Source organism: Citrobacter sp. Cpo148, assembly GCF_030332375.1.
GTDB classification, from domain to species: Bacteria; Pseudomonadota; Gammaproteobacteria; order Enterobacterales; family Enterobacteriaceae; genus Citrobacter; species Citrobacter portucalensis.
Genome location: NZ_JAOWHY010000048.1, coordinates 261,433 through 319,103 on the forward strand (window position 1 = coordinate 261,433; position 57,671 = coordinate 319,103).

A 57,671-nucleotide genomic window follows, 5' to 3' on the forward strand; every position below is an offset into this window, starting at 1 on the left:
AAGTGCAACGCCATCCGGCATATTATTAACCGATATCCACCTGCGGTTTGCTGTTGCGTTTACGGATCATGCGCAGCACCGGCGGGACCACGATAACCAGTACCGCCATCACCAGCAGCACTTTCGCCACGCCGCTGGCCCACAGAATATCCATACTGCCGTTACTGATAGACAACGCCCGGCGCAGGTTCTGCTCCAGCATTTCCCCGAGAACGAAGCCCAGAATCAATGGCGACATTGGGAAGTGCATTTTACGCAGGATGTAGCCCAGCACGCCGAGGGCGACCATCAATACCAAATCGAAGGTGGTGCTGTGAACGGCGTACACGCCAACCGCGGAAACTGCCGCGATAGCCGGTACTAAAAACCACAGCGGGATGGTCAGCATGCGGGTAAACAGACCGATCAGCGGAATGTTCATCACCAGCAGCATTACGTTAGCAATTAGCAGCGCCGCAATCAGCCCCCAAACGATATCCGGCTGCTCGGTAAACATGGCTGGCCCCGGGGTGATGTTGTACAGCGTCAGCGCGCCCATCATCACCGCCGTGGTACCGGATCCCGGCACGCCGAGCGTCAGCATCGGAATAAAAGAGCCACAAGCCGAGGCGTTATTGGCGGCTTCTGGCGCCGCTACGCCACGAATATCCCCCTTGCCAAAGCTGTCGCTGTTGCCGCTGAGCTTTTTCTCGGTCATGTAGGTGATGGCACTGGCAATGGTGGCGCCAGCGCCAGGCAGAACGCCGACGAAAAAGCCAATCACTGATGAACGCAGGGTGGCCCCTACGCACTGTGCACCTTCTTTGGCGTTGAACAACATGCGGCCCGTTTTACGCACCAGCGTCTGGCCACTGCTGGTATGTTCCAGCATTAACAGTATTTCAGAGACAGAGAACAGCCCAATCACCACCACGATAAACTGCACACCGTCGGAGAGATGGACACTGTCAAAAGTAAAGCGATAAACCCCGGTGTTGGCGTCTACGCCGACGGTCGCAAGTCCGAGACCGATAAGCGCTGCCAGAAATGATTTCAGCGGATTTTGCGCCATCATGCTGCCGAGACAGGCAATGGCGAAAACCATTAAGGCAAAGTATTCCGCCGGACCGAAGGCCAGCGACCATTGGGCTAACGCCGGGGCAAACAGAATGATGCCCCCGATGGCGATAAGCGAACCAAAGAAAGAGCTGACCGCCGAGATAGAGAGCGCCACGCCGCCGCGTCCTTGCTGCGCCATCGGGTAGCCATCCAGAGCGGTCATAATCGCCGCCGCATCGCCAGGAACATTCAGCAGAATGGAGGAGATGCGCCCGCCATATTCACAGCCTATGTAGACTGTAGCCAGCAGGATCAGCGCGGATTCTGCGGGCAGATGCAGCGCAAAGGCCAACGGCAGCAGAATCGCCACGCCGTTGATCGGCCCAAGGCCAGGCAACAAACCCACAATGGTGCCGACAAAACAGCCTATCAAGGCGATGACCAGGTTTTCCGGCGTCATTGCCACCGCGAAACCCTGAGAAAGATAAATCCAGGTATCCATCGTTTCTCCGTTAACCCAGCCAGGCGCCGAGTGGTAAGGTGACGTCAAGCAGTCGGTCAAAGGCATACCACAGCAGAATGCCGAGCACCGCGCCGGAAATACCCGCAGCCGGGATGGTTGCGCCGAACAGCATGCCAATCACCACGGTGAGAATGGCGGTGGCGATGGGAAAACCGAGCCACTCAAAACCCCAGGCGTACATCAACAGAACAATGACCATCGTCAGCAGCTTTTGCAGCACGTGGCGACGGGGCCAACTGATGGTGTCCGGATGGCGCAACAGCAGCGCCACGGCGCAGACCAGCATCAGACTGATAATGCCAAGCGGGAAGGGACGCGGCCCTACGGGTTCATAGCTGTATTCGCTGCTGATTTGCCAGGCCACGAACAGCCCGGCTATGCAGAGCAACAGCCAGATACCTGCGAAAATACGATCGCTCATCATCTTTGCCTCTGCGTTTACTTCGCCAGACCGAAGGCTTTCGCCTGCTCACGATAATCCGTGACCTGCTTTTTCACGTAGTCGTCGAGCTGTTTACCGCTCATGTTGAACTCAAACAGACCGCGCAGATCGCGCTGCTTTTTAAACTCATCGGTCTGCTGGAGTTTGTTAAAGGCATCAACCCACCACTGATACTCGGCGTCGCTGACTTTTGGTCCAACGTAGAAGCCACGAATGATCGGCCACACCAGGTCGTAACCCTGCTCTTTGGCGGTTGGCACATTGGCTAACTGACCCGGCAGGCGTTCTTCAGAGAACACCGCGAGCACGCGTATTTTGTCGCCGCTGAGGTAAGGCACCATCTCACTGAGATCGCCGGAAACCACCTGTACGTGATTTCCCATCAATGCGGTAACCGGTTCGCCACCGCCTTCAAAGGCCACGTAGCGCATCTTGTGCGGATCGACATTGGCTTTTTGCGCCAGCAGCGCCGACTTCATCCAGTCCTGGCTACCGATAGAGGCGCCAGCACCAATGACCACGCTGTTGGGATCTTTTTCCATGGCTGTCAGCAGATCTTTCAGCGTCTTCCATGGCGCGTCCTGACGTACGGCAATCATGCCGTAGTCGGTACCCACACTGGCCAGCCAGCGGACATCATCCACGCCGTAGCGGCCAAATTTACCTTGTGACAGATTCAGCAAGGAGCCGCCGGAGAAGGCCACCACGGTGCCCGCTTCTGTCGGGCGTTGGGCAACAATCGCGTTATAGGCCACAGCGCCAACGCCGCCGGGCATGTAGGTCACGCGCATCGGTTTTTCGATAGCGCCGGTTTCCATCAAACTCACCTGAATCAGCTTACAGGTGAGATCGAAACCACCGCCGGGTTTAGCAGGGGCGATACATTCAGTGCGCGACGGCGCTTGTTCCGCCAGTACAGAGGTACTCATCAGTAAAATGCTTGCAGTAAGGGTACGAAATAACTGTTTTTTCATTGTTTATCCTCACACCGGAAAACCGGATTTTCAGGTACGGAAGAAGATTTTTGTGATTATGTGAGCCGATGTGTAGCAGTTCGGTTGCGTGATTGTTAAAACATTAACCTTTCAATTCCCTTTCAATGCGGCAGAAACTTTACAGGATGTGATATGCGTCTCTTATTAGCGGAAGATAACCGTGAGTTAGCTCACTGGCTGGAGAAAGCGCTGGTGCAAAACGGTTTTGCCGTTGACTGTGTGTTTGATGGCCTGGCAGCCGACCATCTTTTACATAGCGAAACGTATGCGCTGGCGGTGCTGGACATCAATATGCCCGGTCTGGATGGCCTGGAAGTCGTTCAGCGGCTGCGCAAACGCGGGCAGACGCTTCCTGTCCTGCTGCTGACGGCGCGTAGCGCGGTGGCCGATAGGGTGAAAGGGTTGAACGTCGGAGCCGATGATTATCTGGCAAAGCCGTTTGAAATCGAAGAACTGGATGCCCGGCTGCGGGCCTTGCTGCGTCGCAGTGCGGGACAGGTGCAAGGCATACAGCAACTGGGGGAGCTGGCGTTTCACGATGAAGGCTATTTTCTGTTGCAGGGGCAGCCGTTGGCGCTCACGCCACGTGAACAGGCGCTGTTGACGGTGCTGATGTACCGTCGGTTGCGGCCGGTTTCACGTCAGCAGTTGTTTGAGCAGGTCTTCAGCCTGAGTGATGAGGTTAGTCCCGAAAGCATTGAGCTGTATATCCATCGCTTACGTAAAAAGCTACAGGGAAGCGATGTGCGTATTGCTACGCTGCGTGGTCTGGGCTATGTGCTGGAGCGTAGCGATGAAGTGGGTTAAACCCCAATCGTTGTACCTGCAACTGCTGATGTTTCTGGGCCTGCCGCTAATGTTGCTGTGGGGCCTGTCGGCATTCAACAGCTATGTCAGTGCGCTACAGGCGGCGACCCAGGCGTATGACCGGACACTACTCTCATCCGCCAGGACCGTCTCCGAGCGGCTGGTGGTGCGCAATAAACAGCTGGAAGTGAACGTGCCATGGGTGGTGCTGGACAGCTTTGAACTGAATATGAACGACCGACTGTATTACAAAGTGGTTGATCCGGCGGGGAAGGTTATCTCGGGTTATGACGATTTACCGGCGATGCCGCCTGCCACCTCGCGCACGCGTCTTTACCCGGCGCTGGCATGGTTTTATCACACCGAATATCGCGGTGAGGCAATCCGCGTGGCACGTCTGCTGCAGCCCGTCAACGAAGGCGGCATTGTCGGCATGGCGGAGATTTATGTTGCCGAAACGCTGCAATCGCGGCGTTATCTGGCGCGACAGCTGCTGTTTTCCTCGTGGGTTTCGCAAGGGCTGCTGGTGCTACTGACTCTGGTGCTGGTTGGCTGGCTGCTGCGCCGGGTGCTACGCCCGATGCGCCAGCTGTCATCGCTGATGGTGCGTCGTGAGCCAGGCCTGCTGACGCCGCTGCCGGAGCTGCTGCCATGGTCGGAAACCCGTCTGCTGATTGTGGCATTCAACCGTTATCTGGACCGACTTCGCGGTCTGATCTCTCGCCAGGAGCGCTTCAGCGCGGATGCTTCCCATCAGCTCAAAACGCCGTTGGCGGTACTGAAAACTCAGGCATCGGTGGCTCTCGCCAGCGCCGAACCGCGGCAATGGTATGAGAGTTTACAAGCCATGAGTAGCACGCTCGATAATACCATTCAACTGACGGAGAGACTGTTGCAGCTGTCTGCGGTGAAGCGCAAGGAGCAGGGGGAAAGGCATTTCTCGCCGGTTAATCTGTATGAGGTGGTGCAAACCAGCTGTTTTACCCGACTGGCGCAGTCGCGTAGTAAAGGGATCGATCTGGGCTATGAAGGGGAACAGGACGCGGTGTGGGTCGAGGGAGATGAAGTGCTGCTCGGCGAGCTGTGTGGGAATCTGCTGGATAACGCACTGAAATACACGCCGTCGCAGGGGATGGTGACCGCCCGACTGCAACGAGAAGGAGAGGCCGTGGTGCTGGTGGTCGAAGATAGCGGGCCGGGCATAGATGAGCAGATGGTTCATCAGGCTCTGCTACCGTTTCATCGTCTTGATAACGTAGGCAATGTCCCAGGCGCCGGGATCGGCCTGGCGCTGGTCAATGATATTGCTCGTCTGCATCGCACGCATCCTCAGCTAACGCGTAGTGAGACATTAGGTGGGCTGAGGGTTCGGGTACGCTTTTTAAGCGTTACCGTATGAGGTATTCATGGCGATGATATTTGTTGTTTAATTATAATAAAAAGTAATTAATTGTATTATTAATATCATTTGAAATGTTGTCGTAAGGCAGCTGTTTTTTATTTTAATTACGGTATTAAACAGCAACTCTAAGGTGATTCAACGTCACTGAAACAATACTTTTGTGCAATTTATCATACATAAAACACTTTTTCATAGACCATGAGATGTTATCTGTCAATAGCAAAAATGTTGTTAAAGGTTATCTTTTTGCTGAGGTAGATAAAACTTCTATTGATGTCATCTGCACTAAAATCATATAGATACGATTTCACTGGGGAGTGTTGTCACAGTAATGAGTATTATTTTTTACATTTACTGACAATGTACCATTGCGTTTTTTAGACTTGTGATATAATTAGCAACATGAAATGAGAAAAAAACAATTAAAGATCAATAAATAATGGGCTGAGATATGCTTAAAAAATCGCTAAAGATTAGCAGCCAAGGATATCCAGTCTTTTTAAAACTGGTCGATTTCATTGTTATCAATGTGACGTTAATTTTTAGCGCCCATCTGCTGGGTTTGGTGCCCTTTAACACCATTGCCATTTTGAGTCTTCTCTTCTCAATCTTTTTCTTGCTGTTTGCTGAATACATTAAAATGTACCAGCAAAAGATTAAGACGATCGGTTTACGTAATCAAAAGCGCTTGGTTTTTTGTACGCTGCTGGCGATTTTTTTTAACGAACTGGTCAGTATGACGGTGGCTGAACCTGAGTCACTGGGCTACTTAGACAGACTGCCTTCCCCTTTTTATTCAGCTATTATTTACTGGTACTTCATTCCATTACCTTTTCTTTACTACATTCGTTTTTTTATTTTTAAGTATTCAACGAAAAAGAGTATACGCGTGGCGATTATTGGTCTGACCGACAATGGTCTGGCCGCAGAAACCGCGCTAATGAATGAATACGCCAATATCACATTAGATCTGGCCTTTTATGATGAGCGCGCCTTATCTCGCTGTGGCGATGTCGTTGATAAGGTTAAAAGCCCCTTTCGTGGTCCGGTGATCAATCTGGTCGAGGAAGCCAAGAAGGGAAACATAGACGAAATCTATATTGCTTTACCGATGGTTGCTTTACATCGCATTCGTCACTTTTTGGCCATGATGTCAGACACCACCGTAGATACCTATATTGTCCCTGACTTTTATACCTACAGTAACAACATGTCCAAGTTACGCTCCATCCACAATCTGCAAACTATCGGTATCTTTAGTTCACCGTTCGAAGGGGCGGGCTCGTTTATTAAGCGGGCGGAAGATTTGGTTCTTGGCAGCATCATTATGGTGATGATTTCCTCCCTGATGCTGGCGATTGCCATTGGTATCAAACTCACGTCCCGTGGGCCGGTTTTTTTCAAACAGGACCGCTATGGCTTGAGTGGGCAAAAAATTAAGGTCTGGAAGTTTCGTTCTATGCGCGTCATGGAGAATTCCGATACGGTTATTCAGGCCACTAAAAACGATCCGCGGGTAACCAAATTCGGGAGCTTTTTGCGCCGCACTTCGCTGGATGAACTTCCGCAATTTATTAATGTTTTGCAGGGAAGTATGTCGATTGTCGGTCCCAGACCTCATGCGGTTACGCATAATGAGCAGTACCGCAAACAGGTCGAAAATTACATGATTCGCCATAAAGTTAAGCCAGGGATCACTGGGCTTGCGCAGATCAACGGATTCCGCGGGGAGATCGATGCGCTTTATAAGATGGAAAAAAGGGTTCAGTACGATATTGAGTACATTCAAAATTGGTCGTTATGGCTGGATATAAAAATTATTATTAAAACTATTTTCAAAGGATTTGTCGGTAAGAATGCATACTAAATTACTCGTTATTACCGGAATCGTGATATCGCAGTCCGCATGGGCTGATTTAACACCGAAATCACACATTGGCTTTGCGGGGATAGACTTCCAGGGCAAGGTCGCTGTGGACTATGGTTATAATGATAACGTGTCTTATCAGCCACATAGCAGCGATGCTATCGGTTCCTCGTTTCAGAGTGCGGCGCCCGTTCTGAGTATGATTGGAGAGCGTGGTCAGGATAAGTATTTGCTGATGTACTCTGGGGATTATCGTAACTACTCAAGCGATTCTGCTGATAACTACAACGATCATTTTTTCCGTTTTAACGGTGCCTGGCGGTATGGGCTCAAGCATGGCTTAACCCTCAATCTGGAGGATTCTCTTGGGCATGAATCCCGCGGTCGTGACATCACCGAGGGTTTTTTACCTAGTCAGTTCGAGCAGTATGGGATTAAATCTCCGCTGACGACGAATTTTATCAATAGTGAATTACGCTACAGCTACGGTGCGCCTGATGGTCGCGGCAAAGCGGAACTGGCGTTGTTATACAAAAAACTGACTTTCGGTAACACCTCTGATGTTCGGGACAGCAGTGAGGACTTCTACAATTATATTCAGGAACAGGAATGGCATGAAAATAGCCTGATAGCGGAAGTTTTTGACCAATACTCATCCAGAACGCGCTTTCGCTATAGCTTTATTACTAACCAGCGTCGTTATGATAACAACTCAGAAAAAGACACTAATGAGTATTATTTGCTGTATGGCCTGAAGTCGCAGTTGACGGGGAAAACCAATGTCGACATGAATATTTCATGGCTTTATAAAACATTTGAAAACAACGCAAACTCGCATGATTTTAATGGTCTAAACTGGGACATAAAAGCGGAGTGGAAGCCGTTACAGCAGTCTGTTTTCACGGCCCACTCTGCGCAAAGCATTAAAGACCCATCGGAAGTTGGGGGATATATTTTAGTGACCCAGTATGGCCTTTCTTACCAGCATTTCTGGTTAGGTACTCGTTTTTCTACTTTATTGGACTACTCATTCACTTCGGAAGACTATAAAAAACAGAACAAGGATCGGCATGATAAAGATGGCGTGTTTAGCGTCACCATGAGCTATGACTACACACCGTCGGTTAATTTTGAGATTAAATATCAGATAGATACATTAAATTCGAATAAGGATACTGACTCGTTTTATATCGGTCCCAACGACAATCAGGAAGTCATTAGAACGTTGGGTTATGATAATTCTATGATTATGCTTAAAGCTAAGGTTCAGATCTAAAATGAAAATAATAGAACTGTGCGCGGTTTTGCTATTCAGTATCCTGTTGGTCGGATGCACAGCGTCCAGCCCGCGATTAATGGACGATCCTGCTACTGTTCAGCAGGATTACCGACTTGGGGCGGGGGATACGGTCAATATCGCTGTTCATGGTCAACCCGATATGACGATGCGGTTTATTTTGGATAAGAGCGGGGAAATTAATTTCCCGTTTGTTGGTGCTCTTAAATTACAAGATAAAACCGTTGATCAAGTGACTAAAGAATTAACTCAACGCCTGACCGGAGATTATTTTACATCTCCAATGGTGACGGTGAGTATTGCCGAGTTCCGCAAATACTATGTTTCAGGTGAGGTAAAAAGTCCAAATGGCTTCGCTTATGAGCCAGGGCTTACCGTCGAGAAATCTATTGCGCAGGCGGGTGGATTTACAGATCGTGCTGACCGAAAAGATATCAACATTCGCCTGTCAGGGAGCAATCAGCTGCTTGAGAATGTCGATTTAACGCACTCTGTTCATCCTGGGGATGTCGTGATTATTGGCATGGGGTTCTTCTGACGATGAAACTATCAATAGTGGAAAACGGCAAAAAACGAGAAAGCAGTGTCGAATTCTCCCGCTTTGCCAAAGAGCTGAAAAAGAACGCCTGGAAAATCGCGCTGGCCGGTATCGTTGCCGGGGTCGTCGCGTATCCGTTAATCAGCATGATGTCCTCAAAGTATGTTTCAACGGCGACGGTGCTGATTAAGGCGCAGGCTGATAACGTTTCTCCGTTTCCACAGGTTGATGGTTTCGATTCAACACGCAGTGGTTACTACGAAACACAATATGCGTTGATGCATTCACGTATTGTGCTGGAGCAAGCCGTACGTGATATGAAGCTGGATGAAAACCCGGAGTTTACCGGGGAAAAAGCCGGTGCTCAGGGGGCTGATAGCAATGAAAGTCGGCAACTGAGAATGGAGCAAGCGCTGAAAACGCTGGCGAAAAATCTGAATGTCATTGGTATTCGTACGACGAACCTGGCGTCTATTACCTATGAATCAACGTCCCCACAGGTAGCGGCTGACATTGCGAATGGCGTCGCGCAGGCTTTCATCAACTACACGGTGGAGCAGAAACGTCTGAAGGTGGAGAAAGCTCGCGAACTGAATTTTGAAAAAATGGAAGAGATTCAGAAGTCGATAGCTAAGCAAAAAGACGAGATGGACAGCTATCTGAAAAATGCCGGGCTGCTGACCTTCCGCGGTATCGATGGTTTTGAAACCGAGCAGTTAAGTATCGTAACTAATCGCCTGGCCGATGCGACCCAGCGTCGGGTTGCCGCTGAATCCGTCTATAACGAGGTGAACGGGGGAGGTAAGTCCATTGAGAGCGTTATCTCGCTGCCTTCGGTCTCTAACCACGCTCAGATCCAGGATTTGCGCATTGCGTTGATTCAGGCGCAACGAACGTTGTCCGAACAGCGTAAAGTCTATGGGCCAAAAAATCCCGCTATTTTAAAAGCCGAGGCCGATGTTCAGTCGATCCAAAGCCAGACCGGACGAGTGTTGGGCGAGCTGAAAGTCGGTTTACGTCAGCAATATCTGGCGGCGCTGGCGGACGAAAAAAACTATCAACAGCAAGTGATTGAGCAGAAAGAGATCTTCCAGAAAATGGCGTCAAAACGGGATGCCTGGAACAGTCAAAAGCTGTCGTTAGATAAAATGGAAGACCTGTATAAATCGCTTTATCAACGTACTCAGGAGCTGTCGCTGTCCGGCGTGAATGCCGATGCGGTGTTATACGACCCTGCGGTACCCGCGTTAAAACCGGCGAAACCGAATAAATCTTTATTGTTGCTGATGGTGGTCATGCTGGTGGTGGTGTTCAGCATCATGTATTTCATTGTCAAAGCGGCAATGGATAACTCAATCGGTACCCTTAGTCGCATGAAAAAACGGCTCAATGTTGTTCCGTTGGGTGAAATTCGTCGTTTTAGCGGAACCTCAGGGCGCGCACAGGTGCGGGACATGATCATGAAGAACCCGCTTAATGCCGATATTGTGCACGGTATCCGTACCCGGATTATGCTGGATAATCGACCTTTACAGACGCTCGCCGTGGCGTCGACGGAGCACGGCGATGGGCGTTCTTTGTTGGCGAATCTGTTAGCGAACTCTTTTAGTTTCGACCAGAAAACACTGCTTATTGATGCAGATTTCTTTAACACTGGTGGGCTCACATCCGAGCTGGCGTCAGCTACATCCGCAGGCTTAGCGGAACTGCTGCGCGGGGAGACAGAGCTTGAACAGGCGAGGATCAAACTCAGTGATAACCTCGACTTTATTCCACACGGCAAGAACACCATCTCATCTTTACTGATGCTGTCGTCGGAGCATGTTGAACTCTTAATGCGCGAGTTGAAATCGCATTATCAGCGCATCATTATTGATGTTGCTGCCGTGAATCAGAGCCAGGATGTTCAACTGATCAAACGTGCCGTCGATGGCGTTGTTTTCATTGTGAAAGCCGGGGCGGGGTCCGCGGGACTAATCGCCAACGCGCTGGATAAGATCGAGGAAAATAACGGCGTGGTGATTGGTGCGGTGCTCAATGCTGTTGAAGAAAAGGATCTTGAGACGCAAGAGGGTCTGCGTTCACTGAACTTCAGTACCGATCAACTGATGGCAACGCCAGGCCGCGTATGAGTCTACTGAAGAGCGCTTCCACAATAGCCGGTTCATCAGTCATCTCGCAGTTGATTGGTGCACTGTCTATTTGGTTGATTTCACACAAGTACGATATGGCTGAAGTGGGGCTTTATGCGCTCAACTACAGCATCGCCGTGGTGGGCGCTCAGGTGTGTACCTTTGCATCACAGCTGTTAATTCCTAAACAGCAGGATGACGAACTGGTGCAGAATGTTGTGTTTTGCCTGATCCAAAGCACGATCATTGCCTTACCGTACGCTGTGCTGACCGCGTGGCTGTTTCACCAAAACATTCTGTTCCTCTATTTACTGACGCTGGCAACGGCGTGGGTTTTAATCTCGGAAAACCTGTCGCTACGCACGGCTAACTTTCGTTTTCTGATCTTCCAGCGCATTTCTGTTTCTGTGGTCGTTGTACTTTCCGTCCTTCTTACGCACCATGTACAGCTGTTTTATTGGTCGTGGGCCTGCGCGACGATGGTGCTGACTATAAGCTGTATTTTGCATTCGTTTGATATTCGTTCGGTGGCGGCCAGACATCTGCGACCCGCCAGTAATTGGCATTTTTTCAAACAGAATATTCATCACATTACCAAAGTGGGCAGCGCGGAAGTGCTGGCGATGGCCAGCAGCAATTTGCCTATTATGCTGATTAATTTTTGGTTCTCGGCGCTGACGGCGGGTTATTTTTCCGTGGTTAGCCGCTTTTGCCTGGCGCCGGTGGTGATCATCGGGAATGCGGTGCGCAATACTATTTTTTCCAAATGGTCTATCGACTTCAGAAATAATACCTTCAACTATCAGGAGTATACCAGGGTACGTATGCTATTGCTGGTACTAGGGGTTATCTGTACCCTTGGGGTTTTTATTTTCTATCCGATTGTGATGCGCCTCGGCTTTAGCGAAGACTGGATAAACTCCATTGAGACGTCACGCTACATGTTGCCCTATTTATTCCCGGCGCTGGCGATAAGCCCTCTGACGGTGATAGAGCTTATTTTTGGTTCCCATCGCTATTTTCTGCGTATCCAACTGGAACAGCTGGCGATTGTACTCTTCGCTTTTGTTGTGACGCCCTATTTTTATAAAGATTATGCAACGTCGGTCATCTTGTTTTCTTCACTGACATTTATTCGCTACGCCTTCATTTATCTGAAAATGAATAAGCGAGCCAATCTCCTGAAAGACAAGCCGGTGATACTATGACGCTGAATACCGGATACTATTTACAGGTTTATACCTTTGTCACGCTGATCCTGTGTGGCCTGGTGCAATACTTTACCGGCATGCAGTCAGTGCTGTGGATACCTTTTTTCCTCACCTTATTGATGGTGGGATTATTGGTGATGCAGACGCGTGATGGCTCCTTACATTTGGATGCCCAGGAGACGATTGTCCTGGCGTTGTACTTTTCGTTTCTGGTGCTGGCTGGAGCATCGACGCTGATTCAGGGCGGGATCACAGTCGCGATTGTGGCATTTAAAAACGAAATTGCGCTGTCGCTGGTGATGATCTGTTTGTTGCTGGGCTTTTGCAGGGAATCACAGATTTACCGCGCAACGCGCTATCTGTATTGGGTGTTTTACGCGCAGATTCCGGTAATGATTTATCAGGTTTTACTGGTCGTTCCCCAGCGCGTTGCGGTGCGCGGCGAAGATGAGAAATGGGACTCCGTGGTTGGCACGTTTGGCGGTGACCCAATGGGGGGCGGGAATACTGCCGCAATGGGCTTGTTTTGCCTGTTAATTATGTTGTTAAAAGTCTCCGAATATAAGCATGGGCTCACCACGTTCAAGTCCATGGCGCTGCATATTGTTCTCGGTATCGGGTTATGCATCATTGGTGAAGTGAAGTTTGTCATCCTGTTATCGCCTATATTCCTGGCGTGGGTGTGGCTTTCACCGAGCTACGTCAAAGACGTTAGTAAGGTCAATCTGAAGACGTTGTTGGTTATTGTGGCGGGAATGCTGTTGCTTATTAGCCTGTCGATTGTGATCCTCGCGTACTATTATTCTACAGCGTTCGGTGGCGATCCATCGAAAAGCTCGTTAAGTATTTTTATCGACTCCTTAAGCTATATCTTTGATCCGAACTACATTATGTCTACCGGTGAGTTAGGGCGCTTTACGACGTTCCTGTTCTGGTTGAAAAATAACGATCTGTGGGGGCTTTCAGGAACGTTATTTGGCTACGGACTCAATGCCACTAACAGTGGTAGTACGGTGTCGCCGGGCTTTTTGAATATTATCTACAACTTAATTCTCGACTCGACTTCCCTAAGTATGCTGCTGTGGGAAGTTGGGGTGATCGGCACGTTGCTCTTTATTAGCTTATTCATTTATATCCTGAAAGTTTGTCAGCCAAAGCCATTACTGACGCTTGAACAACTGGACCAGCAGGATCTCCAGTTATTGAGCTTTGCACCGGCGTTTAACGCTTTTGCTATCAGTTGCTTAATTAGCTTACCTTACAGCCAGATACTGATGATTACACCGATGTTACAATTCCTGTTCTATTTATCACTAGGATCAAGTTTAGTGATTCGTCGAACCGTCCTTCGCTGCGTAGGGTAATTGTATGGACCAAAAACCGTTTATTTCAGTGAGTATTAAAACACTCAATGAATCTAAATGTATTGAGAAGACGATTGACAGTATCCGTAAGCAGCTTATTGATTATCCACACAAAATTATTGTGGCAGATAGTCTGTCAACGGATAACACCCAACAGCTTGCGATCGATAAAGGGGTGACCGTAGTGTCCTTAACTGACCCTGGCGATCGCTGCTGTGGCGTCGGGCACCAGTTAGGTTATCTGTATAGTGAAGGGGAATATCTGTTGTTGATGGACGGCGATATGGAGCTGGAGGAGGGCTTTGTGGATCAGGCCGTCGCGTTTTTGCAGGCCGAACCAGAATATGCAGGCGTTGCGGGAACCGTTGAAATGGATGATGCCGTAAACTATGAATTTAAATCGCGTAAGCAACGCATTAATAAAATCTATCCACTCGGGGATAGCGATCATCTGGGTGGCGGTGGGCTGTATCGTCGGTCGGCAATTGAAAAAATTGGTTATCTGACTAACCGTAATTTGCACGCGTATGAAGAGGCTGAACTGGGCCTGCGTTTAATCGAAGCAGGCTATAAACTGCGGCGTCTGGATATTCCTTACTTCAGCCATACGTCACATACGCTGCCGACGTTTAAGATGCTGGCGCGGCGCTGGACCAGTGGTTATTACCAGGCGCCAGGTGAGCTTTTGCGTTGTAGTTGGGGGAAACCCTGGTTTTCCCAGTCATTCAACATCGTGAAGAATGAGGCGGTATTTGCGCTCTACCTTATTCTCTTATTTGTGGCGATGCTCAGTTTAAATATCAATGTGTTTGCCGTTGCGCTTCTACCATTACTGGCGTTTGCTTTGTTGAAGATTGTGCAAAACCGCTCGTTAACAGATGGGCTGCAAAGCGTTATTAATTTAATCGTACGCTCAGCGGGGCTGATCAAAGGTATTTTTTATCCGGTACGCGATCCGCTGACTCCGCCTAACAGTAAAATCATTCATGAATAACCGGGGCAGGCGCCATGAAAGTATTATTGGTTAACAAGTTTTTTTTCATCAAAGGCGGCGCGGAAACGGTTTATTTTCAAGAGCGCGATATGCTGAAACAGGCCGGAGTGCAGGTTATTGATTTCTCTATGCGGCATGAGAATAATTTCCCCTCGGACTATACGGATTATTTCGTCAGTAATGTGGACTACCACAAAGCGAGCAATCTGCTGGGTGGTATCAAAACGGCGGTTAACTTTATTCATAATTCGCAGGCCTGCAAAAAAATGCTGGCGCTATTAGAAATAGAGCGCCCGGATATCGTCCATTTTCACAACATCTACCATCAGTTAACACCAGCGTTGATTAAAGTTGCGCGCAATTTTGGCTGCAAAACGGTGCTGACTGCGCATGACTATAAGATAGTCTGTCCCGCCTATTCCATGCTGCGCGACGGCAAGGTGTGTGATTCCTGTATCACCGGAACGGTTTTTAATGCCTTCAGGTATCGTTGTCAGGAAGGTTCAGCCTCAAAAAGTTTACTGCTCTCCCTGGAGGCAACCTGGCAGTACATTGCACAAAACTATCAGGCACTGGATGTGATTGTTTCACCAAGCGTTTTTTTACGCGGTGTCTTGCTGCGCACGCTGCCAAATTCGCGCATTGATGTCATCGTCAATGGCGTTGATGACAGCCGTCCCCTGGCTGAAGTGAGCGATGAGGGCTATATGCTGTACTTTGGCCGTCTGAGCCGTGAAAAGGGCGTGGCAACGTTGTTGGCAGCGCATAAAAAAATGCAGAACAAAGCGCCGCTGAAAGTTGTAGGGCACGGTCCGTTGCATGATGAATTAGCCGCCAAATACACTGATGTTGAGTTTTTAGGTTATGTGCAACAAGGGGAGGCGCTCGATAAGCTTATTAAGCATGCGCGAGCGGTGATCCTGCCTTCAGAATGCTATGAAAACTGTTCAATGGCGATATTAGAGGCGATGTCCTTAGGCAAGCCAGTTATCGGGTCGCGCATTGGCGGTATACCGGAACAAATTCGTGACGGTATCGAAGGGATTTTATTCGAACCGGGCAATGCGCAGGAGTTAGCCAATGCGATGGATGCCCTGGCCGACTCCCCAGAGAAAGCGCGGGTCATGGGCTTACTTGGTCGTGCGCGGTTGAGTGAAAAATATGCGCTGAGTAAACATATAGATACCCTCCAGGCGCTGTATAAAGAACTGCTGAGCAGGCCATAGTATGAGTAAAAAAATAACGGTTTTTGGAACGCGTGGTATTCCCGATGTATTGGGCGGTGTGGAGACACACTGTCAGAATCTTTATCCTGCCATTAAACAGCAGTTCGACGTGGATATTTGCGTGATCGCTCGCTCGCCATATGTAAATTACAAACGATCGGTATATAAAAAAGTCGAAACCTACGCGCTGTGGGCACCCAAAAAGCGCTCGCTGGAAGCTATTGTCCATTCCGTTATAGCGGCGTTTAGGACACGTATCGACCATTCAGATATTGTGCATGTCCATGCTATCGGCCCTGGCCTTGTGATCCCACTCTTACGCGTGATGGGTAAGAAGGTGGTTTTTACCCACCACGGGCCCGATTACGATCGCCAGAAATGGGGATTTGTAGCCAAAAAAATATTGTTGCTGGGTGAGCGTTGGGCGGTGAGATATGCCAACGAGGTGATTGTGATTTCTGACGTTATTAATCAACTGATCCAGAAAAAATACGGTCGCTATGATGCGCATTTAATTCACAATGGCGTGAACGAGCCGAGGTTATTATCACAGCTCACCATCGACAGTACGCTCTCCCGCTTTGGGCTGCAGCCGAAAAACTACCTCGTGGTGGTTGGGCGGTTTGTGGAAGAAAAAGGGATGCATGATGCCATCGCCGCTTATCAACACAGTGGTTTGACCATGCCGTTAGTGTTAATTGGCGATGCGGATCATCCGACCGAATACAGCGTGCGCCTCAAAAAGCTTGCCGCCGACACGCCAGGCGTTGTGATGACTGGTTTTTTACGTGGTGACGAACTTCAGGCGGTGTTTTCGCAGGCTAAATTGTTTGTGATGCCCTCATACCATGAAGGATTGCCTATTGCGCTGCTGGAGGCAATGTCATTTTCTCTTCCGGCCGTCGTCAGTGATATTCCGGCTAACCTTGAAGTTCAACTGCCCGCCGAGGACTATTTTAAGGTGGGAGATGTAACCGGTCTGGCTGAAAAATTAGGCCAAGGGGCAACAGCAAATAGCGTGGACTATGGTGTATATTTGCAAAACTACAATTGGCATGAAATCGCCAAAAAGACGGTTAACGTCTACCACTCCATTGATAAAGATATAGGTTAATTTTGACCAGTCCTCAAAATCGTCCTCCTGCCATCGAACGGTTTTACGCTCACCTTGATGAGCGGATAGCGGAGGAATTGACCCCTGAACAAAAAGAAGGGGTGGAAAAAGCGCTCCTTGCTACAACCCTGACTTCGCGGCATCAGATCGATATTCGCAGAAGCTTTCCTTTTTTCAGTAAGCGTTATTATCTGGTTTTTTTGTTTGGCAGAGATTTACGCCGCCAGCATCGCCAGGAATCAACCCTGTCGAGAATGTTACTCACTTTTTTGCTGCTGATTGCCGTGCTATTCGTCACCTGCTGCATATTGCTGACGCTGTATATGATCAAATCCGCGTTAGGTATTGATGTGTTCCAAAATTTTCACGTAGGTATCTGGGACTGGTGGTTAAGCCTGAAAGACCGCTAGCGTTAACAAATTGGTGGAGGACGTCATTGCGATGAAGCGTAAATGGGTTTGTGCGTTGTTGTGCATGTTTTTCCCGCTGACGGTTATGGCCGCATTGACGACCGTTACCCCCAAAGCATTGACGGGCCCGTTAACCAATCCGGGGATTGGCGTGGCAAGTTTTCATCAGGGATACGGTGAAACGCTGGGGCTGGCGGACTATCCCAATACCGGATTTGAATACGAGCGTTTTTACTGGCGGGACCTGGAGCCAGTCGAAGGCCAGTACAATTTTGCGTTGGTGGATGATGCCTTCAAATACGCGGCGGCACATCGCCCTGCGATGAATGTCGGGCTACGATTTATGGCTCTGGCAGAGCCGGAAAGCGGTTCGCAAATACCTGACTGGCTGATTAAAAAAGGCGTGAAAGGAACCTGGACGCCGGATAAAAAGACATTTGCCCCGGATTTAGACGATCCTCTGTTTATTGAATACAGCCAGCGTCTGTTGAACGCATTTGGTAAGCGCTACGATGGTAATGAGAATCTCGCGTTTGTTGATATTGGCATGGTGGGATCGTGGGGAGAATGGCATAACAGCAACTTCCCGAACCTGAAGCCATTACTGGAGCGATACACCACGGCGCAACTGGATCGCTACGTCGAGATGCACTTTTCTGCTTTCCCCGTGACGCCAAAAATCATGTTGATAAGCAGCGGACAAAGTCTGGCGAATGCGGTGGCGCGTGGGGCTGGGTGGCGTGCGGACTGTTGGGGGGACCTGCGCGTATTTTCGGACTCCTGGAACCATATGGCTGATGATTACCCGCAGCGATTGCTGGCTGCGCAGCAGAGTTATTCAGGGTTCAACGACGCCTGGAAACGTGCGCCGGTGAGTCTGGAGATCTGCTCGTATATGCAGGACTGGAAGAACACCTTTCACTATACACGTGCTGAAGTGCAGGGGATTTTTGACTGGGCGGTCAAGCAGCACGCCAGTACCATTAACCTGAAATCGAGAACGATACCCAGCGACTATCGACCGATTGTCGACGATGCGCTGACCAAATTGGGCTATCGATTTCGCCTTGCGTCCCTGAGCCATGAGTCCGTGTGGGACAGCGGACAAACGCTGACATTAAACAGTACCTGGTACAATGAGGGTATCGCACCGATTTATCTGCCTTACATACTGGCATTCCGGGTCGTAGACAGCGCCAATAAGGTGGTGGCACAGGGGAATTCCGCGGAGGATATTCGCCGCTGGCTCCCCGGTAAGTATCAGGTCAGTTATGCGTTATCTATGCCAGGCCGACTGGCGAAAGGGCAATACGCGATTGAGGTTGCGATGCTGGATAAGTCGGGTGCGGCGAGAATTAACTTTGCCAATGAAGGGAAACAGAGCAGCGGCTGGTACCGGGTGTCAACAATAACGGTACGCTAGTCAGACACAGCAGCGAGCCTGACGGTCAGGCTCGCTGCTGAGAACATTAAATTTGATACCCATTCGGGTTATTTTTTTGCCAGTTCCAGGTGTCACGCATCATTTCATCAAGGTTATAGATGGCCTTCCAACCTAGCTCTTTGTATGCCAGCGATGGGTCAGACCAACATTCGGCAATATCTCCGGGTCTTCTGGCGACAAACTGATAGTTAATTTTTGTCTGCGCTGCTTTTTCAAACGCCTCAATCAGATTAATTACGGAATAACCGACACCGGTACCGAGATTAATCACTTTGTAAGCCGCGCCTTTGTTCTGGCAATCCAGCGCGGCTAAATGACCGGTCGCCAGATCCATGACGTGAATATAATCACGCACACCGGTACCATCAGGGGTTGGATAATCATTACCGTACACCGACACGGTTTCCAGCTTACCAATCGCGACCTGGGAGATATACGGAACCAGGTTATTAGGGATACCGTTAGGATCTTCACCAATCCGACCCGATGGATGGGCGCCAACCGGGTTGAAATAGCGCAGGCAGGTAATGCGAAAATCCGGCTGTGCACGTGAGAAATCGGCCAGAATTTGTTCGACCATCAACTTAGACGTGCCGTACGGATTAGTGGTACCACCCGTGCGCGATTGCTCGCTCAGCGGCACGCTTTCTGGATTACCATATACCGTGGCAGATGAGCTAAAAATGAAACGATTAACGCCAGCGGCCAGCATCTCATCCAGCAAAACCAGCGTACCGGTGACGTTGTTTTCATAGTAGGCGAGGGGCTCTTTTATCGACTCTGAAACCGATTTGAGTCCCGCAAAATGAATGACATCGGTGATGTTATGGTCGGCGAAAATGTTTTTTAATGCCTGCCTGTCGAGAACATCGGCGATATAGACAGTGGGCTCTCTTCCGGTGAGTTCCGCGACCCTGTCCAGCGAGATTCTGCTGGCGTTCGCCAGATTATCGATGACTACGACATCATCGCCTCTTTCCAGTAGCGTTAACACAGTATGTGAACCAATATAACCTGCACCACCAGTGACAAGAATTGCCATACAGACTCCAGAAAAATGCTATAAACCCGAGCGATTTTCTACCAATGCCACCCGAGAATCCAGTGAATCAGTTATTTTGCCGGGTAAGGTAAGTGTTTCTGTATTTTATCATACATTTATATGCTATTTTTTTAAAGATTGCCAACAGACTGAACTTATTAACTTTTGTATCATAAACAATATAGTTATTTGAGAAGTTCAGCGTGTGGACGCCGTCACTGTGGTTGATCGACGAATTGATTTGTTCGATCAGAGTTTCAGCAAAATTAGCGTCGTTTAGTGTCACTAATTCTTTGATATAGATTGATTTTCCATAAGTTTCAGGTGTGCACTCCTGTGTAAGGAAGTACATTTTATTTTCGACCTGATAGGAGGCACCTGCACCTCGATGATGAGGATTGCTCACCTTTAATGAGGGGGTAATCCGCTGCCATTGTCCATAAATATGATCTGCGGAATGAATAATTATTTCGTTATCCATCGTGGTGGACAACAGATAACAGGTTTCATTAACTGAGATAAATACGTTGTCAGTTAATTCGGTATCAGAGATTAAAACTTTAACTTGCTTCCAGCGTGCAGGGAACTCAATTGACTGAAACAGTATTACCTCTTTTCTTTCTGAAGACTCGGGGATCATGAACAGTTGATCGTTGATATGTATCAGATAAGGGAATGACAAATGACACTTTAAGTCGTCAAAGCCTTCAAGCCTAATATCTTCAAGTTCAACCAGTTCACGGTCTAGAACGCGACATCGTAGCGTGCCTTTTGAGTTGCGAAAGCTAAGAGCTTCATAGAAAACATACAGTTTATCGTCTTTTTCAATCAGAAAAGGATCGGCCTGAAATGTATATTTCTTTTTTAACTGCTGCGCAGTGGATTTGCTTAATATCTCCAGAGTGTTGTCGGGGAATGAGTGTGTACCATTATCCTTAATAAGCATGATGTCCCACGACTCATGATAAAATAACTTATCCATTATTCTTTTTATTTTTTTTTGCATCTGCACCTGCTCCTTTTTATCGCCTGCACCATGTATGAACAGCTGTTTGCGACTCAGTGAATGAGCCTGCCGCAATGTTGTATAAATGTGCGAAAACCGATGTGGAACACCAGTGGCTACTTTAAAACTAGTCGCGAGCCCGTTTTTTGTCCACTAACAGAAATAGGGAGAGGAGATGTCCAGAGCATCCTTGCTCCAGTGGGGGAATTACTCGAAATGCACCTGCGGGTTATCTGCAAGGGAAACGTAGGTTTTGCTGTTTTTATCCAGGGTACGGATTTCACCGCTTTCGATGTCATACACCCAACCGTGCAGACGAAGCGCATTATTGCGCAGCCCAACCGCGACACAAGGATGCGTTTTAATGTTGTTAAGCTGTGCGATAACGTTTTCTTCCACCATGGCGTTAACTTTATCGATTGGGTTATCCCAGGTTTTTTTATCGACCACGGCTTTCGCGGCATCGGCATAGTGCAGCCAGTGAGCGACGGCGGGCATCGGATCCAGGGGCTGGCTATCGGCAATGGCTTTCATCGCGCCACAATTGGAGTGACCGCAGATGACGATATCCGTTACGCCAAGTGCGACAACCGCGTATTCGATGGTTGCGGATACACCACCCGGTTCCGGACCAAATGACGGTACGATATTACCGGCGTTGCGGATAACGAAAAGCTGTCCTGGATCTTGCTGAGTAACGAGTTCTGGAACCAGGCGGCTATCGGAACAGGAGATGAAAAGTGCCTTAGGATTCTGGCTGGATGCCAGGCTGCGGAAGAGTTCCTTGCGTTGAGGGAAAATCTCTTTTTGGAAGTTGAGGAAGCCCTCGATGATATGTTGCATAGCAGTGTCTCTTGTCTCTGTTTAAGCAGGTTATGATGAAGATCACACTTTCCAGTTTAACACCAGCCGACAGAAGGGAAAGACTTTATAGCAGTTCAGCAACATCTTTGGATAATTTTGCCCCACCGTGGCAGGGCAAATCGTGTGATGTACGCTATGCGTTCTGCCATTTCTGGTATGCCGCTTTTAGCCTGTTCATCGCGTCTACCAGTACCGGGCGTGAGCAGCCAACGTTGAGTCTCATATGCCCCTCTCCACCGGGACCGTATTGCGCCCCAGGTGACAGGCCAAGCCTGGCGTCATGCACAAAAAAAGCGCTTAGCTGTTCATCGTTGAAACCCATTTTTTCCGCGTTCAGAAACAGAAGATACGATGCGCCGCCATACACTATTGAGATCAAAGGACAGTGCTTTTCAATTTCACTTTTCACAAACGCTACATTGTCGGCCAGATAGGCCAATAATTTCTGGTGCCAGTCGGCGCAATGGGTAAAAGCGCTATAAATGGCCGCCTGCTGTAATGAATGCGTCTCGGCAAGGTAGCAGTTATCCAGAAAGTGGTAGAACTGATGGCGTAATTCATCATTCTTAATAATGGCGATTCCGCCCTGGATCGCCGCCGTATTGAAGGTCTTGCTGATGGAAGTAAGCACGATTGACCGACTATCTGGTGCTTCATCAACAGTAAAAAACGGCAAATGGCGCTTTCCTGGCAGGGTTAAATCACTATGCACTTCATCAGACAGAATGATGACGCCAGCCTGCTGGCAATAGTGGCTTATTTTTTCCAACGTTTCCCGCGACCACACCATTCCACCTGGATTATGCGGTGAAGGGAACAAAAACATTTTGCACTGCTTGAGTTTCTCGCTGAAATCATGCCAGTCAAATTCATAGTGCCCGTTTTTCTCAATGAGGCGCGTCTGAATCAAATTCCTACCGCTGGTGTTTACCAGATTAGGATAGGGATCATAGATTGGCGTACAGGTTAAAATATTATCGCCTGGACGGGTAAGCGCCATTAAAGAGAGTACGATAGTTTTTATAACACCGGGAATAAAATGTAACCAGTGTGCCTTGATATCGGCATCATACTGTTGTGCATACCAATGAATAACAGATTCTTTCCATTGTGGATAATCCAGGTTATAGCCTTGCACAGGCTGCGACACCACCGAACGCAGCGTGCTCATGATTGGCTCTGGTGTCGCAAAATCCATATCTGCAATCCACAGCGGTAATACATCGGTGGTACCGTACATCTGTTGTAATTGCCCGTATTTACGACAATTAACATCCCTTGTGACAATATCATCAAACAAAGACATTGTTGACTCCTGGAAAGTCTCTGAAAATAGTGTAAGCAACGCAAAAGCGAAGAATGTTTATGTATATCTAATGGAAATATTTAATTTACCCTGGTGATAGCTAATATTTAGCTATTTAGTCGTTTATGATTTTTGCTCAACCATATTCTCAGTGGCTTCATTGGGCTCATATTTAGCAATGCCAATACCGGTTGCCGCCCACAGTAGGGCAAAGATGACACCGCTGTAACAGAGGATTGCCCAGGGCAAGTAATCAAGCGTGGCAACGCCCAGCATAGTGGCGCAATAAACGCCTGAGGCAGACCAGGGGATAATCGGTTCGACAACGGTTCCGGCATCTTCAGTGGTTCGCGAGAGGTTTTTTGCCGCAAGCCCTCGTTTTTTGTACTCCTCTTTAAAGGCATCACCGCACAGCAGCAACGGTAAGGTCCCATTTGCCGTGCAGGCACAGATGGTAAATGTCGTCACAATCGTGGTAGCCACCAGGCGGAATGTGGATTTAACGCCTTTTGTCAGCGCGTTTATCACGGTGTGCAACGAGCCTGTTGCACTCATTGCCCCGGCAAAGCTGAAGGCGCTGAAAACGGTAACGAAGCTGCTAAACATTGAAATAGCGCCGCCTCGCTCCAGTAAGCGGGAAACATCGGAAGACAGTGCCGGCAGATTATCTCCGGTAAGCATTGCGAGCTTAAAGCCACTGACCACGGATTCGCCGACAGAGGATGCCGTAAATTGCTGAAAGACTAACGCCAAAATCATTGAGACTATCGTAGATAAAAAGAGCATCGGAATGGGCGGTCTTTTTGACAGTGAGCCATATAAAACGATGATCGGCGGGAGTAGCAGCAGAATATTAAAGTGATAAATCTGACCAATAGAATTCATCAAGTTGGTAATGTTTTCTGGCGCGCTGGACGAGGCATCAATGCCCACGCCCATATAGCTGTAAACGACGCAGCAGATAATAAAACCCGGGCCGGTAGTCCACAGCAGGTGGCCGATATGCGAGTACAGGTTTACCCCGGCAGCCAGTGCAGCCATGTTGGTTGAATCAGAAACCGGTGAGAGCTTATCACCAAACCAGCAGCCTGAAACAATAGCACCAGCGGCAATGGGCAGCGAGACATTCAGACCAATCGCTACACCAATCATGGCAATACCAACGGTCCCGATAGAACCCCAGGAGGTACCGGTGCATACTGAGATCAGTGCTCCCAGCATAAATGCCGAAATATAGAAATACTGCGGGTTAATCCACTTCAAACCATAATAAATCATCATTGGAATAGTGCCTGACACCATCCATGCGCCAATTAAGAAACCGATACTGGCGACAATTAATATGACCGGCAGCGCTTCAGATATTTTATTGCAAATAGATTGTAGAATGTCATCCCACGTGTAGCCGTGAGCGATGGCGATAAACGAGGCGGTTGCCGTTCCCATCAGGATCATGGGTTCAGCACGAATATTGAAGATAAAATATCCGATGCTAATCCCGCCCAGCATGACTACCATGGGTAAAACTGACCAAAAGAAAGACAATGGCTTTCTGTTATTGGCGGTGCAGTTATTTAATTCCATAATTCCATCCCAATCGTTAATGGTTGAACACGTCAAATAAATACCTGCTACAGGTCACTCATGTCTGAGCAACATAGTTGCCAGAGCTCATGGCTGAACCCTATTTTATTAACTGCTGCAGATTATCTTTTTTGACCTGCTATTCTGGTGCTTATATTTTAGTAGTAAGGTAAGAGAACGTTTGGTGAATAAATTACCCCTCGGCATAAGGTGAATGATGTCGGCGTTGTTGACTCAATTTGCGATACTGCTGTGGTGGCATGCCGACGTATTTATGGAACGAGCTGTAAAATCGACTACTGGAGCGAAAACCTGCAATTGTAGCGATATCCAGAATTGTTTTATCCGTATCGCTGAGTAAAGCCCGCACATGGTTGATGCGCATCGCGGTAATATACTGTTTCATCGTCAGTTGCATCACCCGGTGAAAAATACCCATCGCATAATTGGGATTGAGCTTAACGTGTTCGGCAATAGCATCAACCGTAAGCTGTTTGTCGCAGTTGGCGGCAATAAACTCCAGCATCTGGCTGACGTAAAACTGTGAATGCCGTGAAATACTGTTTTTCTGGGTGCGCGACGTTTTGTTACCCAGTACTGGCCGCCAGCCAGCGAGGCTAAAGCGCTTGAGCATTAGCGCGATTTCATCAATGGCTAACTGGCGAATTTGTTCGTTATCGCTATTGAGTTCATTCTGCCAACGCTGTACTTCAAACGCGCTCAGCTGCTGTGAAGCCAACGAAGTAATCACCATCCCGTGGGTCACGTGATTAATCAGCTCCCTGTCCAGCGGCCAGGATAAAAACAGATGCATCGGTAAGTTGAAGATGGCCATCTGTTTACAGTGCCCGGCATCCGTGAGTTGATGGGGAGTACAGGCCCAGAACAAGGTGATAAAACCCTGTTTGCTCTTCACCACTTCGTCATTAAAGAGATACTCCACATCACCATCAAATGGCACGTTCACCTCAACCTGGCCATGCCAGTGGCTGTAGGTCATGGCCAGCGGCGCCCGCAGTTCGACATCCATACGCTGATACTCGGAATAGAGCGCCAGCGGACTTCGCGACTTTTTCTCATAGCTGCGACACATATGGGGGTCGAGCGGCAGCTGCGGGGTACTTTTTGCCATTATGGTTGGGTTCCTGGATAGTGATTCCGGCCATGGGGTAACGCCAAAGCATGAACATAGCTTAACCGAAAAAAAACGTCGTTTTCTCTCCATTTTCGCGAAGTTATTCCCAAAAACTCAGATCCTGTGCCTGTCGCTTGCCGATCTGAGATAGCGGGAATGGCTAGCTGTAATCTCAAAAACGCTCAATCTGGGGAGCCCATGGCAAAGCAACATCGTTTATTTGCCCATAAATCGGAGTTGAAGCGATAGTCAGTATTCAGCGAATACCGTACATTTTTATTTGTATCCACAGCTTAAGGAATCATCATGTCCAGGCTTCGAACTTTAGCCGCGGCGGTAGTTGCCGTTGCTGCGATGACGATGTGTGCCACTCCTGTGTTGGCTAACCCCGGCAATGGCAACGGAAATGGTAATAGTGGCAATCATGGTAATAGCGGGAACAAGGGGAATAGTGGTCATAGCCAGAAAGGACACGCGGACCAAAAAAATAACGCACAATCTGAACAGCGTAAAAATTATGGTAAGCCGGACCATGTCGATAGTGACATCAGTTATAACGTGGCCAGGCAGTATGCCGTCAGATACGGTCTAACGGGCTATAAGTCACTGCCTCCAGGTATTGCCAAAAATCTGGCGCGAGGAAAACCGCTTCCTCCGGGGATCGCCAGGAAGAGCGTTCCGCCATCAATGTTGAATCAACTTCCGTATTACCCGGGCTATGAATGGCAGGTTATTGGCGATAATCTGGTGCTGATTGCACTGAGCACGGCGATTGTCACTGCTGTTATTAATGGTGTGTTTGATTAAGGTTCAACGCCATGTCCAGACGAAAGGCCATGTTATTAACATGGCCTTTTTGTTGTGCATTATTCACTAAGGATCACCTGCATAATCAAAGAATTATATTTTGCACATTTCCCAGTTAATATCTGATAGTTCCGACACGGATCACAATCGCAGTTAAATGAGTTGGCTTGCCGTTGGAGCATCTCCATTATGTGCCTTTTCTTAACAAGGATTACGTTTTATGAACATTCGGCCTCTCCTCGCCTTCACTTTTATCGGAATATTGTGGGGTGCGGGATCTTCACAGGGACAAGCAAAAGAGTGGAATAAAGAACCTGTGGCTGTTTTACAGCAGGGTGCTGAGGCGGGGGATGCGCAGGCGCAGTTTGTGCTTGCAACCGTGTACTTAAAAGGGAAAGAGGTAGAGCAGAATTTCAGTAAAGGCAGCGAGTGGCTGACCAAATCGGCTGAGCAGGGTAATGCGAGTGCTCAGCATCTGCTTGCACTGATGTACTACGAGGGCAAAGGCGGCCTGAAAGATGACAAGAAAGCGGCCGAATGGTTTAGCAAAGCGGCGGCCCAGGGAAATGTCGATGCCCAATACTATCTCGGTGTGCTGTATTTCGAAGGTAAGGGCGTGCAGCAGAATGACAAGAAAGCTGTTGAATGGCTGACCCGTGCGGCTGAGCAGGGCAATCTCGATGCGCGTTATCTGCTCGCCTTAGTCTACTTTGATGGTGAGGGCGCGCGCTGGTATGACGGTAAGGTCATTGAGTGGTTTGACAACGAAGTCGGAAAAGGCAATAAGCAGGCCGTCGAGTGGTTAAGCATTGCTGCCGAGCGCGGAAACTATCATGCCATTGAGTGGCTCCATCGTGCGGTTGAGAAGGGCAATCCTGACGCAAAGCGTTTCCTTGAAAGTAAGGCGTCGCTATTAGAGGGCTACAACACCGTTAAGTCATTGAGTAAAGCGGCTGAACGAGGGGATGCCAAAGCGCAGGGATTACTGGGCAGAAAGTACTTTGAAGGTGATGGTGTCGGTCTGGATACTGACAAAGCTTTCGCGCTGTTTAAACAGTCCGCCAGCAAAGGGGACGCGCTGGGCCAGAGCATGCTCGGCGCGATGTATTACCTTGGCGAGGGGGTTGGTGTGGCTCAGGACCACAAAAAAGCGTTTGAGCTGTTTAATCAGGCAGCTCTTCAAGGGGATATGCTGGCCCAGGGCATGCTTGGCATGATGTACGCAAAAGGAGAGGGAACGGCCCAGGACAATAAAAAAGCGGTGGAGTGGCTGGAGAAAGCCGCGGCCCAGGGAGATGCAGGCTCGCAGAAAGATCTTGGCTTGATGTATTTAGAAGGTAATGGCGTTGCCCAGGATGATAAAAAAGCCGCTGAGTGGTTTGAACAGGCCGCAAGAAAAGGAAATGCGGAAGCTCAGGGGATGCTGGGAACCATGTACCTTGAAGGCAAAGGGGTAACTCAGGATTATGCTCAGGCGTATATCTGGAGTGCGGTGGCCTTTGCTAATGGGAATTCTGATGCACAAAATGGACTGGATATCGCGCAGAAGAACCTGAATCCGACAGCTCTGAAAGAAGCTGACGATAAGGCCAGACGCTATTTCGAGCAGCATCGAAATCAATCGGCCCTGTAACGCGCTCGGTTGCACAGTATGGTTTTACGTGAGCCTCTTCGTTAAGAGGGGGAGGCTCACAAACCGTACAGTTTTATTTTTCTATAGAGCGTGGCAATGCTGATCCCCAGTTCTGTCGCGGCTTGTTTTTTCCCCTCAACGCTTGAGCCGAATCGCTGGATGACGTTTTCGATAGCTTCCCTTTCCGCCTGTTTTCCTTTGCTGGCAAGCTGACGGGGTTGCGCGGTCATCGTCGTTTTTCTACCGTCAGCGGCGGTGAGCAGGTAAGGGGGAAGATGGCTGGCGTTGATCCCGGCGGCTTCTCCGCGCATCACAAAAATGTATTCGATCACGTTGCGTAATTCACGAATGTTGCCCGGCCAGTGCCAGGCATAAAGTCGGTTAATAACGTCATCAGGCAGTTTTTGCGGTGGTCGCTGGTAACTGACCGAGAACTCATCGGCAAAATACTGTGCGAGGACCGCGATATCAGCCCGGCGTTCACGCAGGGAAGGAAGTACCAGAGGGACTACGTTCAGGCGATAGAAAAGATCTTCGCGAAACTGATTATTCTCCACCATCGCATTAATGTTTTTGTTGGTCGCGGCAATAATGCGCACATCAATATTGATGGTGTTATTAGAGCCAACGCGGGTGATCGCCTTTTCCTGCAAGACCCTGAGCAGCTTGGCCTGCAGGTGCAACGGCATATCGCCAATCTCATCCAGAAACAGGCTGCCGCCGTTGGCCAGTTCAAATTTTCCCATTCGTCCTTTGGGATCGGCCCCGCTGAATGCGCCACGAACATAACCAAACAGTTCGCTTTCCAGCAGTTGTTCGGGGATAGCCGCGCAATTGATTGTCACGAAAGGCGCGGCTTTACGTGGACTGCTTTGGTGAATGGCAAAAGCCACGACCTCCTTCCCCGAACCACTTTCCCCGGTGATGAGCACGCTGGCGTAACTGTTGGCGATTTTACCGATGGTGCTTCTGAGTTGCTCCATTGAGGGAGAGTGACCAATCAGTCGCACCTGCATGTCGGACTCATAAGGGGATGGAGTAAGGTTACTCAGGTAGTCGTGTGCATCACGAAAGATAACCATGGTTAAGCGATCGTTATCCTGCGAGGAGAGCGAAATTTGTTTGCACAGTATATGATGTTTCTGACCTTCAAGCGTCAGCCACGCTTCTTCATCGCCATACAGGCTATCTCCGGTTGTTTCAATGGTCAGTGGTAATCCCTGAACCTCACGGTTGAGGATGCGATCGGCTGAATGATTGGCATGCCAGATAAGCCCCTTGCCATCAATTGCCACCACGCCGCGGTCCATAGCATCGATCAGACGCCGAAATGCGCCAAGCGTTTCCTGCGCGCGTAAACGCTCCAGGCATTCAAAGACCTTACTGGAGATCATTACGGCGATTTGCTCAATAAAGGTGACAAATTTATCAATCTGGCTCAGTAACGTGTCACGCTGTGCCTGGGTTGAGCAAATAATCCCGATCACGCCAATCACGCGATTATTGAGAAAAATTGGTGCGTTCAAATCCAGCATTTCAGAACAGTAGTGGTGTTTTTCACATAACTGGCACAGCGGATGCTCGCCGGGATTTTTGATCAGTACCGTTTCTCGCACCTGCAAAACGTGACGATAGATGTAGCCATTTTTGGCCACGTTCTCATTGAGCATATGCCGATATTTCCCGGTACCCGCGATGCGCATTAAAGATTCATCAATGATTTCAACGTCCGTGCCTGTTATGCCAGAAATAGCGTCGGCATAATTGCATATATCATCCTGAATATTGCTGAGTACTGAAATCATGGTACTTCTCCGGCAGTGTGTCGCATTTCTCAAGGAAAATGATAAATAGGCGAAGCAATGCAAAAATGATTTGCGAAAAATCAATCTATCACGCTGTTTTTGGATGTTTTTCTTATTTTATCTTCAGCGATCACACTATTTATCAATAATGAGAATTTATCAAAATGAGGCGATAAACTGACGCAGTGATATTTTTTGGTGTCAATTTTTATTTCTATTTAATTTATTGAAATTAAATCCTTTATTAAAATATTCATAAGAATTTACTCGGTTAATAAAAAGCTGGTAAGCATTTTGCTCTATTGCCAATACCGATAACGGAAATATCTCTGTATTGCACCGATCACAGGGAATGAAATACCAGGACAATGAGGTTTTATGATGCAGGAAAACTTATCATTTTTTATTAACCAGACACCGTTTACCGAACATCCGAACGCGCCGTTGGCACCGTTTAGCCGCCAGGAACTGGTAAAAGCGTTGAATTTTCATCGGTCTATTCCGGGCTACGCGCCGACGCCGCTGTATACGCTACCGGCGCTTTCACAAAAACTGGGCGTTAAAAATATCTACCTCAAAGATGAATCTCAGCGTTTTGGCCTGAAAGCCTTTAAAGCGCTGGGTGGCTCCTATGCGATGGCGTGCCATATCGCTGAATTAGTTGGTAAGGATATCAGCGAACTGCCTTTTGACGTGATGACCAGCGAAGAGGTACGCCACGATCTGCAAACCGTCACGTTTGCCACCACTACTGATGGCAACCACGGTCGCGGCGTGGCATGGATGGCGCGCCAACTGAAGCAAAACGCCGTGGTGTATATGCCGAAGGGCTCTTCGCAGCAACGTCTGACCTCTATCCGTAACGAAGGCGCTACCGCTGAGATCGTCGATATGAACTATGACGATGCGGTTCGTATGACCGCAGAACAGGCCGAAAAGTATGGCTGGATTGTGGTGCAGGATACCGCGTGGGAAGGATACGAAAAGATCCCGCAGTGGATTATGCAGGGCTACGGCACGCTAATGCTGGAGGCGATAGATCAGCTGCATCAGGTTGCGCCGACGCACATTTTTGTGCAGGCAGGCGTCGGCTCGTTTGCCGGAATGGTTCAGGGAATGGTGACGGCAGCCTGGGGGGAGAATCGCCCGAAAGTGATCGTCGCCGAAGCGTTAATTGCCGATTGCCTCTACCGCTCAGCCCGTTCGAAAGAGGGAGATGCCATTGCGGTGGGCGGTGATTTACAAACCGTGATGGCCGGTCTCGCCTGCGGTGAGGCGAACAGTATCGGCTGGAAACTGCTGCGCGATTATGCCAACGCATTTGCCTCCTGTCCTGATGAAGTTGCAGCGTTGGGCATGCGCATGTTGGGCAACCCGCTGGCAGGCGATCCACAGATTATTTCGGGTGAGTCAGGTGCGGTTACTACCGGTCTGCTGGCGCTGCTGATGACCTCGCCTGAACTGGCGCAAACGCGTGAGCAACTGGGGTTGGATGCGCACTCTCGTGTGCTGTTAGTCAGCACCGAAGGGGATACCGACCCGCAACAATATCTGGATATTGTCTGGGGCGGTCAGTACCCGGGCATCAACAAATAATTCCCTGATTGAGAGATATAACGGAGAAACCCATGTTATCTGCAAACCGCATTGAAGAAGTCATTAAAAACTGTCAGGCGCTGATCCAACAAAAAAGTTATTCCGGTCAGGAAGGGGAAGTGGTTAATGCCATAAAAACAATGATGCAGCATTACCAATTCGATGACATCCACGTTGATAAGTACGGCAACATTGTTGGCGGCATTGTCGGCAACCAGCCGGGGAAAACGCTGGTTCTCGATGGACATATCGATACCGTGCCGGTGAATGAAGAGAAGTGGTCCCGCAACCCATACGGCGGCGATATTGAAGATGGCAAAATTTATGGTCGCGGCACAACAGACATGAAAGGCGCCGTGGCGGCGATGATCTCCGCCGTGGGCTTTTTCGGTCAGGACAATCAGCGAAATTTTGCCGGGAAAATCTACGTTGCGTGCATCGTGCATGAAGAGTGTTTTGAAGGTATTGCTGCCCGCCTGGTCAGCGAGCGCTATAAGCCAGACTACGTGATCATTGGTGAAGCTTCCGAGTTAAACCTGAAAATTGGTCAGCGTGGCCGCGCTGAGATTGTGGTCGAAACCTTTGGTAAGCCCGCGCACTCCGCTAACCCACAGGCGGGGATTAACGCGGTGTACAAAATGGCGCAATTGATCGACAAAATTCGCACGATCACGCCGCCGACGCATCCGGTTCTGGGGCCTGGCATTCTGGAACTGACCGACATTAAATCTTCGCCGTACCCGGGAGCCTCGGTGGTACCGGATTACTGTCGCGCAACCTACGATCGCCGTTTGCTGGTGGGTGAAACCAAAGAAAGCGTGATTGCTCCGCTGGAAAATGCGCTTGCCGAACTTATTGCTCAGGATCCGCAGTTTAAGGCCCGAGTGTCCTACGCGGTGGGTCAGGAGTCTTGCTATACCGGCGCCACGATTGAGGGAGAGCGTTTCTTCCCTGGCTGGGTGTACGACGAGTCAGACGAATTCGTGCAGGCAGCGTTGGCGGGCGTTCGCGAGGCTGGCTTTAATCCAACCATTACGCAGTACTCATTTTGTACCAACGGTAGCCACTATGCGGGCGAAGCGGGAATCAAAACCATCGGCTTCGGTCCTTCACGAGAAAACCTGGCACACACCATTGATGAGTATATCGAGATCGATCAGTTAACCGGCTCGGCCAGCGGCTATTACAGCATCATCCAGACACTCTATCGCCAATAAAAATAAAGATAACCACCTCTTACCTTACAGGCGGTGTCGCTCAGCAGCACCGCCATGGAGAATAACGATGAAAACCATTTTCAAAAACGGAAATGTAATCGATGGGACAGGCAGTGAAGGCAGAATTGCCGATGTGATGGTTGATGAAGGACGTATTGTCGAAATCGGTCAAATTGAAGTTGGCATCAATGAACAGGTAATTGATGCAACAGGAAAAATTATTTGCCCTGGCTTTATTGATACCCATACGCACTCTGACCTGTCGGCCATTATTAACCCCGCGCTGTCAGCAAAAATTCGTCAGGGTATCACCACCGAACTGTTGGGCCAGGACGGCGTCGCCTTAGCACCGCTACCTGAAGAATATATTCCAGCCTGGCGTAAAAATATCGCCGGACTGGACGGTGACACCGACAAAATTGACTGGAAGTATAAAAATACAGACGGTTATCTCAATCTGCTGGCATCACGTCATCCGGCGACAAACCTCGCGTATTTAGTTCCTCATGGCAACGTGCGCATGGAAGCGATGGGTCTGGATGGGCGTCCTTCGACCCGTGAAGACGTGGCGAAGATGTGTGAAGTCCTTGAGCGGGAGCTAAAGGCTGGGGCATTTGGACTTTCCACAGGACTTATCTATATGCCTTGCGCCTTTGGTGATACTGCCGAAATGATTGAACTGTGTAAGGTCACGGCGAAATATGACGGGATCTTTGTGGTGCATCAGCGCAGTGAAGCTGACGATATTATCAACTCAACCCAGGAACTGATTGATATCGCCAAAGCCACCGGCGTCTGGCTACATATTTCGCATATGAAGGTTTGCGGCAAGAAAAACTGGGGGCTGATCGACCAGATGCTGGGCATGCTGGAACAGGCGCAGGAAGAGGGAATTCGTATCTCTTTCGACCAGTATCCGTATGTGGCGGGCAGTACGATGCTTGGCGTGATCCTGCCGCCCTGGGTTCACTCCGGTGGTACGGACAAATTACTTGAGCGTCTCGCCTCTCCAGAACTGCGCGCCAAAATGATTGATGATATTCAGCAGGGTATTCCTGGCTGGGATAACTTTATCGATTTTGCCGGCTTGGACCAGATTTTTGTCACCAGCGTGAAAACGGCAAAAAATCAGGATGCTGTCGGTTTGAACCTCGTCCAGTTGGGCGAGCTGCGCGGAAAAGATCCGTACAACGCCACCTTCGATCTGCTCTTTGAAGAGGAAAACGCCGTGGGGATGGTCGACTTCTACGGTACCGAAGAGCACGTGATTAAGTTTCTCTGTCGACCTGAGCAAAACGTCTGTACCGACGGCTTAATGGGGGCTGGCAAACCGCACCCGCGCGTGTTTGGCGCATTCCCTCGCGTACTCGGTAAATATGTCCGTGAAGAGGGATGTCTGAGCTGGGAAGCGGCAATCCGCAAGATGACGGGGAAACCTGCTGAAGTATTGGGTTTGCAGGATCGCGGACTGCTGAAGGTGGGTTATGCAGCGGATATTGTGATGTTCGATCCGAACACAATTACGGATAAAGGCACTTTTGTGGAACCCAATCAGTACCCGGAAGGGATTGAAATTGTCATGGTTAATGGGCGCATTGCCTTAATCAATGGCACGGAAAGTTATGCCTGTAGCGGTACGGTTATTAGAAAACAATATTAATAAATAACGCTAAACACGCATGGATCTATCGTGACTATTTATGGTCGCGGTAGATCACTACACCCTAAGGACATCACAATGAACCTACAAACGTCTTTACCTTCAGGTAAACCCAAGACCTGGAAAGCAAGATATACCGTCCTGACCCTGATCTGGCTGGCGTGGCTGCTCTCTTTTCTCGACAGAATGGTGATGAGCGTTTCGCTCCCTTATATTGGCAAAGATTTAAATCTTGATACGACTCAACAAGGTTTAATTATTAGCGCCTTTTTTATTGGTTATGCTGCGTTTCAAATTCCCGGTGGATTACTGGCGGATAAATTTGGCTCGCGCAAAATCATGGCCATTGGTATTGCATGGTGGTCTGTGTTCACCAGCTTAACCGGCGCTGTGCTGACGCTGCCGCTGATGTTAGCAGTACGATTCTTCTTTGGTATCGGTGAGGGATGTTTCCCGTCGGCCTCATGGAAGATGATATCAACCTATTTCCCGTCGAAAGAGCGTGGTCGCGCCACGGCGATTCAGTCAACGGTTAACACCTTAGGCCCAGCGCTGGCGGTAGTTGTGGCGGCAAGCATCATCGGGGCATTTGGTTGGCACATGGTTTTTATCGTGTTGGGTATTCCCGGTCTGTTTATCGCGGCAGGTATCTACTTATTTACGCGTGACAACCCGAAAGATCACCCTGCCATTACGCAGCAAGACCTGGCGGAGCTGGCTGCTGACGATCAGGGGAGCCTGCAAAACACCAGCGCTATCGCGTTTAAAGACGTACTCAAAATGCCAGTGCTCTGGCAAATGGCCAGTATCTGGTTTTTGTTTGATATCACCTTTTGGGGTTTTTCAACCTGGCTACCAAGCTACCTGATTACCGTACGAGAGTTTTCTCTGGCAAAGACCGGTGTCATGGCGGCCATTCCCTTCCTGTTCGGGGCAGGCGGAACATTATTAGGCGGTTATTGCTCAGACAAATTCAAACCCCAGCGTAAAACGCTGTATGTCGTAACCTCTGTTATTGCCGCGGGATTCCTGTATCTGACTTTCAGCGTGAGCAGTGCAGATATGGCGGTGGTTTATCAGTGTGTCTCAGCCCTGTTCATGTTCTTTGCCATGGCGACGTTCTGGGGCATTCTGATGGATACGATCCCGAGCAACATCATGGGGCGGGCATCCGGTATTGTTAACTTTGGCGGCCAGATGGCGGGGGTTGTATCAGCGCCTATCATCGGCTGGCTTATCCAAAGTAGTGGCGGAAGCTATAACAGCGCCTTTATCTTTATGATTGCTGCACTGTTGTGCTCAGCTGTCGTTACACTGACAGTCAAAAGCTCGCACGCAGTGGGAGCGTTGCCCAGTAAAGCCTGATTAATGTCTCTCTTGTGGCTCTGCTGTTCCAGAGCCACATTAAGGATGACGGAAATAAGTGATTAAGAGCCTATCCCATTAGGCTCTTAGTGGAAACTCAGGAATCGGTTTGATAGAAATGCAGAGGATCTTTTAATCGTTTTCTCTAAGGAAAACAGTATAGGATTTTGTAAACTACAAAAATGAGATGTTTTGTTATCTCTTTTATCTATAACAGGAAAGGGGTAAAAAACCTTATTTTTAGGGAAGCATTCTGTATAAATGCTCATATGGTTTAATACTTCGCTGTTCAATGGTTTGGCCTTGTTACATATCTCGTTGGCGAATGCGCTGCATTTGCTGCAATTACAACGACATGCAGAATATTCAGTCGAGGTGAGGGAATCATTATTGCCAATATTAAATCCTAGCTTTCCTCGCCGGATATAAGCATCCATTATTCCACTGGCTTCATATTTTAGCAGTAATCCCTCCCGTTCACTCCGCGTTAAAGATGGCGATAATATATAACTCAGCAACAAGGTGGTTCTTTCATTTATGGATGGATATAGATTTAACTTGTTGATCTGTTTCGTCTTAATGATGAAATAGGACGCGATGACAAAGCCAAGGCATCGAGCGGTACTCATCTGCAGATCCCAGTTGTCTTTTTGTACGGTATATTCGAAAGTTACAGGCATGAGTGAATGTTCGTACGCTAGAAAGTCGGCAATAAACTCCATGGTCCTGATATACGGAAGTTGGTTGCCATTCATCTTGATGTATTGATGCTGGCAACACATCAAATGAACCAATTCATGAAAGAAAACAAAGTTCATAAAAGAGCGGGCGGTGTTAAGAGATACCTCTACTGAATGTATGTCAACGCGATTGGCTATAATGCATAGCGCTGTATCGGCTAAGGCTGTGTGTTTAAATATGGAGGCAAGATCGAGACTGATGTTTAAGTTGTATGTTCCTGCAACAATAATTACCCATGAATAGAATCTGTGATTAATTGCAATATATGCAATATCTTCGTGGATAACTATCTGGATTAATGGTTCATTTTCGTTCACAAAACCCCATACGGTTTTGTTCACTGGGATGAGTGAGTCTTTACCCAGCCAGGCTTCGATCATCAAATCCAGCTCAGTAAATGAATACCATGTAATATCGGTATCAATATTTTCAGGTGAACACCAGGATTGATAAGGCCATGCGTCAGGCATTGTGTCAGGGAATACAACATTGTTTAATGATTCTCGTATTTGATTCATTTTGCTATACGCCATCAATCAATTGCTTTGCTTACTACCAGAAGAGAAGCGTAACTTGCTGTTCTGGTAACCTATTTTTCTCCTTAGAATGTGAAAGTGGTGCTTTTAACGTTGGCCGGTTTTTCTTCCCGCCAGGTTGTGCCAGTGTACGATCCTTCTGGATTTACAGTTTCTCCAAAATTCAGGTTAGTAAAATTGTTATCACCCGAAAGTATGAAAAATGCTCTATCTTATTTTTTTAGCAGCGCATCGATGTAACCTGGAAATTTGAAAATGCGCTGTTTCTGCTTTATTTAAGCATAAAGACAAGTGTAGGATAATTTCATATAGAAATAAAATTAACAAAAAACTGTCGTAGGCAACGTATTGAAAAATAATATTTGTTTGTAATGTAAAGTTGCTGGCATAGAAATGTGCATGGGAATGTTCAACGTAAGCGGCTATTTGATAGCGGCTTTCCACCATGCCACCCTAACGGAATGATCGTCAGATGAGGGGTATATTTTGTATTTTTACGGTTCTAATGCTTACTACCCTATTGATATTAATAGCTTTGTTAAGAATGAACCCTAATAAATGAAAGACCTGTCCTACATGTGTAGGAATTTTCCTTTACGTTGTGTTAATGATTTGATATTTACAAAGGTTTAAAGTTTAATTTTTGTAAATCGAAATGTTATTTTTATGATTTATTCATTCGGATTATGAAAAAATAATAAAATATACGCGTGGCTATGCTAGAATTTTCCTCTTAAAGTCTTGCGTTTATAAAACATAATATTGAAGACTCATCTGCTCTATAGCCATCGCCTCTCTTTATTTATCGGGATTCTTATACGCAATGAACGCGATAATCGTTGACGATCACCCATTGGCTCGCATTGCCATCCGCAACTTACTCGATACCAATGGTATCGCTGTGACCACCGAACTCGACAGTGGAGATCAAGTGGTTCAAACCGTTGAAAAAACCAAACCGGAGCTGTTGATTATCGATGTGGATATTCCGGGTATCAGTGGCATCGAAGTGCTGGAGCAGCTGAGAAAGCGGCACTATGCTGGTGTAATCATTATCATTTCAGCTAAAAATGAATTTTTTTACGGCAAACGTAGCGCCGAATACGGTGCTAACGGATTTGTGAGCAAAAAAGAAGGTATGAATAATATTCTTGCCGCAATCGAAGCAGCAAAAAATGGCTATAGCTATTTTCCCTTTTCCCTTGAGCACTTTACTGGTTCATCCGTCAGCGAGCAGGATAAGCTTGATACGTTGTCGAACCAGGAAATGAGAGTATTGCGTTATATCCTTAATGGCATGGATTACAGCACAATTGCCAGCAAAATGAATATCAGTAATAAAACGGTAAGTACCTATAAAAGCCGGTTGATGGAGAAATTAGATTGTTCATCATTAATGGAAATTTATGATTATGCGCAGAGAAATAAAATAGGATAGAGTAATGCTGGAACGCTTTTTTATTTTTTTGATGGTCATCTTTACCATCGGGTTGTCAACGGGTGTAAGCTCAGCTCGGCAAGTTGAGCTAAAAAGTAACTATAATACCTCAGTGCAAAATATCGGCTTGAACAGGGAAGAAACAAACTGGTTAGCGCATAAAAAAACCTTGGTTGTTGGCACCTGGTTACCGGAAGTCTCCCCCATTGTTTATCAAAATAGCGGTGAATATTATCGGGGCGTCAACGCGGATTACCTTGCGTTAATGCAAAAGAACCTCAATCTAAAAATCATTATAAAGCAGTATGATAATGAGCAAGAGGCGCTGGCCGCGCTCGCCAATAACGATGTTGATACGCTGATAACCCAACTGTCCCGACGGCAGGATGTTGGCGGAAATCTGTTGCGCACTTCGGCATTGCTGACCACGTGGCCGACGCTTGTAACATCGCTAAAAAACACTCTGCTGCCGCTGACCTCGAACCATCAGGTTAGCGTCGCGTGTGTGCGAGATTGCCCTTTTCTCGATGTTATCCAGGGGGCTTTTCCTGAGGCTAAAGTCTCATTTTATGACGATGAGTATCAGGCTATGGCGTCGGTAGTGAATGGCGATAACCAATATTATATTGGTAACAATATCACCAGCAGTCATTGTATCTCTCGATACTTCTCACAATCACTGGTTATTACGCACTACTTTGATAAGCAAGAACAATATAATTATTTTGTCGTTAACGAAGATCAGCCTGTATTAAGAAATATTCTTGATGGTTTCATTACGTCAATCAGTAATGAAATTCATATGCAAGTCATGCAGAACTGGCTGAACCGCGGCAACCTTGCCTATCTGAATGCGCCTATTCCTTTCACCGATCAGGAAAAAGCGTGGTTGAAGAAAAAGCATGTTATCCGCATTTTAATCAACCCAGATTACTCGCCCTATACGCTGGTCGATCGCAGTGGTGAGTTACGCGGTATTATTGGTGATTTGCTGAATATTATTCATCTGCAAACGGGGCTCGATTTTGAACCCATTTTAGCTAGCTCCAAAAGTGAGCAGACAAAGCAAATAAGCGGCGAACAGTGGGATATGTACCCCACTATCACGCTAACTCATCAAAACCCGAGCAATTCGGCCTTTAGCGATCCGCTGATGAATGTGGCATTTGTGATGATCACTTCCCGTGAGGAAACCGCCGAATCGCTACTGGAGAAGCCGATACGCATTGCTTTGCCTGCCGGGCATGTGCTGGAAAGCGAGCTGAAGCAACGCTATCCGCAGGCCACCTGGGTGAATGCGGATACTGGCAGTGTTGCGATGGCCATGGTCAAGGAGGGCAGCGTTGATGCGGCAATCGCTACCGAATTGTCGGCAAGATTTATGGTCGATCATTACTACCAGAAAAATATGCACTTTTTTAGGCTTCCAGATATGCCTGGTGCGTCGGTAAGTTTTGCAATCTCTCCCCGCGAGCCGATGTTGAAGTCTGTTATGGATAAAGCGCTACAGGCCATACCGCCACGTGAAATTTTGCAGATGACGGAGAGGTGGTCGAAAATTTCCAATACGCAGGTCGATTTCTGGAGTCGATATAGCAAACAGTTCTATCAACTGGGGATATTCGCGCTGCTGCTGATAGCAATTAGCCTGATCTGGGGGATCTCACTCTCCCGTGAGGTAAATAAAAGGAAACAATCGCAGCGGCTACTGGAAGAGCAGCTTCATCTCAAAGAAGCATTATCTCAAGAACTGGAACACGAAAAGAATAAAGCGATTGAAGCAACCAAGGCCAAAAGTCGCTTTCTGGCGAGTATGAGCCATGAATTACGTACTCCGGTAAGTTCGATTGTTGGCTTTGTGGAATTACTGTCGAGTTCAGAACTCAGCCCGGCACAGCGAAAAGAGGCGATTGCCCTTACCGGGGCGACGGCCCAGTCATTGCTTGGGCTGATCGGTAAGATTCTGGATGTGGATAAGATTGAGTCTGGTAAATACCAGGTTGTTCCTCAATGGACGGATCTCTCGCAACTCATTGAATTGCAGTGCCACTCTTTCGATGCCTTAGCCAGACAGAAAGGCATTACGCTTGCCTGTGTTAGTCAGTTGCCGGCGAACGAGCGGGTATTTGTCGATCAGCAGGCTTTGCGGCAAATTCTCACCAACCTGGTGGGTAATGCGTTGAAGTTTACCGAGCAGGGCAGCATTCATGTGACGGCCCGTTTGATGCCTGAGGGGGAGAATCACGGTACCCTGACTATTGCCATTAGCGACACCGGTTGCGGTATTAGTGAAGAGGAGCAGGCGGGGCTGTTTCAGCGTTACGCTCAGGGACGCTGCGGGCGCCAACAAACCGGTTCTGGTCTGGGGTTATTTATCTGCAAAGAACTGGTGACGTTGATGGGCGGGACGCTGGAGTTGATGAGCGTCCCGTTGCAAGGAACCACGTTTACCATAACGCTGCCGGTTGAAACAGCTCGACAGTCGATTGTATCGGATGGCGATGCGCCCGGTACTCTGTTACCGCTTCCGTGCTTGTCTATTTTGATAGCTGACGATAATCCAACCAATCGCCTGCTGCTCAAGCGACAGTTGAATGCCATTGGCTACAGCGTGGATGAAGCGTGTGATGGGGAGGAAGCAGAAGCCAAACTGGCGAAGAAATCGTACGATCTGCTGATAACTGATGTAAATATGCCGAAAAAAGACGGGTTTGATCTCGCGGCTTCGCTACGTCGTCAACAGCCGAATTTACAAATATGGGGACTGACGGCCAGCGCACTTCCACAGTCACGCGATCGATGCCTGCAAAATGGTATGAACTTGTGCCTGTTCAAGCCTGTGTCGATTCAGACACTGACCCATGAATTGAGTAAAATCGAAACCGGTTATGCGTCTCCTTGTACAATCCGGCATTTGAAATTCAATGTGTTGACGGAAAATACCGGCGGCGATCGCGCACTGATGAACGAGATTCTCGAGACATTTCGCGAGGCAACGCTGAATGATATACAAGCGGCTGAGAAAGCCGTTCTGCAAGATGAACCTCAGCTGTTTTTGCGAGCCCTTCACCGGTTGCATGGCTCGGCGCAAATTCTGGGTATCACTGCGCTACAGAACCTGTGCGAACCTTTCGAATCCAGACGACATGACGATCTTTCTCTGTCAGAACGCGAGGAGGCATTGCAGAAGATTATTGCTGTTATGCGGGAAATTGAGATTGAGATAGACAGTCTGATTAGCCATTAATCCCCCTGATCGGGTAGCTGTAGCTGCCCGATCAGGAGAGAAAGTCCTGGTTCAACACTCCGTAGTGCTGAGTACTACTGGCCTGCGCCGATCATCTCGCTATCGACCACAATGCCATCTTCAGCACCTTTTAACACAAGGTTTGCTTCATAGTATTTACCGGAAGTCAGCAGTTTTTGCGCGCTGGCAACGGCTTTACGAGTCTGATTCAGAGGCATCAGGTATTGGGTCTGAAGCACGCTGATACCAGCCAGTTGCAGAGTATCCACTGCACCTTTCCAGTCGCCTTTGGCCATTTTGCCATTCGCTGTTTTGATAGCGGATTCTTTGGCCGGAGTCGCAATATAGTCTTCTGACAGCGCGACCGTAGCGTTAATAACCACGTACTGATCGTCAATCATCTTGGCTTTAGGCGCAGCTTTTACAAATTTCGCCCAATCTTTGCTGTCGCCTGCCAGCAGGGAAGCCGCGTCATCGGTTAATTTTTTAGCGCTGTCAGGCTGTCCATGAAACAGGGCCAGACGAGCAAGCTGAATATCACGCATCGCATTTGCGCCTTGCACTGCGACCTGCATAACATCGGCAGCTTCTTTTTGTACATTTGCGGTAGCAGCTTGCGCCGGAGTGGTTGTGGTAGCAGTAGCAGCCATCACTGGTGCTGAACCCATCATGGTTGCAAGCACACCCGCAAGAATAATCTTTTTCATTACTTTCTCCTGAATAAATTTGGTATATGTCACCAAACGCAATAAGCATATTAAATAATGTTAAAGAGAGAAATCAGAGCCAAGATAGAATAATGACCGTTTAATCCTACAAGTGTCAGATGTCTGACATGTGTAGGAATATACGCATAGCGACATTCTCTTGTTCTTATATACGCTTCCTTAGTGGAAGTCTTATCATTCCACTGTAAGTAACATATGTTGAGTGAGTAATAATTCTTGTGTCAACAGGTTACATTGCGTTTATGTATAACGGAGGATGTATGTTTGTTTTTAATCAGCGTAGCCTGAGAGCGTTTAATGAAAAAACACTCGTTCATTATAAAAAGCACGCGACGATTATGGCGGTGTTGATGTTGATTTGTGGCATCTGCTGCTTGATTTATCCGATTGCTGCAGGTGTTTATTTAAGCTATGCAACCGGTTTTATGTTCCTGGTATGTGGTTTCTATTCTATTTATAGCCTGTTTAGTTCAGGTAAAAAGCAATTGAAAGCCAAATTTACCTATGCCTTTTTTGCTATCGCGTGGTTACTGCTGGGTTACTGTTTCCTCGTGAATCCTGTGATAGGCATGAATTCACTGGCAATGGTATTTTGCTGCCTGTTTATTCTGGGGGGGATTTTTCGTATCGCCTCTGGGGTCAAACTGTTCCGTAGTCCGGGTTATGGATGGAACATTTTTATTGGTATTTTTGACCTGCTTATTGCTGGCGTATGGCTGAATATGGATCCCGACAGATCGTATGTATTTACCTCAATTTTTATTGGTGTCGAGATGATCTTTAGTTCTTTAGCTTTTATCAGTCTGCGTAGAAATGCGACGCTGGTTAAAACTGATAAGCTCGCCGATAAAAATTAATGCTAACTCTGGAGCGCATAGTGAATATTAGGATGATGGTTTCTGCAGCTATTCTTGTGACCTCTGTTATGGCACCAATGACCCGTGCTTTTGCTACTCAGGCAACGGAAGCTGCGCCACAAGATATGACCTGTAAAGAATTTGTTGATATGAGTCAGCAATACAAGACGGCAATTGCCTTTGTGATTGTTAATAAAAATTCTGACTTTAAAGGCGATGATTATGTTCCCCTGCATGAGGTGGAAACGGAAGCTGTACCGAAAATGGTTAAAATGTGCCATCAGCATCCGAATACAAAACTGGGTGAACTGGCTGTAAATCTGAAAGGTTCCGGTCTGCACTATTGATTAACCGTTTTGATAGCCTGGCTTTAGTTAGAATTGACAACCTCTGTTCCTACCCTCAGTCGTTCCTTATAAAAAATCCGCGTAATGCTTACCCTGCTATCCACGAGAAACTCGCTGGATAGCCGTGCTCGCTAATAACCGTAGACCTGACAAACGAAGCCCCATCCCTGGAAATTTAATAATCTAAACCCAGGGATAGGGCAGGGGATCAGCGTCGAGCTTTAAATCGCGCTAACGTATTTTCAACGAGGACAAAGAACACTGGAACAAAATAGATTGCCAGTACCGTCGCGGCCAGCATCCCACCGATAACCCCCGTACCGACGGCATTTTGCGCACCAGAGCCTGCGCCGTTGCTTATTGCCAGTGGAATAACCCCCAGGATGAAGGCCAGTGAGGTCATCAGAATTGGACGTAAGCGCATTTGCGCGGCTTCCACTGCGGCTTCAAGCGGCGTTTTCCCTTCTTTCTGCATAATCTCGACGGCAAACTCGACGATCAGAATGGCGTTTTTAGCCGACAGCCCCATGGTGGTGAGCAGGCCGACCTGGAAATAAACATCATTGCTCAGGCCGCGCAGATCGGTAGCCAGCAAAGCGCCGACCACCCCGATTGGCACAACCAGCATCACCGAGAACGGGATCGACCAGCTTTCATACAGTGCCGCCAGCGCCAGAAACACGACGATCAGCGAAATGCCGTACAGCATTGGTGCCTGGTTTGTGGATAGCGCCTCCTGATAAGACAGACCGGTCCAGGCATAGCCGACGCCTGCGGGCAGTTTATTAATCAGCGATGCCATAAATTTCATCGCATCACCGCTGCTTTTCCCTTCAACCGGCTGGCCCAGAATTTCCATTGCTGGTTGGCCGTTGTAGCGTTCAAGGCGAGGAGAACCGTAGGTCCACTCGGTGGATGAGTAGGCGGAGAGCGGCGTCATGGAACCGGAGGCGTTACGTACGTACCAGTGGTTGATATTGTCCGGCAACATACGGAACGGCGTATCGGCCTGGACATACACTTTTTTTACGCGCCCCTGGTTCAGGAAATCATTGACATAGCGACTACCAAACGCGGTGGAGATGGTCTGATTAATATCCGATAACGCAACGCCCATAGCTTCAGCCTTTTTGGCGTTGACGTGAATGCGGAACATCGGTGTATCTTCCAGACCGTTCGGACGCACCCCGTCGACCTCACCGGATGACTGGTTGGCCAAAGCCAGAAGCTGGTTCCGCGCCTGCATCATTTTTTCATGCCCAAGATTACCGTTATCCAGCAGCTCCATATCAAACCCTGATGCAGTGCCCAATTCTGCGACCGCCGGTAAATTGAACGGATAAACGACGGCATTATTGATGGTGCTTAAGGCCATCATGGCCCGTCGAATAATGGCGGTAACCGAGTTTTCTTCGCCAACGCGTTCTGACCAGGGCTTCAGGCTGATAAACGCCAGACCGTTGTTTTGTCCCTGGCCGCTGAAACCAAATCCGCCGACGGTGAAAACAGAAGCAACGTTTTTCTGCTCTTTCGTCAGGTAGTAGTCGGTTATTTCCCCGAGCACTTTACTGGTGTTCACCATCGTTGAACCCGAAGGCAATTGTGCCGTGGTCATGAATACCCCCTGATCTTCTTCAGGCAGAAACGAGGTCGGAGTGCGTAAAAACAGCACAATCATGCCCGCGCCAATGACTAAATAGACGACCATATAACGGCCTGTGCGACGTAGCAGTCTACGGGTGCTGTCCGTGTAGTGCTGAGTGCATTTCTCCATGAAGTGATTGAAACGGGTAAACAGAAAATGTGTGTTTTCCTTTTCTCCTTCATGGGATTTCAACAACATAGCGCAAAGTGCAGGCGTCAGGCTCATTGCCACAAATACCGACAGCAGCATGGAGGAGATTAAGGTGATGGAAAACTGACGGAAAATTTCACCCGTTGCCCCGCTCATAAACGCCATCGGCATAAATACGGCGGATAACACGACGGCAATACCAACCAGCGCCCTCTGGAGCTGGCCCATTGCTTTATGCGTTGCCGCTTTTGGAGACAAGTGCTCTTCAGCAATAATACGTTCTACGTTCTCAACCACCACGATGGCATCATCGACCAACAGCCCTATCGCCAGCACCATGCCAAACATCGTGAGCGTGTTAATCGAAAAACCGGCGACGTCGAGTATTGCAAAGGTTCCGAGGATAACCACCGGAACGGCGATAGTGGGGATAAGCGTCGCACGGAAACTCTGCAAAAACAGATACATGACGAGGAATACCAGAATGATTGCCTCGATCAAAGTATGAAAAACACCCTGAATCGAAATCTCGATAAACGGCGTGGTGTCATAGGGATAAACGGTTTTCATACTGGCCGGAAACCAGGCCGATAATCTGTTCAGCTCTTGTTTGACCGCCTGGGACGTTGCCAGGGCATTGGCACCAGCGGCAAGTTTAATCGCAATCCCGGCGGCGGGTTTGCCGTTGTAACGTGCAACCGTTGCATAATTTTCCGCACCCAACTCAATGCGTGCGACATCGCGCAGCAGAACCTGAGAACCATCTTGCTGAACTTTAAGGAAAATCTTGCCAAATTCATCGGTCGTTTGCAGACGCGTCTGAACGATTATCGACGCATTTAACTGCTGATCGGCTGACTGAGGCATGCCCCCCAACTGCCCGCCAGATATCTGATTATTCTGCACTTTGAGCTGGGTAATGACGTCCTCGGGAGTGAGGTTATACTTGTCGAGCTTTTGTGGATCCAACCAGATGCGCATGGCGTATTGCGAACCGAATAACTGTACGCTCCCCACCCCGGCAGTGCGGCTTAGCGGATCTTTAATGTTCGAGGCTACATAGTCGGCAATATCATATTGGCTCAGGCTGTTATTATCAGAGATAAAACCGGCAACCATTAAGATATTGCTACTGGATTTATCAACGCTGATCCCTTGCTGTTGTACTTCCTGTGGCAAGGAAGGCATCGCCAGCTGCAGTTTATTCTGTACCTGAACCTGCGCAATATCGGGTGACGTACCCGTTTTGAAGGTCAGGATAATCGAGGCATTACCTGCCGCATCGCTGGTGGATGACATATACATCAGGCCATCAAGACCATTCATATTCTGTTCAATCACCTGGGTGACGGAGTCTTCAACGGTCTTTGCGTCAGCCCCTGGGTAGGCAGCGCTGATGGTAATGGTTGGGGGCGCAATTTGTGGATATTGGGCGACAGGCAGGTTCATTATCGCGATACCGCCCGTAAACATCATGATAATAGCGAGCACCCAGGCGAAAACCGGGCGCTCAATAAAAAAGTTGGCCATGAAGAAAGTGTCCTTAATGCCTGAAATATTACTGTTCAGCTACCGTGTCAGGTGTGTTCAGTTTTGAAGGGAGGACCCGGGCTTTGATTCCCGGACGAATTCTTTGTAATCCGGACACAATGACCCGATCGCCAGGATGTAATCCCGCGGTCACTAACCATTGATTACCAACGGCCTTCACTGCGTTTATTTCACGCAGTTGCACTACGTTTTCCTGGTCAAGGATCAGCGCGGTGGCTTTTCCTTGCTCGTTATGCGTAATTCCTTGCTGGGGGACCATCAACACGTTTTGTTGACTGCCTTCGTCCAGCAACGCCGTGACATACATACCGGGTAAAATTTCACCTTCAGGATTGGGAAATACGGCGCGCAGGGTTACCGAACCGGTGGTCTCATCAACAGCGGGATCGGAAAACTCAAGCGTACCGGTATGGCGATAGGGCTTGCCGTTTTCCAGCATCAGTTCAACCGGAATTTTGCCTTGTTGCTGGGCGATTTGTCCGTTGGCTTTCTCTTCTTTCAGGCGTAAGAAGTCCTGTACTGACTGGGTTAAATCAACATAAATCGGATCTAATCTCTGAACGGTGACCAGCGCGTTTTCCTGATTGGCAGTAACCAGGGCACCCACGGTCACGGAAGATTTGCCGCTAATGCCATCAATGGGCGAGGTAACATTGGCGTATCGAAGATTGATGGTGGCTTGTTCAAGATCCGCTTTAGCGACGGCAACATTGGCTTGCGCTTCATTAAGCTGTGAACGCGTCGTGTCATAGTCCTGGCGGCTGATGTAATTAGATTTTATTAACGCTGACTGCCGATTGAGTGTCAGACGAACATTATTGGCGGTAGCCTGTGCCTTTGCCAACGCGCCTTTGGCTGAGTCCAGTCGTGCCTGCAGCGGGGCAGGATCAATTTGATACAGTGATTCTCCTTTGCTGACTTTATCGCCTTCAACAAAGTTGCGTTTTATGATGATCCCACCAACCTGAGGACGGATTTCGGCGATTTCGAACGCAAGCGCGCGACCCGGAAGTTCACTTTTAATATTTACTGAGGAGGGCGCTAAGGTAACAACGCCGACCTCGGGCTCCATGGCGGTTTTTACTGCAGGTTTATTATCGCAGGCGGTGATGATGACGCTACTAAAGAATAATGGTATCAACAGTAAGCATTTTCTGTTCATAGTAATCCCTGAATAATGTATAAACACAAATGTTCTTTTATTGCATGCAGGGTGGGGGAGTTGTCGGTAAATAACAAAAGATGGTCAGGCATGAGAAGGGTAAAGCCCATTTCTTCGCTAAAGAATTAGCGGTTAAAAATTATATGTAACAGGAAGAATGCATGTTAAGCGAAGGATCTCATGAAGCAGGATGGCGCAATAAGATAAACGCGGGGTGATGAGAAGGGGTGTTTGCCAACACCTGACTCCGGAATATAGTCGCGCCATCTTACCTCTGGGATTATTTCACTAGCTCCGGAGTTACCTGAGTGACTGTATTGGCGTAGTAAGGCGCTCCCCACATCGGCTCAGGCCAGAATGCGCCGTAACCATAATCCCACATGTTATAGGTGGTGTTGACAGACTCAGTTAAATGCCAAACCTGGATTCCTTGTAAATCAACTTTAACAAAGTTGTACGGGACTTTGTTGATGAATCCTGACTCATCTCCTTGAATTGTTCCCAAAATGGTCACGAAATGGTTTCTGTAGTTTACCGGATCGAGGAAACCTTTCTGCTGGGCAAGAATACGTCCCTGATAGCTCGCGTCTATTTGTGGCTTAGCAGAGTCGTTCAGTGGCAAAACGGCGATTTCCAGCAACGTATCATTTTTGGTGTTAATCACATTGATGACTTTACCACCAAAGCGAGCCTGTTGGCCGGTATATAAACCGGGCTGGTTATGCACGGAGATAAAGTTTTTTTGGATATCGGGTTGATTATTACCTTTGATATTCTCAGGAATGGAAGCACATGATGCCAGGGTGAAAGCAAGGGCAATAATCATCAACCCTTTTGTATTTTTCATTTTACTTTCCTGCTTAAAAAAGACAGGTCTATAGTAAACCTTTGCGTATTATTGTCAGCATGCGCATTGTTGATTATCTAATATTAATATAATTGTAGCTTATGGTAATAACGGATTGTATTTTATCTGGTCGCTGAATGAGGGCGATATTTTCAACGACCATGAAAGTAACGGCAGACATCACGGTTTCACGTCACGCTGGCGGGAATGTAATAAAGCGGAACGTCAATTTTTGCGGTGCTCATCACCCGACAGAATGACCGCGTTCATTACTCCCGTCACCCAGACGGTAAGCCAGCGCCACCACTAGCGACTGCACCAGGCACAGCGTCGCAGACTGGGATCGAAACGCGTCAACCTGCGCCTCTTTCACCACAAAGCAGAGATCGCTGAACGTGGCCAGCGGGCTTATCTGACTGTCGGTAATCACGATCTGGCGCGCGCCGGCATTGGCCGCAGTTTCGCTGACCATCACTGTTTCTTCCGCATAAGGCGAGAAGCTAATCGACACCACAATATCGTGCGCTTTGATGCGGTTAATCTGCTCGCGCAGCATTCCGCCCATTCCGTCGAGCAAAATAGGGCGACACTCAAGATGGCTCAGGGCGTAGGTGAGATAGGCCGCTACGCTAAACGAACGACGCAGACCTGCAATGTAAATGGTGTCGGCTTCTGCCAGCAATTGTACGGCGCGTTCCAGCATTTCAGGTTCGGCACGGGCTGCCAGCTGCTGGAGCGCCTGGGTATTCGAACGGGCGAATTCCTGCAGGATATCGAGCGGGGTTTCCGGTACGGCTTCGCTTTCCATCTCACGGAACATGCGCGCGCGGTCGCTGTAGCTGGCGGTTTCCTCTACCAGGTTCATACGAAACAGCTGTTTCATTTCGTTGAAGCCGGTGAAGTCAAAGGCGTTGGCGAAGCGGATAAGCGTAGAGGGTGGCACTCCGGCACGTTCAGCAATGACGGCAACCGTATCAAAGGCCACGCTATTGGTATTATCCAGCACATAGCGGGACACCTGCTGCAGCCTCTTACTCAGGCTATCGTAGCGATCGCGGATTTGCTGCTGCAGCTCGTTCAGGCTGGTTGCTGTTGTCATTTTACCTCCTGGTACATAGTTTTATGATTCTAAACGCAAAACCGCGTCTTTGAAATGTCACTCATTCATCTGGCTGTAAAAACGAAACAAAAGCTTCAGGCTTGTCGTCCGCTGAAACGTTATGCCAGTGCACGCCAATCATGCGATTCCGCTTGTTAACATAAAAACCCATCCTTGATCACATTAATCGTTATTTATTTTATTTCAACTTAAAATGGAATGTTTGTTTCATATATAGTACACAGATAACAGTGTTCAGGTAACAGTCACGTATCAACAGCGAGAGGTTAAGGATGGAGACAGTAGCGAATTTTATCCACGGCGAATGTGTCACCGGTTCAGGCAAGCGCGTTCAGGCAATCTTCAACCCGGCCACCGGCGAGCAGATCCGCCAGGTGGTGATGAGTACGACACAGGAAACCGAGCAGGCCATTGCGGCAGCGCACGACGCATTCCCCGGTTGGGCGCGCCATTCTCCGTTAAAACGTGCGCGAGTGATGTTCCGCTTTAAGGCGCTGTTGGAAGAAAACATGGAGAGGCTGGCTCGCATCATCAGCGAAGAGCATGGCAAGGTATTCTCTGACGCAGTTGGTGAGCTGACCCGCGGCCTGGAAGTGGTGGAGTTTGCCTGTGGCATCCCACATCTGCAAAAGGGCGAACACTCAGCCAACGTAGGGACCGGCGTCGATAGCCATTCGCTGATGCAACCGCTCGGGGTTTGCGTCGGGATCACGCCGTTTAACTTTCCGGCAATGGTACCGATGTGGATGTTCCCCATCGCGCTGGCAACCGGGAATACCTTCGTGCTGAAACCCTCAGAAAAAGACCCTTCTCTCGCCCTGGCTCTGGCCAAACTGCTGCAAGAAGCCGGATTGCCGGACGGCGTGTTCAACGTCGTGCAGGGGGACAAAGAGTCCGTTGACGTTCTGTTAACTGACCCGCGCGTGCAGGCCGTGAGCTTTGTCGGCTCTACGCCGATTGCGGAATACATTTATCAGACGGCATCGGCCCACGGTAAGCGTTGTCAGGCGTTAGGTGGCGCTAAAAATCACTGCATTTTAATGCCGGATGCCGACATGGATATGGCAACCAACGCCATTATGGGGGCCGCTTACGGCGCGGCGGGTGAACGCTGCATGGCACTTTCGGTCGTGCTGGCGGTAGGAGACAAAACGGCAGATGAGCTGTGCTCGAGACTGGAAAAACAGATTGCGGCGCTGCGTGTCGGGCCGGGGCTTGATCAGACACCTGAAAATGAAATGGGGCCGCTTATCTCCTCGGTACACCGTAATAAAGTGCTCGGTTATATCGACAGTGGGGAATCGCAGGGGGCCAGCCTGCGCGTGGATGGTCGACGTTTTAGCGTTAAAGGCCATGAGCAGGGTTATTTTGTCGGGCCGACCCTGTTTGATAACGTCACGCCGGAGATGACCATCTATAAAGAAGAGATTTTTGGACCGGTGCTTTCTGTGGTGCGCGTAGCAGATTACAGCAGCGCGGTGGAACTGATTAACCGTCATGAATATGGTAATGGCACGGCAATTTTCACACGTGACGGCGGCTGTGCGCGTCGCTTCTGCGAAGAAGTGCAGGCGGGCATGGTGGGCGTAAACGTTCCAATTCCGGTGCCGATGGCGTTCCACAGTTTTGGCGGCTGGAAGCGGTCTATTTTTGGTGCGCTGAACGTTCATGGTAACGATGGCGTGCGCTTCTACACCCGGATGAAAACCGTCACCGCACGCTGGCCGGAGATGCTGCAGGACACAGGGGCCGCGTTCTCCATGCCAACGCTGGGCTGACAGGAGGGTTTATGCAAACCGAACGTATGACCATGGCTCAGGCGCTGGTCAAATTCCTTAATCAACAATATATCTGTGTCGATGGCGTGGAAACGCCCTTTGTCGAGGGCGTCGCCACCATCTTTGGTCACGGTAACGTGCTTGGCATTGGCCAGGCGCTGGAGCAGGCACCCGGTCATTTGCAGGTGATGCAGGGATGTAATGAGCAGGGAATTGCGCACATGGCAACCGGATTCGCCAAACAGCATCGGCGCCAGCGTATTTTTGCCGTGACGTCATCGGTTGGGCCGGGAGCGGCAAACATGGTGACCGCAGCGGCAACCGCGACGGCGAACCGTATTCCGCTGCTGCTGTTGCCTGGCGATGTCTACGCCAGTCGTCAGCCGGACCCGGTATTGCAGCAAATTGAGCAATACCATGACCTTGGCATCAGTACCAACGACTGCTTCCGCCCGGTCTCGCGTTACTGGGACCGGATTAACCGCCCGGAGCAGTTAATGAGCGCGATGCTAAACGCGATGCGAACGCTTACTGACCCCGCAGATACTGGTGCCGTAACTATTTGCCTGCCACAGGATGTGCAGGGGGAAGCCTGGGACTATCCGCAGAGCTTCTTTGCGCGCCGCGTTCATTTGATCGAACGTCGACCACCCGATCCGCAGCGTCTGGCGATGGCGCGAGCGCTGATTGCCCGCAAACGCCGTCCGCTGGTGGTATGCGGCGGCGGGGTACGATATTCCGGCGCGCATGAGGCGTTTCGTACGTTTGTTGAAACGCTGCAACTGCCATTTGCCGAAACTCAGGCCGGAAAGGGAGCGCTGGTTAGTGACCACCCACTTAACCTCGGAGGCATTGGGGTAACTGGAGGGATGGCAGCGAATCAGCTCGCACCGCAAGCCGATCTGGTGATCGGCATCGGTACGCGCCTCACCGACTTTACCACCGGTTCGAAAGCGCTGTTTTCTCATCCGGAGGTTGAGTTCCTGCTGCTGAACGTGGCGGAGTTTGACGCACTGAAGCTTGATGCCACTGCGCTTATCGCCGACGCCCGTACCGGGCTTACGGCATTAACTGAAACACTGAAAGACTACCGCAGCGATTGGGGGAAGGAGGTCGCGCAGGCGCAAGAGGCCTGGCGCGATGAGTGCCAACGTTTATGGGAGCGCGACTGGCGTCCCGATGACGAACCCGAAGTGGCTGGGCATCTTGACGCTCAACTGGCGGAATATGGCGACACGCTAAACACCCGGTTGACCCAGACGAAGGTGCTGGGGCTTATCAATCAGCACATTGAAGATAACGCTATCGTCGTAGGGGCCGCCGGATCGCTACCTGGCGATTTACAGCGTATCTGGCAGGTCAAAACCCCGGACAGCTATCACCTGGAATACGGTTACTCCTGTATGGGCTATGAGATTGCGGCTGCTATTGGAGCCAGGCTGGCGAAGCCGCAGCAGTCGGTATATGCCATGGTGGGGGATGGCTCGTACATGATGCTGCATTCCGAACTACAAACCGCCGTCCAGGAGGGGATAAAAGTCACTATCCTGCTGTTTGATAACGCCAGCTTCGGGTGTATTAACAACCTTCAGATGGGGCATGGGATGGGGAGCTTCGGTACGGAAAACCGTCACCGTAATCCGCAAACCGGACGGTTGGATGGGCCGTTGGTGAAGGTCGATTTTGCTAAGAACGCGGAAAGCTACGGCTGTCGGGCATGGCGTGTACATGACGAGCAAAGCCTGCTGGCGGCGCTGGAAGCCTCGCGTGCGCATTCGGGGCCTGTGCTGCTGGATATCAAAGTCCTGCCGAAAACCATGACCCACGACTATGCCTCCTGGTGGCGCACTGGCGATGCGCAGGTGGCAGAATCTCCGTCGGTGCGAAAAGCGGCTGAGCAGACGTTTGAGCAGGTGAAAAACGCACGTCAGTACTAAAAGCGATTAATGCCGGATGGCGCTGCGCTTATCCGGCCTACAGCGGATTCCACCCCCCTGGCCTGATAAGGCGCTAGCGCCGTCATCCGGCAACCTGCGACAACGAAATTTTCATTTCATTTTTCCTTTCTCTTCATCCATCGCCTCCTTCCTGAACGGAAGGGGGCCAATTCCTGCATCTTCCCTGTTGTTATGTTGTGATATTGATAACAGATTTTATCTCACTCATCTCAAAAGTGTTAACTTGCACCCAAAAACATAATTTTCACTATTCATAAAAATGAAATAAATGTTTTATTTAAAGGGTCGTTAGTTCATCGCATTCACCAACACCGGGAGCCGTTATGTTTAACATTGCTTTACTGGGCGCTGGCCGAATTGGCCAGGTACATGCAGCTAACATTGCCAGTCACAGTGCCACTACCCTCTGGTCCGTCGTCGACCCGAATCAGGAATTTGCCACCCGTCTTGCCACACAGTACCAGGCTCGTTTGCAAAGCCTGGATGAGGCGATGACGGACCCTAACGTTCACGCCGTGCTGATTGCCTCCGCGACCGATACCCACGCGGATCTGATTGAAATGGCCGCCCGCCACGGCAAAGCCATCTTCTGTGAAAAGCCGGTCCACCTGGATCTGGCCCGTGTACGCGACTGCCTGAAAGTGGTCAAAGAGTACGACGTACCGTTGTTTATCGGTTTCAACCGCCGCTTCGATCCACAGTTTCGCCGTGTGAAAACTGACGCACTGGCCGGGCGTATCGGAAAGCCGGAATCGCTGCTGATCATCTCCCGCGACCCGTCGCCGCCGCCTGCGGAATACGTGCGTGTGTCCGGCGGTATGTTCCGTGATATGACCATCCACGATTTTGATATGGCGCGCTTTATTATGGGCGAGGAGCCGGTTTCGGTGTATGCCCAGGGCAGCAATCTGGTGGATCCGGCGATTGGCGAAGCGGGCGATATCGATACCGCGTTCATCGTACTGAAATATGCCTCCGGTGCGATGGCGACCATCGTCAACAGCCGCCGTTCTTCTTACGGATACGATCAGCGCCTTGAGCTGCACGGCTCTGAAGGGCTGCTGTGCGCGGGCAACATTCTCGAAAATCAGGTGCAGCACTACGCGAAGACCGGCTGCACCAGCGCGTTACCTGAACATTTCTTCCTGCAGCGTTATAAATCGGCCTATGCCGCGGAATGGGAACACTTTGTTGCGGTACTGCGCGGCGAAGCGGTCCCTGATTGCAGCGGGGACGATGGCGAGCGTGCGCTGTATCTGGCGGATAAAGCGCTGGAGTCACTGCATAGCCAACGTGAAGTTCTCCTCTGATTGTCACCACAACCTACCCTACACAGAGAGACATAATAATGAAAAAACTGATCTTAGCTGTCCTCATCGCCATGACATCCGGGGCAGCCATTGCTGAAAACGAGCAAATTGTTTTCAGTACGCCAAACCTGGCGATGCCATTTGAAGTTCACATGCAGCGCACGGCGGTGAAAGCCGCAAAAGAGATGGGCGTGAATTTACAGGTCCTGGACGGGCAGGGTAGCTCGCCAAAACAGGTCGCTGACCTGGAAAACGCCATAACTCGTGGCGCACAGGGTTTTATTGTTTCGCCAAACGATGTCAACGCGGTGTCCAGCGCGGTAGATGAAATTCAGGATGCGAAACTGCCCGTTGTTACCCTCGACCGCTCCGTTGACAGCCAGAAAAAAGTGCCGCACTTCGGCGCGAACAACTACAAAGGCGGCCAGGCGATTGGCGACTTTGTCAAAACCAAATTCCCTGACGGGGCAGACATTATTCTGCTGACCGGCCAGCCAGGCTCCTCCTCCAACATAGAACGTACTAAAGGCATTCGCGACAGCCTGAAGGCGGGTGGTGAAAAGTACAAGATCGTTGCCGATCAGACCGGTAACTGGATGCGTTCTGAAGGGATGCGCATTGTCGAAAGCGTTCTGCCTTCGTTGCCGAAGCGTCCGCAGGTGATCCTCTCCGCTAACGACGATATGGCGTTGGGCGCGATTGAAGCGTTACAGGGACAAGGACTGAAACCGGGTGAAGTTCTGGTCACGGGCTTCGATGCCGTGCCGGAAGCACTGGCGCGTGTGCGCGACGGCTGGCTGGCAGTGACGGCGGATCAGCGTCCTGGCTTTGCGGTGAAAACGGCCATGAGCCAGTTGGTGAATAACGTCCGTGAGAAGACGGCGATCACCGGGGCTGACTACCCGCCAACGCTTATCACCAAAGAGAACCTGCAGCAGGCCGAGCGTATTAGTGAGGCCGGTAACTGATATGTCCGCAGCCGCCGCACAAGTGGCGGCTCTCTATGAGGAGGAGCAGACCGATGTCGCAACCCTTACTAAAAGTGACCGACCTGGCGAAAAGCTTTTCCGGCGTTTGGGCGCTGAGCAGCGCACAGCTGACCGTCGGAGCAGGCGAAATTCATGCGCTGTTAGGTGAGAACGGTGCCGGAAAATCGACCCTGCTGAAAGCGCTGGCGGGCGCACAGCCGCAAACACGCGGGGATATTTGGTTCAACGGCGAAACATTGCCGGTAGAAGACTCTCCGGTTGAGCGGCAGAACAAGGGCATTATCACGATTTATCAGGAATTTAATCTGCTGCCCAATATGACCGTCGCCGAGAATATGTTCCTCGGTCGCGAACCGCGTAAACGCAATCTGATTGTTGACGAAAAGGCGGTAAATCAGGAAGCGCAGGTGATTCTGGATTACCTGCAACTGAACGTTGCGCCAACCACGGCCGTGGCCCGACTGAGCGTGGCGCAGCAGCAAATGGTGGAAATTGCGCGGGCGCTGACGCTGAACGCAAAGCTGATCATTATGGATGAACCTTCCGCCGCGCTGAGCGACAGCGAAGTAGAAAGCCTACACCGTGTGGTGCGGGAACTTAAAGGGCGTGGCGTGAGCATTATCTACGTCACCCATCGCCTGCATGAAGTTTTTCAACTCTGCGACCAGTTCACTGTTTTCCAGGATGGACGATTCACCGGGAATGGCGCGGTTGCACAGACCACCGTAGAACAGCTGATCCGCCTGATGGTGGGGCGCGATGTGGCCTTTAATCGCCGTCCGGCCAGCGAAACTCACCATGAAGATAAACCTGTGCGTCTGGCGGTGAAGGGGCTTAGCCGCGAAAAACCGCCGCTGGATCCGCATGGTATCGCGCTGCACGACATTAGCTTCCACGTGCATGCTGGCGAAGTGTTAGGCATTGCCGGACTGGTGGGTGCCGGGCGCACCGAAGTGGCCCGCTGCCTGTTCGGCGCCGACGGTTTTACTTCCGGCAGCTTTGAACTTGATGGCGTGCCATATCAGCCGCGCGATCCGCTGTTTGCGCTGGATCAGGGGCTGGCGCTGGTACCGGAAGATCGTAAAAAAGAGGGCGCGGTGCTTGGGCTGTCGATCCGCGACAACCTGTCGCTCTCCAGCCTCTCGTCACTGCTGCACTGGCGCTGGTTCGTGAATACCCGCAAAGAGGATGCCCTGATCGAGTCATACCGCCAGGCGCTGCAGATCAAAATGGTCAACAGCGCTCAGGAGGTGCGCAAACTCTCCGGCGGGAACCAGCAGAAAGTAATCCTCGCGCGCTGCATGGCGCTTAATCCTCGGGTGTTGATCGTGGATGAACCAACGCGCGGCATCGATGTTGGCACCAAATCAGAAGTCCATCAGGTGCTGTTTGATATGGCGAAAAAGGGCGTGGCGGTGATCGTGATCTCCTCCGATCTGCCGG

At 49.4% G+C, this 57,671-nt stretch carries 44 protein-coding genes (1 of these 44 running past the window's edge); 28 read left to right on the plus strand and 16 right to left on the minus strand.

Annotated elements, in window-relative coordinates; translation table 11 throughout:
• Positions 1-25: 25 nt before the first annotated feature.
• From OGY10_RS19855 to OGY10_RS19865, 3 genes are read right to left on the minus strand one after another with little or no spacing between them, the layout of a single operon-like run.
• Entirely contained in the window at positions 26-1,540 is a 1,515-nt protein-coding gene (locus OGY10_RS19855; protein WP_003826025.1) for a tripartite tricarboxylate transporter permease, read from the minus strand.
• A gap of 10 nt (positions 1,541-1,550) precedes the next feature.
• The gene (locus OGY10_RS19860) at positions 1,551-1,985 is read right to left on the minus strand and encodes a tripartite tricarboxylate transporter TctB family protein (protein WP_008321484.1); all 435 of its coding nucleotides are present in this window, start codon (positions 1,983-1,985) and stop codon (positions 1,551-1,553) included.
• Between the two features lie 14 nt (positions 1,986-1,999).
• The gene (locus OGY10_RS19865; protein ID WP_191226875.1) at positions 2,000-2,977 is read right to left on the minus strand and encodes a Bug family tripartite tricarboxylate transporter substrate binding protein; all 978 of its coding nucleotides are present in this window, start codon (positions 2,975-2,977) and stop codon (positions 2,000-2,002) included.
• Positions 2,978-3,130: 153 nt separating this feature from the next.
• Here OGY10_RS19865 and tctD point away from each other — a divergent pair, with 153 nt between their 5' ends.
• The 13 genes from tctD (at position 3,131) to OGY10_RS19930 (ending at position 18,783) form a co-directional block, all read left to right on the plus strand.
• Positions 3,131-3,805, plus strand: coding sequence for a transcriptional regulator TctD (gene tctD, locus OGY10_RS19870; RefSeq protein ID WP_003826032.1), 675 nt, complete (start codon positions 3,131-3,133; stop codon positions 3,803-3,805).
• Entirely contained in the window at positions 3,792-5,204 is a 1,413-nt protein-coding gene (locus tag OGY10_RS19875; protein WP_032944678.1) for a sensor histidine kinase, read from the plus strand. The genes tctD and OGY10_RS19875 overlap by 14 nt, the downstream gene beginning before the upstream one ends.
• A 454-nt stretch (positions 5,205-5,658) precedes the next feature.
• Positions 5,659-7,074 (plus strand): undecaprenyl-phosphate glucose phosphotransferase, encoded by a 1,416-nt coding sequence (locus OGY10_RS19880; protein ID WP_008785590.1) that lies wholly within the window; start codon positions 5,659-5,661, stop codon positions 7,072-7,074.
• On the plus strand, positions 7,064-8,350 hold the full coding sequence (locus tag OGY10_RS19885; protein ID WP_008785589.1) for an outer membrane beta-barrel protein: 1,287 nt from the start codon (positions 7,064-7,066) through the stop codon (positions 8,348-8,350). Before OGY10_RS19880 ends, OGY10_RS19885 begins: the two co-directional genes overlap by 11 nt.
• A gap of 1 nt (position 8,351) precedes the next feature.
• Positions 8,352-8,909, plus strand: a complete 558-nt coding sequence (locus tag OGY10_RS19890) for a polysaccharide biosynthesis/export family protein (RefSeq protein WP_003826038.1) — start codon at positions 8,352-8,354, stop codon at positions 8,907-8,909.
• Positions 8,910-8,911: 2 nt separating this feature from the next.
• The gene (locus tag OGY10_RS19895; RefSeq protein WP_191226876.1) at positions 8,912-11,041 is read left to right on the plus strand and encodes a GumC family protein; all 2,130 of its coding nucleotides are present in this window, start codon (positions 8,912-8,914) and stop codon (positions 11,039-11,041) included.
• Positions 11,038-12,249 carry a lipopolysaccharide biosynthesis protein gene (locus OGY10_RS19900; protein WP_149608164.1) on the plus strand — a complete coding sequence of 404 codons (1,212 nt, stop codon included), beginning with the start codon at positions 11,038-11,040 and terminating at the stop codon, positions 12,247-12,249. Before OGY10_RS19895 ends, OGY10_RS19900 begins: the two co-directional genes overlap by 4 nt.
• Positions 12,246-13,616: a hypothetical protein gene (locus OGY10_RS19905; RefSeq protein ID WP_008785587.1), complete on the plus strand. Its 1,371-nt coding sequence runs from the start codon at positions 12,246-12,248 to the stop codon at positions 13,614-13,616. Before OGY10_RS19900 ends, OGY10_RS19905 begins: the two co-directional genes overlap by 4 nt.
• Before the next feature lie 4 nt (positions 13,617-13,620).
• Positions 13,621-14,610 (plus strand): glycosyltransferase family 2 protein, encoded by a 990-nt coding sequence (locus OGY10_RS19910; protein ID WP_008785586.1) that lies wholly within the window; start codon positions 13,621-13,623, stop codon positions 14,608-14,610.
• A gap of 14 nt (positions 14,611-14,624) precedes the next feature.
• Positions 14,625-15,836 carry a glycosyltransferase family 4 protein gene (locus OGY10_RS19915; protein WP_191226877.1) on the plus strand — a complete coding sequence of 404 codons (1,212 nt, stop codon included), beginning with the start codon at positions 14,625-14,627 and terminating at the stop codon, positions 15,834-15,836.
• A 1-nt stretch (position 15,837) separates the two neighbouring features.
• Positions 15,838-16,950, plus strand: a complete 1,113-nt coding sequence (locus OGY10_RS19920) for a glycosyltransferase family 4 protein (protein ID WP_191226878.1) — start codon at positions 15,838-15,840, stop codon at positions 16,948-16,950.
• Positions 16,951-16,952: 2 nt separating this feature from the next.
• Positions 16,953-17,360 carry a hypothetical protein gene (locus tag OGY10_RS19925; RefSeq protein ID WP_003826052.1) on the plus strand — a complete coding sequence of 136 codons (408 nt, stop codon included), beginning with the start codon at positions 16,953-16,955 and terminating at the stop codon, positions 17,358-17,360.
• Between the two features lie 31 nt (positions 17,361-17,391).
• Positions 17,392-18,783, plus strand: coding sequence for a DUF4832 domain-containing protein (locus OGY10_RS19930; protein ID WP_191226879.1), 1,392 nt, complete (start codon positions 17,392-17,394; stop codon positions 18,781-18,783).
• Between the two features lie 46 nt (positions 18,784-18,829).
• Here OGY10_RS19930 and galE read toward each other — a convergent pair whose 3' ends face one another.
• The 6 genes from galE to melR form a co-directional block, all read right to left on the minus strand.
• Positions 18,830-19,846, minus strand: coding sequence for a UDP-glucose 4-epimerase GalE (gene galE, locus OGY10_RS19935; RefSeq protein ID WP_191226880.1), 1,017 nt, complete (start codon positions 19,844-19,846; stop codon positions 18,830-18,832).
• Between the two features lie 67 nt (positions 19,847-19,913).
• Positions 19,914-20,852: a glucosamine inositolphosphorylceramide transferase family protein gene (locus tag OGY10_RS19940; RefSeq protein WP_191226881.1), complete on the minus strand. Its 939-nt coding sequence runs from the start codon at positions 20,850-20,852 to the stop codon at positions 19,914-19,916.
• Between the two features lie 207 nt (positions 20,853-21,059).
• Positions 21,060-21,695 (minus strand): carbonic anhydrase, encoded by a 636-nt coding sequence (locus OGY10_RS19945; protein ID WP_003826059.1) that lies wholly within the window; start codon positions 21,693-21,695, stop codon positions 21,060-21,062.
• 154 nt (positions 21,696-21,849) lie between these two features.
• Positions 21,850-23,022 carry a MalY/PatB family protein gene (locus OGY10_RS19950; RefSeq protein ID WP_191226882.1) on the minus strand — a complete coding sequence of 391 codons (1,173 nt, stop codon included), beginning with the start codon at positions 23,020-23,022 and terminating at the stop codon, positions 21,850-21,852.
• Between the two features lie 123 nt (positions 23,023-23,145).
• Positions 23,146-24,606, minus strand: coding sequence for a Na+/H+ antiporter NhaC (nhaC, locus tag OGY10_RS19955; RefSeq protein WP_191226883.1), 1,461 nt, complete (start codon positions 24,604-24,606; stop codon positions 23,146-23,148).
• 193 nt (positions 24,607-24,799) lie between these two features.
• The gene (gene melR, locus OGY10_RS19960; RefSeq protein ID WP_003826064.1) at positions 24,800-25,738 is read right to left on the minus strand and encodes a transcriptional regulator MelR; all 939 of its coding nucleotides are present in this window, start codon (positions 25,736-25,738) and stop codon (positions 24,800-24,802) included.
• A 309-nt stretch (positions 25,739-26,047) separates the two neighbouring features.
• Between melR and OGY10_RS19965 the strand changes: the two genes are divergently transcribed.
• Positions 26,048-26,548 (plus strand): anti-virulence regulator CigR family protein, encoded by a 501-nt coding sequence (locus OGY10_RS19965; RefSeq protein ID WP_048215725.1) that lies wholly within the window; start codon positions 26,048-26,050, stop codon positions 26,546-26,548.
• Between the two features lie 220 nt (positions 26,549-26,768).
• Positions 26,769-28,181 (plus strand): tetratricopeptide repeat protein, encoded by a 1,413-nt coding sequence (locus tag OGY10_RS19970; protein ID WP_153686744.1) that lies wholly within the window; start codon positions 26,769-26,771, stop codon positions 28,179-28,181.
• A gap of 56 nt (positions 28,182-28,237) precedes the next feature.
• Here OGY10_RS19970 and OGY10_RS19975 read toward each other — a convergent pair whose 3' ends face one another.
• Positions 28,238-29,986 (minus strand): sigma-54 interaction domain-containing protein, encoded by a 1,749-nt coding sequence (locus tag OGY10_RS19975; RefSeq protein ID WP_032944660.1) that lies wholly within the window; start codon positions 29,984-29,986, stop codon positions 28,238-28,240.
• Positions 29,987-30,367: 381 nt separating this feature from the next.
• On the opposite strand from OGY10_RS19975, the gene dpaL reads away from it, so the two are divergent.
• The 4 genes from dpaL (at position 30,368) to OGY10_RS19995 (ending at position 35,824) form a co-directional block, all read left to right on the plus strand.
• Positions 30,368-31,582, plus strand: a complete 1,215-nt coding sequence (dpaL, locus tag OGY10_RS19980; protein WP_020996285.1) for a diaminopropionate ammonia-lyase — start codon at positions 30,368-30,370, stop codon at positions 31,580-31,582.
• A gap of 32 nt (positions 31,583-31,614) precedes the next feature.
• Entirely contained in the window at positions 31,615-32,799 is a 1,185-nt protein-coding gene (locus OGY10_RS19985; protein ID WP_071445418.1) for a YgeY family selenium metabolism-linked hydrolase, read from the plus strand.
• A 67-nt stretch (positions 32,800-32,866) separates the two neighbouring features.
• Positions 32,867-34,459: an N-acyl-D-amino-acid deacylase family protein gene (locus OGY10_RS19990; RefSeq protein WP_008785573.1), complete on the plus strand. Its 1,593-nt coding sequence runs from the start codon at positions 32,867-32,869 to the stop codon at positions 34,457-34,459.
• Between the two features lie 78 nt (positions 34,460-34,537).
• Positions 34,538-35,824 carry an MFS transporter gene (locus OGY10_RS19995; protein WP_003826074.1) on the plus strand — a complete coding sequence of 429 codons (1,287 nt, stop codon included), beginning with the start codon at positions 34,538-34,540 and terminating at the stop codon, positions 35,822-35,824.
• Positions 35,825-35,910: 86 nt separating this feature from the next.
• Here the strand turns inward: OGY10_RS19995 and OGY10_RS20000 are convergent, their stop codons facing one another.
• Complete coding sequence (locus tag OGY10_RS20000; protein WP_141711938.1) at positions 35,911-37,083, minus strand: hypothetical protein; 1,173 nt, start codon at positions 37,081-37,083, stop codon at positions 35,911-35,913.
• 841 nt (positions 37,084-37,924) lie between these two features.
• Here OGY10_RS20000 and evgA point away from each other — a divergent pair.
• Both evgA and OGY10_RS20010 read left to right on the plus strand, forming a co-directional pair.
• The gene (gene evgA, locus OGY10_RS20005; RefSeq protein ID WP_008785570.1) at positions 37,925-38,539 is read left to right on the plus strand and encodes an acid-sensing system DNA-binding response regulator EvgA; all 615 of its coding nucleotides are present in this window, start codon (positions 37,925-37,927) and stop codon (positions 38,537-38,539) included.
• Positions 38,540-38,543: 4 nt separating this feature from the next.
• The gene (locus OGY10_RS20010; RefSeq protein ID WP_191226887.1) at positions 38,544-41,786 is read left to right on the plus strand and encodes an ATP-binding protein; all 3,243 of its coding nucleotides are present in this window, start codon (positions 38,544-38,546) and stop codon (positions 41,784-41,786) included.
• Between the two features lie 74 nt (positions 41,787-41,860).
• On the opposite strand, the gene OGY10_RS20015 is transcribed toward OGY10_RS20010, so the two are convergent.
• Entirely contained in the window at positions 41,861-42,493 is a 633-nt protein-coding gene (locus OGY10_RS20015) for a YfdX family protein (RefSeq protein WP_003826081.1), read from the minus strand.
• Between the two features lie 281 nt (positions 42,494-42,774).
• On the opposite strand from OGY10_RS20015, the gene OGY10_RS20020 reads away from it, so the two are divergent.
• Both OGY10_RS20020 and OGY10_RS20025 read left to right on the plus strand, forming a co-directional pair.
• Positions 42,775-43,371: a DUF308 domain-containing protein gene (locus OGY10_RS20020; RefSeq protein WP_003826082.1), complete on the plus strand. Its 597-nt coding sequence runs from the start codon at positions 42,775-42,777 to the stop codon at positions 43,369-43,371.
• Complete coding sequence (locus tag OGY10_RS20025) at positions 43,371-43,718, plus strand: HdeA/HdeB family chaperone (protein WP_502873682.1); 348 nt, start codon at positions 43,371-43,373, stop codon at positions 43,716-43,718. The genes OGY10_RS20020 and OGY10_RS20025 overlap by 1 nt, the downstream gene beginning before the upstream one ends.
• A 208-nt stretch (positions 43,719-43,926) precedes the next feature.
• On the opposite strand, the gene OGY10_RS20030 is transcribed toward OGY10_RS20025, so the two are convergent.
• From OGY10_RS20030 to OGY10_RS20045, 4 genes are all read right to left on the minus strand, one after another.
• Entirely contained in the window at positions 43,927-47,043 is a 3,117-nt protein-coding gene (locus OGY10_RS20030) for an efflux RND transporter permease subunit (RefSeq protein WP_048236596.1), read from the minus strand.
• A gap of 28 nt (positions 47,044-47,071) precedes the next feature.
• Positions 47,072-48,226 (minus strand): efflux RND transporter periplasmic adaptor subunit, encoded by a 1,155-nt coding sequence (locus tag OGY10_RS20035; RefSeq protein WP_191226888.1) that lies wholly within the window; start codon positions 48,224-48,226, stop codon positions 47,072-47,074.
• Between the two features lie 280 nt (positions 48,227-48,506).
• Positions 48,507-49,073 (minus strand): Slp family lipoprotein, encoded by a 567-nt coding sequence (locus OGY10_RS20040; RefSeq protein WP_003826090.1) that lies wholly within the window; start codon positions 49,071-49,073, stop codon positions 48,507-48,509.
• Between the two features lie 244 nt (positions 49,074-49,317).
• A complete protein-coding gene (locus OGY10_RS20045) occupies positions 49,318-50,172 on the minus strand; it encodes a MurR/RpiR family transcriptional regulator (RefSeq protein WP_048225153.1) in 855 nt (284 codons plus the stop codon).
• 293 nt (positions 50,173-50,465) lie between these two features.
• Here OGY10_RS20045 and OGY10_RS20050 point away from each other — a divergent pair, with 293 nt between their 5' ends.
• The 5 genes from OGY10_RS20050 to OGY10_RS20070 form a co-directional block, all read left to right on the plus strand.
• Entirely contained in the window at positions 50,466-51,971 is a 1,506-nt protein-coding gene (locus OGY10_RS20050) for a CoA-acylating methylmalonate-semialdehyde dehydrogenase (RefSeq protein WP_191226889.1), read from the plus strand.
• Positions 51,972-51,982: 11 nt separating this feature from the next.
• Positions 51,983-53,908: a 3D-(3,5/4)-trihydroxycyclohexane-1,2-dione acylhydrolase (decyclizing) gene (iolD, locus tag OGY10_RS20055; protein ID WP_286577281.1), complete on the plus strand. Its 1,926-nt coding sequence runs from the start codon at positions 51,983-51,985 to the stop codon at positions 53,906-53,908.
• Between the two features lie 344 nt (positions 53,909-54,252).
• Positions 54,253-55,239, plus strand: a complete 987-nt coding sequence (gene iolG / locus OGY10_RS20060; RefSeq protein WP_003826096.1) for an inositol 2-dehydrogenase — start codon at positions 54,253-54,255, stop codon at positions 55,237-55,239.
• A 38-nt stretch (positions 55,240-55,277) separates the two neighbouring features.
• Positions 55,278-56,207 carry a sugar ABC transporter substrate-binding protein gene (locus tag OGY10_RS20065; RefSeq protein ID WP_003839787.1) on the plus strand — a complete coding sequence of 310 codons (930 nt, stop codon included), beginning with the start codon at positions 55,278-55,280 and terminating at the stop codon, positions 56,205-56,207.
• A gap of 53 nt (positions 56,208-56,260) precedes the next feature.
• Positions 56,261-57,671, plus strand: partial view of a sugar ABC transporter ATP-binding protein gene (locus OGY10_RS20070; protein ID WP_003839789.1) — the 5' portion only. The gene runs 137 nt beyond the window's last position; 1,411 of the gene's 1,548 nt are visible here — the first part of the coding sequence; the start codon lies at positions 56,261-56,263; the stop codon falls past the right edge of the window.

Coding starts and splice junctions, on each gene's coding strand:
- OGY10_RS19855 (WP_003826025.1), bottom strand. CDS start 1,540: ATGGATACCTGGATTTATCTTTCTCAGGGTTTCGCGGTGGCAATGACG.
- OGY10_RS19860 (WP_008321484.1), bottom strand. CDS start 1,985: ATGATGAGCGATCGTATTTTCGCAGGTATCTGGCTGTTGCTCTGCATA.
- OGY10_RS19865 (WP_191226875.1), bottom strand. CDS start 2,977: ATGAAAAAACAGTTATTTCGTACCCTTACTGCAAGCATTTTACTGATG.
- tctD (WP_003826032.1), top strand. CDS start 3,131: ATGCGTCTCTTATTAGCGGAAGATAACCGTGAGTTAGCTCACTGGCTG.
- OGY10_RS19875 (WP_032944678.1), top strand. CDS start 3,792: ATGAAGTGGGTTAAACCCCAATCGTTGTACCTGCAACTGCTGATGTTT.
- OGY10_RS19880 (WP_008785590.1), top strand. CDS start 5,659: ATGCTTAAAAAATCGCTAAAGATTAGCAGCCAAGGATATCCAGTCTTT.
- OGY10_RS19885 (WP_008785589.1), top strand. CDS start 7,064: ATGCATACTAAATTACTCGTTATTACCGGAATCGTGATATCGCAGTCC.
- OGY10_RS19890 (WP_003826038.1), top strand. CDS start 8,352: ATGAAAATAATAGAACTGTGCGCGGTTTTGCTATTCAGTATCCTGTTG.
- OGY10_RS19895 (WP_191226876.1), top strand. CDS start 8,912: ATGAAACTATCAATAGTGGAAAACGGCAAAAAACGAGAAAGCAGTGTC.
- OGY10_RS19900 (WP_149608164.1), top strand. CDS start 11,038: ATGAGTCTACTGAAGAGCGCTTCCACAATAGCCGGTTCATCAGTCATC.
- OGY10_RS19905 (WP_008785587.1), top strand. CDS start 12,246: ATGACGCTGAATACCGGATACTATTTACAGGTTTATACCTTTGTCACG.
- OGY10_RS19910 (WP_008785586.1), top strand. CDS start 13,621: ATGGACCAAAAACCGTTTATTTCAGTGAGTATTAAAACACTCAATGAA.
- OGY10_RS19915 (WP_191226877.1), top strand. CDS start 14,625: ATGAAAGTATTATTGGTTAACAAGTTTTTTTTCATCAAAGGCGGCGCG.
- OGY10_RS19920 (WP_191226878.1), top strand. CDS start 15,838: ATGAGTAAAAAAATAACGGTTTTTGGAACGCGTGGTATTCCCGATGTA.
- OGY10_RS19930 (WP_191226879.1), top strand. CDS start 17,392: ATGAAGCGTAAATGGGTTTGTGCGTTGTTGTGCATGTTTTTCCCGCTG.
- galE (WP_191226880.1), bottom strand. CDS start 19,846: ATGGCAATTCTTGTCACTGGTGGTGCAGGTTATATTGGTTCACATACT.
- OGY10_RS19940 (WP_191226881.1), bottom strand. CDS start 20,852: ATGCAAAAAAAAATAAAAAGAATAATGGATAAGTTATTTTATCATGAG.
- OGY10_RS19945 (WP_003826059.1), bottom strand. CDS start 21,695: ATGCAACATATCATCGAGGGCTTCCTCAACTTCCAAAAAGAGATTTTC.
- OGY10_RS19950 (WP_191226882.1), bottom strand. CDS start 23,022: ATGTCTTTGTTTGATGATATTGTCACAAGGGATGTTAATTGTCGTAAA.
- nhaC (WP_191226883.1), bottom strand. CDS start 24,606: ATGGAATTAAATAACTGCACCGCCAATAACAGAAAGCCATTGTCTTTC.
- melR (WP_003826064.1), bottom strand. CDS start 25,738: ATGGCAAAAAGTACCCCGCAGCTGCCGCTCGACCCCCATATGTGTCGC.
- OGY10_RS19965 (WP_048215725.1), top strand. CDS start 26,048: ATGTCCAGGCTTCGAACTTTAGCCGCGGCGGTAGTTGCCGTTGCTGCG.
- OGY10_RS19970 (WP_153686744.1), top strand. CDS start 26,769: ATGAACATTCGGCCTCTCCTCGCCTTCACTTTTATCGGAATATTGTGG.
- OGY10_RS19975 (WP_032944660.1), bottom strand. CDS start 29,986: ATGATTTCAGTACTCAGCAATATTCAGGATGATATATGCAATTATGCC.
- dpaL (WP_020996285.1), top strand. CDS start 30,368: ATGCAGGAAAACTTATCATTTTTTATTAACCAGACACCGTTTACCGAA.
- OGY10_RS19985 (WP_071445418.1), top strand. CDS start 31,615: ATGTTATCTGCAAACCGCATTGAAGAAGTCATTAAAAACTGTCAGGCG.
- OGY10_RS19990 (WP_008785573.1), top strand. CDS start 32,867: ATGAAAACCATTTTCAAAAACGGAAATGTAATCGATGGGACAGGCAGT.
- OGY10_RS19995 (WP_003826074.1), top strand. CDS start 34,538: ATGAACCTACAAACGTCTTTACCTTCAGGTAAACCCAAGACCTGGAAA.
- OGY10_RS20000 (WP_141711938.1), bottom strand. CDS start 37,083: ATGAATCAAATACGAGAATCATTAAACAATGTTGTATTCCCTGACACA.
- evgA (WP_008785570.1), top strand. CDS start 37,925: ATGAACGCGATAATCGTTGACGATCACCCATTGGCTCGCATTGCCATC.
- OGY10_RS20010 (WP_191226887.1), top strand. CDS start 38,544: ATGCTGGAACGCTTTTTTATTTTTTTGATGGTCATCTTTACCATCGGG.
- OGY10_RS20015 (WP_003826081.1), bottom strand. CDS start 42,493: ATGAAAAAGATTATTCTTGCGGGTGTGCTTGCAACCATGATGGGTTCA.
- OGY10_RS20020 (WP_003826082.1), top strand. CDS start 42,775: ATGTTTGTTTTTAATCAGCGTAGCCTGAGAGCGTTTAATGAAAAAACA.
- OGY10_RS20025 (WP_502873682.1), top strand. CDS start 43,371: ATGCTAACTCTGGAGCGCATAGTGAATATTAGGATGATGGTTTCTGCA.
- OGY10_RS20030 (WP_048236596.1), bottom strand. CDS start 47,043: ATGGCCAACTTTTTTATTGAGCGCCCGGTTTTCGCCTGGGTGCTCGCT.
- OGY10_RS20035 (WP_191226888.1), bottom strand. CDS start 48,226: ATGAACAGAAAATGCTTACTGTTGATACCATTATTCTTTAGTAGCGTC.
- OGY10_RS20040 (WP_003826090.1), bottom strand. CDS start 49,073: ATGAAAAATACAAAAGGGTTGATGATTATTGCCCTTGCTTTCACCCTG.
- OGY10_RS20045 (WP_048225153.1), bottom strand. CDS start 50,172: ATGACAACAGCAACCAGCCTGAACGAGCTGCAGCAGCAAATCCGCGAT.
- OGY10_RS20050 (WP_191226889.1), top strand. CDS start 50,466: ATGGAGACAGTAGCGAATTTTATCCACGGCGAATGTGTCACCGGTTCA.
- iolD (WP_286577281.1), top strand. CDS start 51,983: ATGCAAACCGAACGTATGACCATGGCTCAGGCGCTGGTCAAATTCCTT.
- iolG (WP_003826096.1), top strand. CDS start 54,253: ATGTTTAACATTGCTTTACTGGGCGCTGGCCGAATTGGCCAGGTACAT.
- OGY10_RS20065 (WP_003839787.1), top strand. CDS start 55,278: ATGAAAAAACTGATCTTAGCTGTCCTCATCGCCATGACATCCGGGGCA.